57 protein-coding genes (1 of these 57 only partly in view) are annotated in these 54,120 nt (G+C 62.4%); 28 read left to right on the forward strand and 29 right to left on the reverse strand.

All coding sequences use genetic code 11. The annotated features are described in order from the left end of the window. Both ABWV89_RS11385 and ABWV89_RS11390 read right to left on the reverse strand, forming a co-directional pair. Positions 1-380 carry the 5' portion of an anthrone oxygenase family protein gene (locus ABWV89_RS11385; protein WP_353396722.1) on the reverse strand. 175 nt of this gene lie to the left of the window's left edge, so 380 of the gene's 555 nt are visible here — the first part of the coding sequence; it begins with the start codon at positions 378-380; its stop codon lies beyond the left edge, outside the window. Between the two features lie 67 nt (positions 381-447). Beyond that, the gene (locus ABWV89_RS11390) at positions 448-1,095 is read right to left on the reverse strand and encodes a Crp/Fnr family transcriptional regulator (protein WP_353396724.1); all 648 of its coding nucleotides are present in this window, start codon (positions 1,093-1,095) and stop codon (positions 448-450) included. 162 nt (positions 1,096-1,257) lie between these two features. Between ABWV89_RS11390 and mnmG the strand changes: the two genes are divergently transcribed. From mnmG to ABWV89_RS11420, 6 genes are all read left to right on the forward strand, one after another. Beyond that, positions 1,258-3,276, forward strand: a complete 2,019-nt coding sequence (gene mnmG / locus ABWV89_RS11395) for a tRNA uridine-5-carboxymethylaminomethyl(34) synthesis enzyme MnmG (protein WP_353396726.1) — start codon at positions 1,258-1,260, stop codon at positions 3,274-3,276. After that, positions 3,269-3,952 carry a 16S rRNA (guanine(527)-N(7))-methyltransferase RsmG gene (gene rsmG, locus ABWV89_RS11400; protein WP_353396728.1) on the forward strand — a complete coding sequence of 228 codons (684 nt, stop codon included), beginning with the start codon at positions 3,269-3,271 and terminating at the stop codon, positions 3,950-3,952. The genes mnmG and rsmG overlap by 8 nt, the downstream gene beginning before the upstream one ends. A 162-nt stretch (positions 3,953-4,114) precedes the next feature. Then, positions 4,115-4,729, forward strand: coding sequence for a LysE family translocator (locus ABWV89_RS11405; RefSeq protein WP_353396729.1), 615 nt, complete (start codon positions 4,115-4,117; stop codon positions 4,727-4,729). A gap of 224 nt (positions 4,730-4,953) precedes the next feature. Then, positions 4,954-5,724: a ParA family protein gene (locus tag ABWV89_RS11410; RefSeq protein ID WP_353397517.1), complete on the forward strand. Its 771-nt coding sequence runs from the start codon at positions 4,954-4,956 to the stop codon at positions 5,722-5,724. A 141-nt stretch (positions 5,725-5,865) separates the two neighbouring features. Next, the gene (locus ABWV89_RS11415) at positions 5,866-6,429 is read left to right on the forward strand and encodes an RBBP9/YdeN family alpha/beta hydrolase (protein WP_353396731.1); all 564 of its coding nucleotides are present in this window, start codon (positions 5,866-5,868) and stop codon (positions 6,427-6,429) included. Between the two features lie 74 nt (positions 6,430-6,503). Continuing rightward, positions 6,504-7,457 carry a ParB/RepB/Spo0J family partition protein gene (locus ABWV89_RS11420; RefSeq protein WP_353396733.1) on the forward strand — a complete coding sequence of 318 codons (954 nt, stop codon included), beginning with the start codon at positions 6,504-6,506 and terminating at the stop codon, positions 7,455-7,457. Between the two features lie 13 nt (positions 7,458-7,470). On the opposite strand, the gene ABWV89_RS11425 is transcribed toward ABWV89_RS11420, so the two are convergent. Then, entirely contained in the window at positions 7,471-8,160 is a 690-nt protein-coding gene (locus ABWV89_RS11425; RefSeq protein WP_353396735.1) for a class I SAM-dependent methyltransferase, read from the reverse strand. Positions 8,161-8,287: 127 nt separating this feature from the next. Here ABWV89_RS11425 and ABWV89_RS11430 point away from each other — a divergent pair, with 127 nt between their 5' ends. Then, positions 8,288-8,806: a gamma-glutamylcyclotransferase family protein gene (locus tag ABWV89_RS11430; RefSeq protein ID WP_353396737.1), complete on the forward strand. Its 519-nt coding sequence runs from the start codon at positions 8,288-8,290 to the stop codon at positions 8,804-8,806. 72 nt (positions 8,807-8,878) lie between these two features. Here the strand turns inward: ABWV89_RS11430 and ABWV89_RS11435 are convergent, their stop codons facing one another. The 4 genes from ABWV89_RS11435 to ABWV89_RS11450 are packed head-to-tail and all read right to left on the reverse strand — an operon-like array spanning position 8,879 to position 13,605. Continuing rightward, the gene (locus ABWV89_RS11435) at positions 8,879-10,822 is read right to left on the reverse strand and encodes a TRAP transporter permease (protein WP_353396739.1); all 1,944 of its coding nucleotides are present in this window, start codon (positions 10,820-10,822) and stop codon (positions 8,879-8,881) included. A gap of 24 nt (positions 10,823-10,846) precedes the next feature. Then, positions 10,847-11,833: a TAXI family TRAP transporter solute-binding subunit gene (locus tag ABWV89_RS11440; RefSeq protein ID WP_353396741.1), complete on the reverse strand. Its 987-nt coding sequence runs from the start codon at positions 11,831-11,833 to the stop codon at positions 10,847-10,849. Positions 11,834-11,866: 33 nt separating this feature from the next. Continuing rightward, positions 11,867-12,220 (reverse strand): AtuA-related protein, encoded by a 354-nt coding sequence (locus ABWV89_RS11445; protein WP_353396743.1) that lies wholly within the window; start codon positions 12,218-12,220, stop codon positions 11,867-11,869. Further along, positions 12,217-13,605, reverse strand: coding sequence for an acyclic terpene utilization AtuA family protein (locus tag ABWV89_RS11450; RefSeq protein WP_353396744.1), 1,389 nt, complete (start codon positions 13,603-13,605; stop codon positions 12,217-12,219). The genes ABWV89_RS11445 and ABWV89_RS11450 overlap by 4 nt, the downstream gene beginning before the upstream one ends. 128 nt (positions 13,606-13,733) lie before the next feature. Here ABWV89_RS11450 and ABWV89_RS11455 point away from each other — a divergent pair, with 128 nt between their 5' ends. The 4 genes from ABWV89_RS11455 to ABWV89_RS11470 all read left to right on the forward strand — a co-directional run bounded on the left by ABWV89_RS11455 (position 13,734) and on the right by ABWV89_RS11470 (position 16,128). Next, positions 13,734-14,636, forward strand: coding sequence for a LysR family transcriptional regulator (locus ABWV89_RS11455; protein ID WP_502903197.1), 903 nt, complete (start codon positions 13,734-13,736; stop codon positions 14,634-14,636). Positions 14,637-14,948: 312 nt separating this feature from the next. After that, positions 14,949-15,308 (forward strand): VOC family protein, encoded by a 360-nt coding sequence (locus ABWV89_RS11460; RefSeq protein ID WP_353396746.1) that lies wholly within the window; start codon positions 14,949-14,951, stop codon positions 15,306-15,308. A 13-nt stretch (positions 15,309-15,321) separates the two neighbouring features. Continuing rightward, positions 15,322-15,543, forward strand: a complete 222-nt coding sequence (locus ABWV89_RS11465) for a hypothetical protein (protein WP_353396748.1) — start codon at positions 15,322-15,324, stop codon at positions 15,541-15,543. A 162-nt stretch (positions 15,544-15,705) separates the two neighbouring features. Next, positions 15,706-16,128 carry a DUF3658 domain-containing protein gene (locus tag ABWV89_RS11470; protein WP_353396750.1) on the forward strand — a complete coding sequence of 141 codons (423 nt, stop codon included), beginning with the start codon at positions 15,706-15,708 and terminating at the stop codon, positions 16,126-16,128. Positions 16,129-16,151: 23 nt separating this feature from the next. On the opposite strand, the gene ABWV89_RS11475 is transcribed toward ABWV89_RS11470, so the two are convergent. The 7 genes from ABWV89_RS11475 to ABWV89_RS11505 all read right to left on the reverse strand — a co-directional run bounded on the left by ABWV89_RS11475 (position 16,152) and on the right by ABWV89_RS11505 (position 22,648). Then, on the reverse strand, positions 16,152-16,643 hold the full coding sequence (locus ABWV89_RS11475) for a hypothetical protein (protein WP_353396752.1): 492 nt from the start codon (positions 16,641-16,643) through the stop codon (positions 16,152-16,154). Between the two features lie 17 nt (positions 16,644-16,660). Beyond that, positions 16,661-17,080, reverse strand: coding sequence for a hypothetical protein (locus ABWV89_RS11480; protein WP_353396753.1), 420 nt, complete (start codon positions 17,078-17,080; stop codon positions 16,661-16,663). 133 nt (positions 17,081-17,213) lie between these two features. Then, positions 17,214-18,041 carry a hypothetical protein gene (locus ABWV89_RS11485; RefSeq protein WP_353396755.1) on the reverse strand — a complete coding sequence of 276 codons (828 nt, stop codon included), beginning with the start codon at positions 18,039-18,041 and terminating at the stop codon, positions 17,214-17,216. A 165-nt stretch (positions 18,042-18,206) separates the two neighbouring features. Next, complete coding sequence (locus ABWV89_RS11490) at positions 18,207-18,797, reverse strand: tetratricopeptide repeat protein (protein WP_502903198.1); 591 nt, start codon at positions 18,795-18,797, stop codon at positions 18,207-18,209. Positions 18,798-19,080: 283 nt separating this feature from the next. Beyond that, a complete protein-coding gene (locus ABWV89_RS11495) occupies positions 19,081-19,806 on the reverse strand; it encodes a hypothetical protein (RefSeq protein WP_353396757.1) in 726 nt (241 codons plus the stop codon). A 78-nt stretch (positions 19,807-19,884) separates the two neighbouring features. Then, a complete protein-coding gene (locus ABWV89_RS11500; protein ID WP_353396758.1) occupies positions 19,885-20,889 on the reverse strand; it encodes an OmpA family protein in 1,005 nt (334 codons plus the stop codon). Positions 20,890-20,980: 91 nt separating this feature from the next. Then, entirely contained in the window at positions 20,981-22,648 is a 1,668-nt protein-coding gene (locus ABWV89_RS11505; RefSeq protein ID WP_353396760.1) for a YadA-like family protein, read from the reverse strand. Positions 22,649-22,895: 247 nt separating this feature from the next. On the opposite strand from ABWV89_RS11505, the gene ABWV89_RS11510 reads away from it, so the two are divergent. Beyond that, positions 22,896-23,621: a LuxR C-terminal-related transcriptional regulator gene (locus ABWV89_RS11510; protein WP_353396762.1), complete on the forward strand. Its 726-nt coding sequence runs from the start codon at positions 22,896-22,898 to the stop codon at positions 23,619-23,621. Here ABWV89_RS11510 and ABWV89_RS11515 read toward each other — a convergent pair. The 5 genes from ABWV89_RS11515 to ABWV89_RS11535 all read right to left on the reverse strand — a co-directional run bounded on the left by ABWV89_RS11515 (position 23,598) and on the right by ABWV89_RS11535 (position 29,628). Then, complete coding sequence (locus ABWV89_RS11515) at positions 23,598-25,562, reverse strand: sensor histidine kinase (RefSeq protein ID WP_353396764.1); 1,965 nt, start codon at positions 25,560-25,562, stop codon at positions 23,598-23,600. The genes ABWV89_RS11510 and ABWV89_RS11515 overlap by 24 nt on opposite strands. A gap of 10 nt (positions 25,563-25,572) precedes the next feature. Continuing rightward, positions 25,573-27,360, reverse strand: a complete 1,788-nt coding sequence (locus tag ABWV89_RS11520; RefSeq protein WP_353396765.1) for a hypothetical protein — start codon at positions 27,358-27,360, stop codon at positions 25,573-25,575. Positions 27,361-27,414: 54 nt separating this feature from the next. After that, positions 27,415-28,839, reverse strand: coding sequence for an FAD-binding oxidoreductase (locus ABWV89_RS11525; RefSeq protein WP_353396767.1), 1,425 nt, complete (start codon positions 28,837-28,839; stop codon positions 27,415-27,417). A gap of 178 nt (positions 28,840-29,017) precedes the next feature. After that, the gene (locus tag ABWV89_RS11530; protein WP_353396769.1) at positions 29,018-29,320 is read right to left on the reverse strand and encodes a hypothetical protein; all 303 of its coding nucleotides are present in this window, start codon (positions 29,318-29,320) and stop codon (positions 29,018-29,020) included. 161 nt (positions 29,321-29,481) lie between these two features. Next, on the reverse strand, positions 29,482-29,628 hold the full coding sequence (locus ABWV89_RS11535; protein ID WP_353396771.1) for a hypothetical protein: 147 nt from the start codon (positions 29,626-29,628) through the stop codon (positions 29,482-29,484). Between ABWV89_RS11535 and ABWV89_RS11540 the strand changes: the two genes are divergently transcribed. Both ABWV89_RS11540 and ABWV89_RS11545 read left to right on the forward strand, forming a co-directional pair. Next, a complete protein-coding gene (locus ABWV89_RS11540; RefSeq protein ID WP_353396773.1) occupies positions 29,627-30,199 on the forward strand; it encodes a cob(I)yrinic acid a,c-diamide adenosyltransferase in 573 nt (190 codons plus the stop codon). The two genes, ABWV89_RS11535 and ABWV89_RS11540, sit on opposite strands and share 2 nt — an antisense overlap. Further along, on the forward strand, positions 30,183-30,608 hold the full coding sequence (locus tag ABWV89_RS11545) for a hypothetical protein (protein WP_353396775.1): 426 nt from the start codon (positions 30,183-30,185) through the stop codon (positions 30,606-30,608). The genes ABWV89_RS11540 and ABWV89_RS11545 overlap by 17 nt, the downstream gene beginning before the upstream one ends. On the opposite strand, the gene ABWV89_RS11550 is transcribed toward ABWV89_RS11545, so the two are convergent. Then, positions 30,541-30,984: a ribbon-helix-helix domain-containing protein gene (locus tag ABWV89_RS11550; protein WP_353396777.1), complete on the reverse strand. Its 444-nt coding sequence runs from the start codon at positions 30,982-30,984 to the stop codon at positions 30,541-30,543. The two genes, ABWV89_RS11545 and ABWV89_RS11550, sit on opposite strands and share 68 nt — an antisense overlap. A 440-nt stretch (positions 30,985-31,424) precedes the next feature. Next, the gene (locus ABWV89_RS11555) at positions 31,425-31,910 is read right to left on the reverse strand and encodes a DUF3237 domain-containing protein (protein WP_353396779.1); all 486 of its coding nucleotides are present in this window, start codon (positions 31,908-31,910) and stop codon (positions 31,425-31,427) included. 155 nt (positions 31,911-32,065) lie between these two features. Here ABWV89_RS11555 and ABWV89_RS11560 point away from each other — a divergent pair, with 155 nt between their 5' ends. From ABWV89_RS11560 to ABWV89_RS11595, 8 genes are all read left to right on the forward strand, one after another. After that, complete coding sequence (locus tag ABWV89_RS11560) at positions 32,066-33,841, forward strand: acetoacetate--CoA ligase (protein WP_353396781.1); 1,776 nt, start codon at positions 32,066-32,068, stop codon at positions 33,839-33,841. A gap of 28 nt (positions 33,842-33,869) precedes the next feature. Beyond that, on the forward strand, positions 33,870-34,373 hold the full coding sequence (locus ABWV89_RS11565) for an AMP-binding enzyme (RefSeq protein WP_353396783.1): 504 nt from the start codon (positions 33,870-33,872) through the stop codon (positions 34,371-34,373). 82 nt (positions 34,374-34,455) lie between these two features. After that, the gene (locus ABWV89_RS11570; protein WP_353396785.1) at positions 34,456-35,130 is read left to right on the forward strand and encodes a response regulator transcription factor; all 675 of its coding nucleotides are present in this window, start codon (positions 34,456-34,458) and stop codon (positions 35,128-35,130) included. Further along, positions 35,127-36,836 (forward strand): ATP-binding response regulator, encoded by a 1,710-nt coding sequence (locus tag ABWV89_RS11575; protein ID WP_353396786.1) that lies wholly within the window; start codon positions 35,127-35,129, stop codon positions 36,834-36,836. The genes ABWV89_RS11570 and ABWV89_RS11575 overlap by 4 nt, the downstream gene beginning before the upstream one ends. Before the next feature lie 168 nt (positions 36,837-37,004). Then, positions 37,005-37,421, forward strand: a complete 417-nt coding sequence (locus ABWV89_RS11580) for a COG4315 family predicted lipoprotein (protein WP_353396788.1) — start codon at positions 37,005-37,007, stop codon at positions 37,419-37,421. Positions 37,422-37,525: 104 nt separating this feature from the next. Then, on the forward strand, positions 37,526-38,095 hold the full coding sequence (locus ABWV89_RS11585) for a sigma-70 family RNA polymerase sigma factor (protein ID WP_353396790.1): 570 nt from the start codon (positions 37,526-37,528) through the stop codon (positions 38,093-38,095). After that, positions 38,092-38,874, forward strand: a complete 783-nt coding sequence (locus tag ABWV89_RS11590; protein WP_353396791.1) for an anti-sigma factor — start codon at positions 38,092-38,094, stop codon at positions 38,872-38,874. The genes ABWV89_RS11585 and ABWV89_RS11590 overlap by 4 nt, the downstream gene beginning before the upstream one ends. Positions 38,875-39,202: 328 nt before the next feature. After that, positions 39,203-40,039 carry an SDR family oxidoreductase gene (locus ABWV89_RS11595; protein WP_353396793.1) on the forward strand — a complete coding sequence of 279 codons (837 nt, stop codon included), beginning with the start codon at positions 39,203-39,205 and terminating at the stop codon, positions 40,037-40,039. 12 nt (positions 40,040-40,051) lie between these two features. Here the strand turns inward: ABWV89_RS11595 and ABWV89_RS11600 are convergent, their stop codons facing one another. The 3 genes from ABWV89_RS11600 to ABWV89_RS11610 form a co-directional block, all read right to left on the reverse strand. Beyond that, positions 40,052-40,759 carry a molybdate ABC transporter substrate-binding protein gene (locus ABWV89_RS11600; protein ID WP_353396795.1) on the reverse strand — a complete coding sequence of 236 codons (708 nt, stop codon included), beginning with the start codon at positions 40,757-40,759 and terminating at the stop codon, positions 40,052-40,054. A 117-nt stretch (positions 40,760-40,876) separates the two neighbouring features. Then, positions 40,877-41,116: a hypothetical protein gene (locus ABWV89_RS11605; protein ID WP_353396796.1), complete on the reverse strand. Its 240-nt coding sequence runs from the start codon at positions 41,114-41,116 to the stop codon at positions 40,877-40,879. A gap of 223 nt (positions 41,117-41,339) precedes the next feature. Then, complete coding sequence (locus tag ABWV89_RS11610) at positions 41,340-42,449, reverse strand: Rieske 2Fe-2S domain-containing protein (RefSeq protein ID WP_353396798.1); 1,110 nt, start codon at positions 42,447-42,449, stop codon at positions 41,340-41,342. 156 nt (positions 42,450-42,605) lie between these two features. On the opposite strand from ABWV89_RS11610, the gene ABWV89_RS11615 reads away from it, so the two are divergent. Next, the gene (locus ABWV89_RS11615; protein WP_353396800.1) at positions 42,606-43,514 is read left to right on the forward strand and encodes a LysR family transcriptional regulator; all 909 of its coding nucleotides are present in this window, start codon (positions 42,606-42,608) and stop codon (positions 43,512-43,514) included. Positions 43,515-43,598: 84 nt separating this feature from the next. On the opposite strand, the gene ABWV89_RS11620 is transcribed toward ABWV89_RS11615, so the two are convergent. Continuing rightward, positions 43,599-44,693 (reverse strand): helix-turn-helix domain-containing protein, encoded by a 1,095-nt coding sequence (locus ABWV89_RS11620; protein ID WP_353396802.1) that lies wholly within the window; start codon positions 44,691-44,693, stop codon positions 43,599-43,601. Between the two features lie 377 nt (positions 44,694-45,070). On the opposite strand from ABWV89_RS11620, the gene ABWV89_RS11625 reads away from it, so the two are divergent. From ABWV89_RS11625 to ABWV89_RS11635, 3 genes are all read left to right on the forward strand, one after another. Continuing rightward, complete coding sequence (locus tag ABWV89_RS11625; RefSeq protein WP_353396805.1) at positions 45,071-46,156, forward strand: alpha/beta hydrolase family protein; 1,086 nt, start codon at positions 45,071-45,073, stop codon at positions 46,154-46,156. Positions 46,157-46,313: 157 nt separating this feature from the next. Then, positions 46,314-46,619: a hypothetical protein gene (locus ABWV89_RS11630; protein ID WP_353396808.1), complete on the forward strand. Its 306-nt coding sequence runs from the start codon at positions 46,314-46,316 to the stop codon at positions 46,617-46,619. A 58-nt stretch (positions 46,620-46,677) separates the two neighbouring features. Continuing rightward, positions 46,678-47,403 carry a hypothetical protein gene (locus tag ABWV89_RS11635; protein WP_353396811.1) on the forward strand — a complete coding sequence of 242 codons (726 nt, stop codon included), beginning with the start codon at positions 46,678-46,680 and terminating at the stop codon, positions 47,401-47,403. Positions 47,404-47,457: 54 nt separating this feature from the next. Here the strand turns inward: ABWV89_RS11635 and ABWV89_RS11640 are convergent, their stop codons facing one another. Together ABWV89_RS11640 and ABWV89_RS11645 are read right to left on the reverse strand one after the other, a co-directional pair. Next, on the reverse strand, positions 47,458-48,366 hold the full coding sequence (locus ABWV89_RS11640) for a DMT family transporter (RefSeq protein ID WP_353396814.1): 909 nt from the start codon (positions 48,364-48,366) through the stop codon (positions 47,458-47,460). Positions 48,367-48,388: 22 nt separating this feature from the next. Further along, entirely contained in the window at positions 48,389-48,928 is a 540-nt protein-coding gene (locus tag ABWV89_RS11645; RefSeq protein WP_353396817.1) for a flavin reductase family protein, read from the reverse strand. Positions 48,929-49,181: 253 nt separating this feature from the next. Between ABWV89_RS11645 and ABWV89_RS11650 the strand changes: the two genes are divergently transcribed. Both ABWV89_RS11650 and ABWV89_RS11655 read left to right on the forward strand, forming a co-directional pair. After that, entirely contained in the window at positions 49,182-49,946 is a 765-nt protein-coding gene (locus ABWV89_RS11650; RefSeq protein ID WP_353397526.1) for an alpha/beta fold hydrolase, read from the forward strand. A 52-nt stretch (positions 49,947-49,998) separates the two neighbouring features. Beyond that, a complete protein-coding gene (locus ABWV89_RS11655) occupies positions 49,999-51,024 on the forward strand; it encodes a M14 family zinc carboxypeptidase (RefSeq protein ID WP_353396820.1) in 1,026 nt (341 codons plus the stop codon). Between the two features lie 42 nt (positions 51,025-51,066). Here the strand turns inward: ABWV89_RS11655 and ABWV89_RS11660 are convergent, their stop codons facing one another. After that, positions 51,067-52,362: a D-amino acid dehydrogenase gene (locus ABWV89_RS11660; RefSeq protein ID WP_353396823.1), complete on the reverse strand. Its 1,296-nt coding sequence runs from the start codon at positions 52,360-52,362 to the stop codon at positions 51,067-51,069. A gap of 170 nt (positions 52,363-52,532) precedes the next feature. Next, entirely contained in the window at positions 52,533-53,873 is a 1,341-nt protein-coding gene (locus ABWV89_RS11665) for a D-amino acid dehydrogenase (protein ID WP_353396826.1), read from the reverse strand. Between the last annotated feature and the right edge of the window lie 247 nt (positions 53,874-54,120).

Below are 54,120 nucleotides of genomic sequence, written 5' to 3' on the forward strand. Positions count from 1 at the left end.
AAGGGCAGGTTCACCGCGCGGGTAAATGCCACGATGCCCAGGGCGTAGGCCAGAACAATCAGCGCGGTGACGCGCCACCAGGCGGTGCTGCGATCTCGCCAGCCCATGGCCAAAGCCGTCAGTCCAATCGGAAGTACGCCGAAGAAGAAGATAAAAAAGACGAAATGACGGACGTTGCGGTTGAATTCCGACTGGATAAGCGCATATGTCGGGCCGTCCAACGTCAGGGTGGCCAGATTGATGTTGGCGCTGTAGGTGCCAAAAAAACCGGCCATGATGCCCAGCCAAAGGATGAGCAAAGCGTGCGGCCACAAGGCTGCCGTGGAGTCGGGCAGGGCGTGTGTTGGGGTGTCGGTGTGGGTGGTGGTGTGGTCGGACATGGGCGGGGCTCATGGAAAAGTGTTTGCCGTATGTCCGCCACTATCGGTGGCTTTGGCGCCGTGCGCCTTAACCGGGGTTCAGAGGTTCCGATGTTTCGGCCAGGCGTCTGCGGATGCGTGACAAGGCCACATCGGTGATGCCCAAAAATGAAGCAATGTGCTTGAGCGGCACGCGCTGTGCCCACGCCGGGTGGTGTTCCAGCAAGTCCTGGTAACGCTCGGTGGCTGAGCGTTGCAGGAACTCATGTTCCCGCTGCATCTTGTCTTCGAGCAGGCGCGAGAGCATTTGCTTTTCAAGGGCTGCCCAAGGGGCAAAGTCCTGAACGGCGCTTTTCCATTCCGCCCAAGGCAGCGCCCACACAATGCTGGGCTCCAGGGCTTCCACCCAGAAATGCACGGGCTCACGGGCCAGGGTGGGGGTGATGGGCCAGAGAAACGCGCCCTCCAGATAGAAGTTCTTGTTGTGGGACTGGCCGTCGATGTCCACGAAGTACATGCGCAAAGCCCCGGACTCGATCCACCACAAGTGTTGCCAGCGGTCACCCGCGCGTTGCAAGGCCTGGCCCTTGTCGAGCGGGCGGCGCTCCGCCAAAGCGCAGGCCTCGCTGGCGCCCGCTGGCCACGGGTCATCGCCCAGAATTTTTTCCAGTTGCTGGGTCAGACGTGATGGCTTTTGCATGGGGTGTTTGGCGTTCAATGCATCTGCTTTGCGCATGATGGGAGCTTGGTGGGACAATAGAGGGTCCTGTATTGCGCAGTGTTGACAGGCATCCACGCGCAATGCTTCCCCCATTCAGAAAAACAGTGGTCGGTGTTCGGCCGTTGCTCTGGCACTTTGCGGTGCATGGGCGCGGCTGCGTCGGCCTGGACACAGTGTATGTTGTACCCGGAAGAGTTTGATGTGATCGTGGTTGGCGGTGGCCATGCCGGCACCGAGGCCGCGCTGGCGGCTGCGCGCATGGGCAGCAAGACCCTGCTGCTGACGCACAACATCGAGACCCTGGGGCAGATGAGCTGCAACCCGTCCATTGGCGGCATTGGCAAGGGGCATCTGGTCAAGGAAGTGGACGCCCTGGGTGGTGCCATGGGCCTGGCCACAGACGAGGGTGGTATCCAGTTCCGGATTCTCAACAGCTCCAAGGGGCCAGCCGTGCGGGCTACGCGGGCCCAGGCCGACCGGGTGCTGTACAAGGCGGCGATCCGCCGCATGCTGGAGAACCAGCCCAACTTGCAGCTGTTCCAGCAGGCTGTGGACGACTTGATGGTCGAGGGCGACCGAGTCGTAGGCGCCGTCACGCAAGTGGGTGTTCGCTTCCGGTCGCGCACCGTGGTGCTGACGGCAGGGACTTTCCTCGATGGCAAGATCCACGTGGGGCTGGACAACTATGCCGCGGGCCGTGCGGGCGACCCGCCGGCGGTCAGCCTGTCGGGGCGCCTCAAGGAACTCAAGTTGCCGCAAGGTCGTCTGAAGACGGGTACGCCACCGCGGCTCGACGGCCGCACCATCGATTTCTCGAAATGCACCGAGCAGCCGGGCGACGGCATGCCAGGCTCCCCCACGGCAGATCAGCCAGTGCCGGTGTTCAGCTTCATGGGCAAAGCGTCCATGCATCCAGCCCAGATGCCCTGCTGGATCACCCACACCAACGAGCGGACGCACGAGATCATTCGTTCGGGCTTTGACCGCAGCCCTATGTTCACCGGCAAGATCGAAGGGGTGGGGCCGCGCTATTGCCCGAGCGTCGAGGACAAGATCAACCGCTTTGCCGACAAGGAAAGCCACCAGATCTTTCTGGAGCCCGAAGGTCTGACCACGCACGAGTTCTACCCGAACGGCATCTCTACCAGTTTGCCGTTCGACATCCAGTACGCACTGGTGCGCAGCATGCCGGGACTGGAAAACGCTCACATCCTCCGGCCGGGCTATGCCATCGAATACGACTACTTCGATCCGCGCTCGCTCAAGAGCAGTTTCGAAACCCGTCAGATCCAGGGCCTGTTCTTTGCCGGCCAGATCAATGGCACGACGGGCTACGAAGAGGCTGCAGCCCAAGGTTTGTTTGCGGGCATCAATGCCGCCTTGCAGTGTCGCGGTGAAGAGGCCTGGTTGCCACGCCGCGATGAAGCCTACCTGGGCGTGCTGGTCGATGACCTGATCACCAAGGGTGTGACCGAGCCATATCGCATGTTCACCAGCCGGGCCGAATACCGGCTGCAGTTGCGTGAAGACAATGCCGACATGCGTTTGACCGAAGCTGGCCGGCGGTTGGGGTTGGTGGACGATGCCCGTTGGGATGCCTTCTGCCGCAAGCGTGATGCTGTTTCACGTGAAACAGAGCGCCTCAAGTCCACCTGGGTGAATCCGCGAACCTTGTCCGCCGAGGAGTCCGAGCGGGTTCTGGGCAAGGCCATCGAGCGTGAGTACAACCTGTTCGACTTGCTGCGTCGGCCGAATGTGGGCTACACCGACCTGATGGGGATGAATGAGGGCAAGTACCTGCCCAAGCTGGAAGAGGCGGGTGACGATCCGCGGCCAGTGGTTTCACGTGAAACACTGGGAGACCTGCACGAGGCCGTGGTTGAGCAGGTGGAGATTGCTTCCAAGTATTCAGGTTATATCGACCGGCAGAAGGGTGAGGTCGAGCGGGCAGCTGCCTATGAAAGCCTCAAGCTTCCGGCTGAACTGGACTATGCCCAGGTCTCCGCCTTGTCATTCGAGGTTCGGCAGAAGCTGGCCCAACATCGGCCCGAGACGCTTGGCCAGGCCTCGCGGATTTCCGGTGTCACGCCTGCTGCAGTTTCCTTGCTGCTGATTCACCTGAAGAAGGGTGGCTTCAAAGGATTTGATGCTGTACCGGCATCGGCCAAACCGGTGGAGGCGGGCGCCCATGATTGAGGTGGCGCTGCCTGTGGATCTGCGTCCGGCCCTTGTGGCAGGTATCGACGAGCTGGGCCTGAGCGTGTCGGCAGAGCAGGTAGACCGCTTGCTGGCCTACCTTGGCTTGGTCCATAAGTGGAACAAGGTCTACAACCTCACGGCCTTGCGTGACCCTGCCCAGATGCTCACCCACCACTTGCTCGACAGCTTGTCGGTGGTTGCACCACTGCTTCGGCAGACCGAAGGGAAGCCTGTTCGTCTGCTCGACGTCGGGTCTGGTGGAGGCTTGCCTGGCGTGGTGATTGCCATCACTTGCCCCCAGATCTCAGTCACATGTGTGGACACGGTTGCCAAGAAAGCGGCCTTTGTCCAGCAGGTGGCCGCCAGCCTGGCATTGCCTAACCTCAAAGGCCTGCATGCCCGGGTGGAATCCATCGCGGCAGGTGAGGGTGGTGAGCCGGGTTTTGATGTGGTGTGCTCCCGCGCCTTTGCTTCCCTTGAGGACTTCACTCAATGGTCTGTTTCGGCCCTCAAGCCCGACGGTGTCTGGATGGCCATGAAAGGCAAACAGCCGGATGACGAGTTGGCTGCGCTGGGGGGTGACGTTGACGTGTTTCACGTGGAACAACTGTCGGTGCCCGGTCTGGACGCCGACCGTTGCCTGTTGTGGATGCGGTCCAAAGGCGAGAGTTGACTTCGGCTTTGTCTTCTTTCCCGGTGCTGAAAGGCATTGGGGCGTATTTGTCAGGCGGGGTAGGACGCTGTTTCACGTGAAACACGACATCTGTCCCGGATTGTCAGTCGCAGGCCTCACGGGGTCACTTACACTCAAACCTTCCTCTTTTCAGAGATCACCATGTTCGGAATCGCAGACTACGGCGCCTTTGTCATTGCAGTCATTGTTTTCCTGGCCATTCCCGGCCCGGGTAACTTGGCCTTGATCACGTCCACCAGCAAGGGTGGGCTCAAAGGTGGTCTGGCCGCGATTCTGGGGGTGATCCTGGGTGACCAGGTCTTGATGTGGATGGCCGTGGCTGGCGTGGCTGCATTGCTGGCCGCGTATCCAGCGGCCTTCTATGCGGTGCAGTGGTTTGGTGCGGCCTACCTGGCCTGGATCGGCTGGAAGATGCTCACCGCCAAGCCAGGCGACAAACCCATCATCAATATCAAGCCTCGGCATTACCTGCAGCAGGCCCTGACCATTACCTTGCTCAACCCCAAGGCGATCATCTTCTACATGGCCTTCTTCCCGTTGTTTGTGGACCCGGAACGCCACCAAGGCCTGCTGACCTTTGGCGCGATGGCCGCAACGATCGCATTCCTGACCCTTTGCTACGGGCTGACGGTCATGTCTCTGACCCACTTTCTGGCCGAGCGCATGCGCGCCAACCCCCGCATCAGCCAGGCATTGAACAAGATTGGCGGGGTGTTTCTCATTGGCTTCGGCATCAAGCTGGCCATTGCAAAATAAATCGTCATCACTGCGAGAACCGACTCTATGCAACATCGCACATCGAAGAAGGCAAGATTCACCGCCGGGCCGACCCAAGGTGAATCAGCCCCCTGGGGGGCAGCGACCCGTGCAACGGCGGAGCGTGGGGGGAAGGCGAGATTCACCGCCGGGCCGACCCAAGGTGAATCAGCCCCCTGGGGGGGCAGCGACCCGTGCAACGGCGGAGCGTGGGGGGGGCTGTGATGTCGAAGATCTTCTGCGTGGCCAACCAAAAGGGTGGCGTTGGCAAAACCACGACAACGGTGAACCTGGCAGCAGGTCTGGCCAAGGTGGGGCAGCGCGTGTTGCTTATCGACCTGGATCCGCAAGGCAATGCGACCATGGGTTCGGGTATCGACAAGCGGGCCATGGAAACCTCGGTGTACGACGTGCTGCTGGAATCGGCCACGGTGCCGGAAGCGGCCATCTTTGCAGACAAGTGTGGCTACCATGTGCTGGGCGCCAACCGCGAACTGGCCGGTGCCGAAGTGGAGCTGGTGGAAGTGGATCGGCGCGAGAAGCGCTTGAAAGAAGCCTTGGCCGCTGTCGATGCCGACTACGATTTCGTGCTCATCGACTGCCCGCCGTCGCTGTCCATGCTGACGCTCAACGGCTTGTGCTCCGCACACGGCGTGATCGTGCCCATGCAGTGCGAGTACTTTGCACTGGAGGGTCTGAGCGATCTGGTCAACACCATCAAGCAGGTGCATGCGAACCTGAATCCGGACCTGCAGATCATCGGTTTGCTGCGCGTCATGTTTGACCCGCGCATCACCTTGCAGCAGCAGGTCAGCGACCAGCTCAAGGACCACTTTGGCGACAAGGTGTTCGATGCCGTCATTCCCCGCAACGTCCGCTTGGCCGAGGCGCCCAGCTATGGCCTGCCCGGCGTGGTGTTCGATCCGGCCGCCAAAGGCAGCAAGGCCTTCATCGAGTTTGCGGAAGAGATGGTGACGCGGATAGGCAAGATGTGAATTGGCCCCCCCTGCGCCGCTTCGCGGCTTCCCCCTGAGGGGGACGCAGCTGGCGGACCGGCGGAGCCGGATCCGCGGCTGCCTGGGTTAGGGATTTGATGTTTGTAGACTTATAAGTAAGTAGTTGCTATCTCTTGGCTAATGATTTCATCGGATGTTTTGATTCTTCCTGGCTGGCAAAACAGCGGCCCTGACCACTGGCAAAGCCTGTGGGAGGCGCGTCATGGCTACACGCGGGTGGAGCAAAGCGACTGGATGACGCCCAAGCGCGGCGACTGGATGATCCGCCTGGAAGAGACTTTGCTGGCCCGCGCAGATGCAGGCCTGCCACCGGCGGTGCTGGCGGCGCACAGTCTTGGCTGCATCCTCACGGCGGCCTGGGCATCTCACTCCCGCAACACGCATCTCGTCAAGGCCGCTTTGCTGGTGGCGCCTGGCGATGCCGATCAGCCGGGACTGGCCGAGCAACTCCCGACCTGGCAACCGGTGCCCATGCAGACCCTGCCATTTCCTGCCACGCTGCTCAACAGCACTGACGATCCGTACTGCACGCGCGCACGCGCTGAGGCCATGGCCAAAGCCTGGGGCGCCCGTTTCGTCGACTACGGACAGCGGGGCCACATCAACGGCGAATCCGGCCTTGGTGACTGGGAAGAAGGGCACGAACTTCTGAAATCGTTGGTCGACAGCGCGAAGCCGTCATGAAGGCTTCCAGTGCGCACCGAGGCGCGACCGACGAACACTGATCAATAAGCGAAAAAAGAAGAGGACAGACAAACATGGCGACGAAGAAACCCAAAGGCCTCGGCCGCGGACTCGAAGCGCTGCTCGGCCCCAAGGTCAGCGACACCCCCAAGGCTGATGGCAGCACTGCACCCACGGCAGCCGAAGCGCGCGCCGCCAAGGATGTGGTCACCATGATGACGCTGGACCAGATGGTTGCCGGCATCTATCAGCCGCGTACGCGCATGGACGAGGGCGCGTTGTATGAGCTGGCCGAGTCCATTCGCGCCCAGGGCATCATGCAGCCGATCCTGGTGCGCCGCCTCACCGAAGGCGAGAACACCGGCAAGTTCGAGATCATCGCGGGCGAGCGCCGGTTTCGCGCGTCCAAACTGGCGGGTCTTGCCGAAGTGCCGGTTCTGGTGCGCGATGTGCCGAACGAAGCCGCTGCCGCCATGGCGCTGATTGAGAATATTCAACGCGAAGATCTCAACCCGCTGGAAGAGGCGCAAGGCATGCAGCGCCTGATCAAAGAGTTTGGCCTGACCCATGAGCAGGCAGCGCAAGCCGTCGGCCGCTCGCGAAGTGCGGCGAGCAACCTGTTGCGTCTGCTCAACCTGGCCGACCCGGTCCAGACCATGCTCATGGCCGGGGACATCGACATGGGCCATGCACGGGCTTTGCTCACGCTTGACCGTGCCGCGCAGATCACGGCCGCCAATCAGGTCGCTTCGCGGCAGCTGTCCGTGCGCGAGACAGAAAGCCTGGTCAAGAAGCTCAGTGCCGAATTCAATCTGGTGCCGCAAAAGCCCAAGAAGGAAAAGTCGCGCGACATTCGCCGGGTCGAAGAAGAGCTGGCCGATCTGCTCATGGCGGACGTGGAAGTGCGCGTGAAGAAGCGCGTCAAGCGCCACGGCAGATTCGAGGAAATGGGCGAGATTGCGATCCAGTTCGGTTCGCTCGACGAACTCAACGGCCTGATCGAGCGCTTGCGCGGCGGCGAGGAGTGATCAGGATCAGCTGCTAATGGCTGGGAACATTTCCTGAGGCGATGAAGATGCTGCCCATCCAGGTGGCATCGACATCCACATCGTCCAGGCCATTCGCCAGCCCGCGCCAGGGTTGCAGCAGACCGTGCAAGGAACTCACTGAATACAGCGCGCAGCCCATGACGGCCAGATTGACAGGCACCAGCCATGGAGGCGCCCATTGCAAACCGGTGGCCACCACTCGGGCGCCAGGCTTCAGGTGAGCCAGAACATTGGCCACCGATGCCGGATGCTGCAAGATGTCGTGAGTGAAGTGAAACAGCGCGGCATCGGCTTTCGGGCCTGCCCATCGGGCCTGATCGACAGGTGAGTGGATCAGTTTGACCTGCTTGTCCAGCGCGTCCTTGCGCGATGCAAGCCGCTCTTTGGCCTTGGCCAGCATGTCGCTGCATTGGTCAATGCCGACGACTTTGCCTTTGGGCCCCAGGCGTCTGAGCAAAGGCTCCAGACTCAGTCCGGTACCGCAACCGACATCCAGTACCAGCTGCCCCGGTCGCAGGAGCAGCCGCTCAATGGCCATGGCCCGCAGTGGCTCGAACGGTGCCAGTTCGGCATCGTAGTGCTCTGCCCGGGCGCCATACAGGCGCAGCATGGGCAGTGGGCCCAAGCCCTTGCCGGAGACGCCGGATCGCGATCTGGGCCGTCTGGGACGCGTTGACACCATGTGCGGGCATTCCTCGAAGCCATGGGGAAACGGTTCTTGGCATGACCAAGAATGACCATGGTACGCCTGTGACGGGAAGTTGTCAGCGAAACACTACCGGACGTTCGCCGGTATGATCCGAGCCCCGATGTCGACTGTTCTGTATTTCGCTTACGGCTCCAACATGCTGGTGCAGCGCTTGCGCGAGCGCACCCCGTCTGCCCAGGTCATTGGCAGGGCCACGCTGCGCGGCCACGAGCTCGCGTGGCACAAGCGCGGTCAGGACGGGTCCGGCAAATGCGATCTTGTCCGCTCCGCCGATCCGGACGCGCAAGCCCAGGGGGTCCTCTATGCTCTGGACGGCGCGGAAAGGCCCCTGCTGGACAAGGCAGAAGGCCTGGGACATGGCTACGATGCGGCGCAGTTGACTGTGCAGACCCTGGACGGAATGGCCCACCGGGCACTGATGTATGTGGCCACGGATATCGATGCCCGGCTGGCGCCTTACGACTGGTACAAGGCACTGGTTCTGGCCGGTGCCATCCAGCATGGACTGCCGGCCAAAGTCCTGCGAGCCATGGATGCGGTCGCATCGCACGCAGATCCGGACGCGCTGAGGGCAGAACACCATTGGCGTCTGGTGCAAAGTGGGCTGGACCTCTTCTGAGCGTCAAGGCCAGAAAGATATCCGTTTGCTCTCTTGAGCAACTGGCGATGCCAGAGACCGATGTTCAGCCGATCAGGAACGCTCTGACGGAAGCGAACGTGTCGGGTCGACTGTGACGTCCGTGTGTCCTGCACCTCTTCCCTGGCGTGCGCGAATCCACATGAGCGCAACCAAGGTTGTGGCCGCAACGGCCAGTGCCAGGTGGCTGGGGTAGACCGCCAGCAACGCAACGCCTAGAAACAGGCTGCGATCAAGCCAGCGAGAAGGCGAAACCCTGGCACCACCGAACAGGAAGGCAAATCCCCCCACGAACACCAGGCCCGAGATGACGGACTCGCCAAAGGCGCCGGTCAAGCCGGGTCGCAGCATGCCGGGGTAGAGCAGGAACAGAAACGGAATGACGTACGTCACGGCACCCAACATCACCGCGTGCCGGGCCACTTGTCCCCACCCGACGCCTGCGATGCCCGCCGCCACAAAGACGCCAACGCACACCGGAGGTGTGATCACAGAAAGCGTGGCGAAGTAGAAGACGAACATGTGTGAGGCCAGCGGGCTGACGCCCACCTTGATCAGCGCCGGAGCGAGCGTGGCTGCAACGAGTACATACGCCGCAGTGGTGGGAATGCCCATTCCCATGACCATGCACACCAGAGCGACCACCAGTCCTATCCACAGCAAATGGCTCTGACCGTCGCCAACAATCATTGACGACATCGTGATACCGATGCCGGTCAGATTGATCATCGAAACCAATATCTGGGCGCCAGCGAGCAAGATGCCGACCACCACCAGACCGTTCGCGCCTTCGTCCACTGCAGCGTGGAGCTTCCTGAGCATCGAAGCGTCCTGTCGACTGGCTGGGTCTACCGCCTGGTCGCCTTTGCCCCAGCGGCCCATCAACAGCCCGGCCACTGCGCCGACTATGCCGTAGAAGGCCGCCGTTTGCAGTGAGTTGCCTCGGGCAATACCGATGGCCAGGCCCGAGAGGGAGCACACGATCGGGGCCAGACGGCTGAACTGGAGAATGGACAACCATGACGGAATCTGGTCGTCGGGGACGTGGCCAAGCTTCTGCTCCTTTGCCACCACGTGCACGGTGGCAAAGGCACCGAAATAGAACAGGACGGCGGGGAGCAGGGCACCCATGGCAATGGTGACGTAGTCCACCCCGATGATCTCGGCCATGATGAAAGCGGCAGCGCCCATGATCGGTGGTGCCAGTTGCCCGCCAGTCGACGCCACGGCTTCAACGGCGCCCGCCAGTGGCGCGGGATAGCCCAGGCGCTTCATGAGTGGAATGGTGAACGATCCGGTGGTGGCCACGTTGCCTACTGCACTGCCGCTGACCATGCCAAAGAGACCGGAGGCGACGGTGGCTATCTTGGCGGCGCCACCCACAGAGCGACCGCTCACGCGCAGCGCCAGATCCATGAAGGTCGAGCCGCCGCCTGTGTGCAGCAGAAAACTGCCAAACAGTGAAAACACAGCGATGATGGTCGCGGCCACGCCCAGCAACGAACCCCAGATCCCGATGTCTCCGAGCAACAGGGTTTCAGTGACGAAATTGAGATCGAAGCCCCGGTGCCCCAGTCGACCCGGAATCCAGTTTCCGAACAGTGCGTACAGCAGACCACATGCGACCATGGTGGGAAAGATCAGCCCGATCGCTCTCCTGGACAGCTCCAGGATGACCAGCACCAGGCCCACCGCCATGGCCATCTCCATGGCACCTGCGGTGGGCAAGGTGTTCATGATTTCATCGGTGTGCCATGCAATCCACGCACAAGTCCCAACGGCCACCGAGGCCATGGTTGCGTCCACCGCGATGCCCACCGGCCGCCAACGGCTCTCTGCTCCGAGGGGATACCGCAGCAGCCCGAGCACAACGACCAACGCCAGAAACGTCGACCGTTGAACCAGGGCGTCCAGAGATCCGAAGGCCGACGTGTACAGCACGAAAAGACCCAGCAGAAGCGAGAGTGCTGTGCTGGCGTTGGCACGCATTGAACGCATGGCAGTCAGATCCTCAAACAGGCTTTACTTGGCCACCAGGCGAGCAGGAACGTCAAGGCCTCGCTCACGGAAGTACCGGATGGCACCGGGGTGGAGTGGCGAGGTGGCGAACTTCAGCGTCATCTCGGCAATATCGACACCGGCTGCATCGCTGAACGCCGCGGCCTGCACTTCCTTGTCTTCGCAGATGGCCTTGACAATGGCGTAAGCCAGTTTCTCGTCAAGCTCGGCAGAAGCCGCCGCACCCACGCCAAAGCCCCAGGTCTTGTAGGCGGGCAGACTGTTCTTGGCATCTGCAGGAACTTCCACCATGGACAGCTCTGGCATGCCGCCGCTGATTTTTGCAACCTGCGCATCATTCAGCCCCAGCACGTCGATAGGCGTGAAGGTGGCAATCTCTCTGGACGATGCATCCAGTTTCAATCCAGCGCCCGATTTCACATAGCCGACAGCGCGGCTGTCCTTGACGGCCGCCACCACTTCACCTGTCGAGCCGCGCAGAACATCGGGCTTGATTCCCAGCAGAGCGAAGACGGCGTCGGTGGTCTTCTCGGTGGCCGAACCCTTGAGGCCGGTGTTGAACTTCTTGCCGTTCAGATCTGCCAGTGATTTGACGCCCGCGTCCTTGCGAACAATGGTGTTCTGGGGTGCCAGCGAATAGATCCACAGCAGACGGCTGCCCACCGGTTTTCCCGAAAAGTCCCCGGTTCCGGCATTGGCGTGGTGCATCACGTTGGTGGTCACCAGCCCGAGATCCACCTGACGGCGATCCATGCGGCGCAGGTTGTCCATCGTGGCACCGGTCTCAACGATGGAGCTGTCAAGGGCGGGCACCTGTTTGTTGATGACCTGAGAGACGGCCACAAAATAGCCATAGTGGCTCGAAGATGCCGAGGTAGAGCCGATCAGGATCTTCTGCGGATCGGCGCTGGCGCTGGCACACGTCATGGTCAGCATCACCGCTGTAGCGATGGATGCGAGAGGGCGAGAGGCGAGCTGGAATCGAATCATGGTTGTCTCCTTTTTTGGGTGTGGAAGTTTGAGTCAGCTGGCAACGGAACAAGATCGGGGCGCTTGAACCATTTCGGACAAGAGCAGGAAGGAAAGGCCTTTGCCATGGCGGTCGAGGTACAGGCTGCTGTTGACGCCACCGCCCAGCACTTCGTCGATGACGAAATTGATCGCTGCGATGTTGGGCAAGAGGTAGCGCTGCACGGCTGTGGGCTCGCGATGGGCGAAGCAGGCCAGAACCCGCGCCTCCGTCATCTGATCCACCAGATAGGGATAGGCCTCCTGGCGGTAGCAAATCACGGAGATGTTGATGCGGTTGCCTTTGTCGCCGGTACGCGCATGGGCGAGCTGGTACAAGGGCAAGTCAATGCTGTCTGGAGCTGTCATGCGGTCGCCTCCATCATGGTGACCCTGGGGTGAAATCTGTCGCGGAGAGCAAAGACGGAGGTCGATTGCATCAGCGGAACGATGGAAGTTCTCACGCCACCGCCTCCGGCTGGCCCGCAAGTGTAGAGAGCATCCAGTTCGTTCAAGGCCCTGTTGACCACCTCCCGGTCACTGGCGCTCACCGCCATCCGCACACGCACTTCCGCAGCCGGTTGAGTTTCGTGTGCCCTGAGCATGTGTTCACCTTCGCCGTTGAAGACACTGGCCACGCCAATCAGGTCAAAGTGACTCTTGAGTGGCAGGTCGCAGATCGCCAGGCGCTGCCGGAGAATGTCAATGGCCAGCATTCCGCGGGCCTGTGCGTTGTGGCCGGCGTATGAGATCTCTCCCTCGCCCATGTGTCCGCCGTCAAAGCACAAGGTGGCTTTGAGCGTTTCCGGTCTTGGCAGACCCCTGGCGCCCGTGACCCTGACCCTGTCGGGCGCGATGTTCTGGACGCGCACTCCGCTCAGATCCAGGGTGACATCGGGTGTCAGATAGGCGGACGGATCATGAATTTCATAGAGCAACTGCTCCTTGACCGTCTGCTCTGTCACGCACCCGCCCGTGCCGTCGGGCTTGGTCATGACCAGCTCGCCAGAAGGCGTCACTTCCGCGATGGGATAGCCCACCCGCGCCAGGTTCTCCACGTTCTTGAGACCTGGGTCGGCAAAGTAGCCACCCGTCACCTGAGCGCCGCATTCCAGCAAGTGCCCCGCCAGCACGCCTGCGGCCAGCCGGTCCCAGTCGTCATCGGGCCACCGGAAGTGATGCTTCAAGGCGCCCAGGGCCAGCGCCGGGTCGGCTACTCGTCCCGTCACAACGACGTCAGCGCCCAAACCCAAGGCGTTCGCGATGCCGTCGGCACCCATGTAGACATTGGCTGAAACCAGCGCGTTCGGCGTGATCTCCATGTGTGGATGCCTGGGCATGCCGAGGATCTGACGGGCGTCCATCTGCGAGAGCATGTCATCACCGGTCACGGCAGCCACGCGAATCGACGGGCACCCGACATCTGCCGCGATGCCCCGGATGAACCGTGCTGCACCGAGCGGGTCGGCCGCACCAAAGTTGCCAATGATGGGAATGCGGTGCGCATGGCACGCGGCGAGAATCGGCGTGAGCAACTGCCTGAGGCCTTGAAAGTAGCCTCCGTCGGCCTGTGTGCGTCGCCGCAATTGAGCCAGTGCCAGGGTGCGCTCGGCCAGCATCTCGAAGATGAGATAGGACGGGCGCCCACTGTCGATGAGCGCCTGCACCACAGGGCCCGGCGCGTCGGGCCGGTCGCCCGCGAATCCGGCGCCACATCCGATCAGCACGCTTTCGCTTTGCGCAGCGTCGTTCACATTGTCTCCAGATCGTTGTTCGTCGCAGGGTCTGTTTGCAAGACCTCGTGCGTTCTTGTTTCTGGTCACGAAATCTACGCGCCCGGTCATGATCTGTAAAATCGAATATTCAGATCATTTCATTTGCAATGCAGATCAATCTCAATACCCGCCAGTTGCGCGCCTTCCTGCACCTTGTTCGGGAGAAGAGCTTTACCCGGGCGGCGGCGAGCAGCTATTTGTCGCAACCGGCTTTCAGCGCGCTCATCCGGCAGCTGGAAGATGACGTGGGTGTCCGCCTGTTTGACCGCACCACCCGGCAGGTCGAGCTGACAAGAGAGGGGGAGGAGTTTGAAGTCTCGGCGAGGCGCTTGCTCGAAGAATTCGATCACGCCATGTCCGAGGTTCGGGACAGCGTCGCCATTCGGCGAGGTCGGGTGTCCATTGCGCTCTTGCCATCGCTCGCCGCCGATTGGCTGCCCCCTGTTCTGGCGCAATACCACGAGCAGTTTCCTGGCGTGGAGCTGCGCATTGCCGATGTGCTGTCTGAAGCCTGTGTTCAGGCTGTGAAAGCCGGGCAGGCGGACTTTGCCCTGGCCGCCACCCGGGTCGATTCGCGGGAGCTGCAAGCGGAGCTGTTCTGCAGTGACCGGTTCCACCTGGTCTGCCGAGCAGACCACCCCTTGGCGACCAGCCCTTCTTTGCGACCCAAAGATCTGGCGCAGTGGCCGTTTGTTCAACTCTCGAGGACCTCCAGTGTTCGCCAGCATCTGGACGCTGCCATGCACCCCAACACACTCAGGCAAATCCTGGAAGTTGACCAACTGGCCAGCGTCAGTGGCATGGTGTCAGCCGGTTTGGGGATCAGTGTGGTGCCGGCGCTGTCTCTCTATCAGTTTCAGTCTCCAGAGCTCGCTATTCGGCCATTGAACTGGAGGGGGTTGAAGCGCGACATCTACCTCATTCGCCGCCGTGAAAAGTCGCTGTCCATTGCTGCCCAGCGGTTCTACGAATGGGTGATGGCGAACCGCCCCAAATCCCGTCTGGTTTGACCCGCCTGCCTGGTGGTCATGGATGCATCTCCATCGCGCGCAGAACCGGACGCGCTACGGGCTAGGAGAGAAAATTCTGAAGTGTTCTGAGAACTGCTTCAGGCGGCCCAATCGGGTGAATGGGCCGAAACAGGTCTCAAACAGCGGGTTCAGAGCTCAAAACCGGCATCAAACAGCAGTTTTGGTCTGTCACGCCATGCGTGACAGACCTTGCAACGCCTTTGCATGGCCCAGAGGTGAGCGGGCGCTCGCCGGTTGTTAAGATGGACGAGTCGAATGTCCAGAAGACGAGAACAGCGGACAGGGAGAAAAATGACCATTCAACCTATGCTCAAGGTGCGCGACCTTGAAAGTACCAAAGCCTTTTATCGCGACAAGCTCCGCTTCCGGGTGTGTGATGAATCCCCGGAAGCCACACCTGATGCCATCTGCAAAGCCCGCCTGGGTGGCGCCACACTGACCTTCACCACCGCCGACCTGTGGCCGGGTGAACCGGGCATGACGGGCATTCTGTACGTTCATGTGGATGACGTCGTGGCCTACTACGCGCAGGTCCATGCCAGCGTCACCGTGACCTGGCCTTTGCAAACCCGCAGCGACGACACCAAGGAATTCGGTGTGCTCGATTGCAACGGCTACACACTGGCCTTCGCGCAGTCGCCGAGCAACTGAGGAGTCAGCCAGCATGCCGGAAGAAATCGCAGGTGAGTTGTTGCGGCCAGTCTTCAGGCTTATCGCCTACATCGTTGTCGAGATCGTCTTCGAGCTTGCCATCAAAGGCTTGGGATACCTGTTGTGCCGCCCTTTCTCCAGAGATCTGGATCCCGATGGCATCATGGTCACAGTGGTGGGCTTGCTCGCCTGGGGCGTGCTGATTTCGCTGGGCGTTTTCCTGTGGCTCCGGTGAACAGCGCCTTTCCTGAGAGGCCCGTCTTCTGCTGTCTTTTCCGTCTACTCATTTCAGTCTCCTTATCTTCTTCTTTTCCTTCGACGCGTTATGGACAGGCATGCGATTCACCGTGCGAGTCTCGAGCTCTCCGAGCACCTGGAAAGGCTCGAAACCCTGCTGTTGAAGCAACCTGAAGGCGAAGACCGGCGCGTGATGCTTCGAGCGGTGCAAAAGCTCGCCAGCCAGGTCGACATTGATCTGCGCATTCCTTTGGAGCGCGCCATGCAGACGCTGGCGCCACCAGAAAGTGCCGGTACAGGAGGGCAAGCGAACAGCAGCGGTGACGGCAACGCTGAACACGAGACATGGGTGCGTTCGCTGGGTGCTGAGGAAGTGGCCCGGATCGATGCGCAACTGCTGGACGCATGCTCTGACCAATGGCGGCAGGCGGCGCGCCTGGCAGGCACGGCGGTGGCTTCGTGGCCAGATCTGCCGATCAGCTTTTTCGCAGCGCGGCTTCAGGCGCTGGCGCGGCAGGGCAAGCTGGAAGCCCGGGGCGACCTGAGTCTCATGCTGCACAGCGAAGTTCGCCGTCAGCCATGATCAGCAAGGGTTCAGTGTGTGGCTCAGTGAACCGACACGCCCGCATCCCGGCAGACGTTCAACAACTGCTCCTGCGTTTCACTGGCGAGATCTGTCAGCGGTAGCAAGGAGTGCCCACCGTCGCGATACGCCAGGACCCACACCGAGCGGAGTCGCCAGACAGACTGCACCCGCGTCCATGGCACCAGCGCGTCGCCTGCGGGAGAACTGATGCTGAGATGCTCGGCCGTGAAAGCCATCTGCGCTGGCGAGCCCGACATGGCGCCGAGCACGCGCAAGCTGCGTCGCAGTGGCACCCAGTACGACGCTGCCATGACCAGAAGTGAAATCAGGGAGGCCGAGCCCATCACGCCGACCAGCCAGTCTGTGCGGCCATGCTGCCACGCCAGGGAAGCCGCCGCCGCGCCCACCGCGATGGTGACCACGGGCCAGACGACACCGACCTGACGCCACCAGAACTCGCGCGTGCCACGCCTGACCACGTCGGCCGTGTAGTGGAGCTCGGTTGTGCTCATGCCTGAATCATGCGAGATCAGTCTTTGGCTGCGCCCGGCTCCGTGGTCGCGGCGTCCTCGGCATCTGCCGGTGCTTCAGAGGATTCATCTGCCTGGTCTGAAGCATCATCGGGTGGCGTGGTGTCGGCGGTGCCGAAATAAGGGTCGCCATTGTCATCCACGATGCAAGCCGTGATCTTGTCGCTGTATTCGTCCAGCAGTGCGTCGTCGTCCCCTTCTGCATCCACATAGGCGTCCCACTCAGCCTTGTACTTCTCCTGACAGGCATCGAATTGCGCCTCGACAGCGGCGATACAGGCCTTGTCTTCTTCGCCGCAGACGGCCTTGAGGCTGACCTTGAGCATTTCGGTGGCGGCCTTGTCAGCGAGCATGTCGCAGCCGGCCAGTGTCAGCAAGGAAGCGCTGAGCAAAGAGATGGAGATGTTGCGCAGTGTCATGGGTGATCTTCGGGGAGAGGGAGTGACAGCCCGCGGTTCAAACCAGTCGAACGTTCGAAAAGAAAAAAGAGCCCCCGGAGGACCGGAGGCTCTTTGAAGTATCAATGCCCTTGCACGGGCATCAGGCCGAGCATCAGTTGCCCACCTTGAGGCGACCACCCTTGCCGAGACCGCCCTTGACTTCCTGTGCCTGGTAGTTGCGCAGGGAAATCACCATGCTGTTGTAGGCGTCCACAAACGCAGCCACAGCAGCCTTGCCCTCAGGGGTGCGTGAGAAGCCGCCGAGCGAGCCGGCAGCGCCGCCACCGAACGCGCCCAGTGCCGCACCATAGTTGGTGGCGGTGGCGTTGCCTTCGGAGATGGCCAGCTGGATGCCGGCGCGGATGTCATACATGGTCAGGGTGACGACGGAAGACTTGGTCTCCAGGCCACCTGCAATGGCGCCCACCGTACCACCGATCAGGCCACCCAGTGCGCCGGCCACTTTGCCGGTGGACTCGTTGTCGATGATGATGGCTGGCTCGAGGTAGTAATCGGCCGCGACGCGCTGGCCCTTCTGCTGCTTGGAGCCGGCACGGAATTCACCCGAATTGCGCTGCTTGTCGGTGATGCCGGCGAGCTTGGCTTCCGTGCGGTTGTTGCCGATGGACGTGATCACGAAGCAGTTGGACTGCTGAACAGCCAGACGGATCAGTGGCTCGATGGTGGTGACCTTGGTGGCACGGCCGAAGCTGCCATACCACTCCTTGCCGCGACCGTCATCGACCGCCAGCGTGCCCAGCGGCGCGTCGCAGCGCTCGAGGTTGGAGTTGGCGTTCACGCTGGCGCCACCAGCAGCGCCACCGGTCGCGGCAGTGCCACCGCCACCAGTGGTGACCTTGCCACCAGGCGTTACACAGCCAGCGAGGGCGAGGGCACCGGCCAGAGCGGCCAAACGGATGGAGACAGAAATCTTGCTCATGAAAGTCTTTACCTTTTGCTAACGAACGGATCTACGAGATGACGTCGGAAGTGGGATTGGATGGGTTGGCCAACGGCTCCCTACCGACTGAGAAAACCAGAATGCCCATCGCGTCATGAATCAGAACGGACGAAGGGCCTCTGCATTGACACCGGTGCGGTGAGGTCAGTGGTGGTGCCGGTGCGCCCAACCCCGCGGGCCCCAGTGCCAATAGTAAGGGTAACCACTCCACCACCAGCCGTACCAGCCGGCGCGGTGGGCCTCTCGCCACTGGTACATGGCTTGCTCATCTTTCTTGCGGGCGTTGGCCTCGCGCATGAGTTTCTTGGCTTCCTTGTCGCCATTGTCAGCGGCCATGGCCAGCCACTTTTCGGCTTCCTGTGGGTCGGGGCCCATTTCTTCCACGCCCATCAGGTAGAAGCGGCCCAGCGCGGACTGGGCTTCAGGCACGCCCTGGTCGCCCGCTTTGCGCATCCATTCGATGGCCAGGTACGCGTCGCGCGGGACACCATCACCACGGAAATATCGCAGGCCCAGGTCGAATGCGGCTTTGGGATCTTTCTCGGCAAGCTCGGTCAGCTGGGCTACCCGGGCCTCCTGCTCGGGGTTGCCGGGCTCGTCCTGCCACGTGGCCGAGCTGCGATCGCGCTCGGAGCAGCCCGAAGCATCGCAGATACGAACCGGCGCTTCAGGCCCGGGGCCTGCTGCGCAGCCTGCCAAGCTGCCAACCATCAACAATGCAATCAGACGATTCATGATGTGCACCTCCCTGAAAAAATGAAGTTGGAGTTTCAGTTTTCGTAACTCTTAAGTATAAACCTGTGTGACTTTTTTGGCACATCCTGGTCTGCGCCGGAAGGTAAAGATGAGCGGTTCTTCCCCCCGTTGAATGACGAAACAGGGGGAAAGCGGGTGGCGGGAACTGCGCGGACAGGAAGCTGCACCCTGCTGTGGAGAGGCCGTCCTCGTGGCTGATGCCCGCTGGCGCGCCGGGCCGTTGCTTCTGCGGACATCATTCTGGCGGTGTTGCGCCTGAACCTCACAGGCGATCGATGGCAGATTGCGCCAGTTCAATGGCGACGCTGCGATTGCGTTGGTCGTCGTCAGCCAGGCTGGCCATGGTGACCATCACATAGTGGTCGACCAGCACGTAGAGCGTTGAAGTGCGACTGTCCCAGGCGGCAGCCTTGCCCACGCCCTCCACCGCCTGCATGGGGGGACGGTTGGCAGCACCCATGAGCATCTTTTCGGCCATCTCCTGCTGGTCGCGAGGCATGCCCTGGTAGCGCCTGGAGGCGCGCAGGCCTTCCAGCGCCTGCTGCACGGCAGCGGGGTCCGGGGCTTTGAGGTGCTGCCGCCTGAAATCTTCTTCTGTGGTGCTGACGCGCACCGCGGGCTGGAAGATCTGGATTTCGTCATCCACGGGCAGCCTCAAACCCGTGGGCAGTTGCCGCTTGCGCGAGCTGGACCAGGCGTAGTGCAAGCTGTTGACGGGTTTGTCGAGTCGATTGCGTTTGGCCTTTTGCGGGTCGAGCCCGGTCAGGCGTGCTGCATCGGCGGGCGTGAGCAAGGGGTCCAGGTCCAGGATTGGAACAGCCTTTTCTGATCGGGCGTTGGCTTGTTCAACGGCGTCGGCAGCGGATCGTGGCATGGCGGCTGCGGTTTGGGTGGTGTCTTGGGCGTTGTCGCTGCAACCGGCCAAGGCTACGAACAACAGGGTCAGACCGCTCAAGGTGAAAGGGCGAATCAAGGTGCGGAACTTCATGGTGTGGGCTTGGTGTGGGCTTGGTGTGAAAGTGGAGTGCACCGGAGCGCAGGTGCGGGTGCAGCGCAGGCGAGGTGATCAGCGCAGTCGCTCGACCACTTCCACGCGACGATTGAGCTCGCGGCCTTTTTCGTCCCGGTTGCTGGCCACAGGAGAGAGCGATCCGACGCCCCGGGCCATCAGGCGCTGAGGGTCAATCTTTTGTGCCTTCAGGTGGCTCATCACAGCTTCTGCGCGCGCTTGCGAGAGCGTCTGATTTGCGCTGAAGTCGCCGGTGTCGTCGGTGTGGCCCACGATGTAAACACGCAGTTTCGGGTTGGCTTGCAGGTACTGGGTCAGCAAGCTGAGCTCCGCTGTCGACTCAGGACGCAAGGTGGCTCGGCCGGTGTCGAAGCGGATGCCATAGAAAGGCACGCGCCCGTCGCTTGCCATCTTGTCGGTCAGCGTGTCCAGGTTCAGGCTGACCTGGCCCGATTGAACGGCTTCTTCTTCCACGACCTCCACACTGATGTGTACCGGGCCATCGGCCTTGCTGACCATGCCGATTTCGACAAAGGCGTTGGCGCCGTCTGGTGTGCTCAGCTTGGCCACCAGATAGCGTTGGTCGGCGTTGTAGGCGTCGAGCGGGAAGTAGTGATCGTCAGGGCCATTGCCGCCCTTGTGCTCACGGGAAAAAATGGTTTTGAAGAACTTGGCGGCATGCCATGAACTGGTGCCATCGCATTCGCCGCCTTTGCATTCGAGCAGGACCTGGGCCTTGCCCGTTTTCATGGCATCCCGGAAGTTGCGCATGAGTTCCGCTGTCGTCTTGCCCTTGGGTGCGCGGTAGACGATGGCGGTGTGGCGCCCGGCGGCGGTCACGAATGAGCTGGGCGGCTTGTCCTCTTTGGCGGCGCGATCGGGGAAGCGGATTTCGTTGAATTCGCTGGTGTAGTAGGAGACGATGTCCGAGCCGGGGAAGCGCGAAATGAGCGGATGGTCTTCGGCGCCGTTGACGTCAGCCGCCGTTGCGGTGAACGCGCTCAGGGCAAGAGCGGTTGCCATGAGCAGACGACGGGAGTCGAAGGCAGAGAAATGAAACATGCGTGAGCCTGCAGAGGGTTGCGAAGTGATGTGAAACGAACGAGCCCAATCGAGACGAAATGAGGCCAAATGAAGAGCGCCGGGAAGTGGATCAAAAGCGCCAACCCGCACCCACGCGGACCAGGTGGTGCTTGCTGGAGCCGACAGCGAGCCCGCCATTGATCACGACAGATCCGATCTGGCGTGCATAGGCCAGGCCCAGGGCAGACTGGCCGCGGTAGCTGGCCAGGCCAACGTTGAGAGTGGATTCGCCTTCGCCATTGGGGGCCATGGGCACCAGCTCGGCGGCCTGGGCGATGCCTGCCGACGTTTCCTTGCGCAAGGTGCTGATTTCGCCGTTGGTGTACTGGCGGGCTGCGTCCAGCGTGCGGGCATCGCCCGAATCGGCGTAGGTGCGCGTGTCAGCGGCCACCTGGTTGGTGTACTGGTTGGCTTGCTTCAGCGTTCGGGCATCGCCGGCGTCGGCATGGTCTTGTGCCTGTTGCAGGGTGCGTGCGTCACCCCGCTCGACCGCTTGTTGCGCGTTGTTGCTGGCGGCCCTGAGCTGGGACACGTTGACCGCATCGCTGTCTTCAGTGCCCGCAGCCACGCCGGTGACCTGGCGGTACACCCCGATCTCGGCGTCTCCGACGCTGACGGCACCACGGGTGCCGGTGGTGGCGTTGATCGCGTCGCGTTGGGCTCGCGTGGATCCGGTGGGCACGTACCCGGCGGTCCCGGCAGCGCGGTTGGCGGTGCTGTCGGTTCCCAGTGCGACGCCGTTGTCGACCGTGACCCAGGTGTTCTGGCCCAGGGCGGTGGTGCCGTTGGCACTGGTGAAGCCCCGGCCGGCGCTGGTGCCGATGGCAATGTTGTCGTTGCCGTTGGTGCTGCTGCCCGCGTCGTGGCCCACAGCGATGTTTCTGTCGCCAGAGGTGAACCGACCCGCGTTGGTGCCGCTGCTGGTGTTGTGATTGCCGGTGACGTTGTTTCCGGCGCCATAGCCGGTTGCATTGTTGCCATCCCCTGTGACCATGCGACCAGCCCAGCTGCCACTGGCACTGTTGTAGTCGCCCTGGACTTCGTAGCCCGATGAAGTGCCACTGGCGCTGTTGTTGTCGCCAGTGACCTGCTGGCCCGCACTGGTGCCGCTGGAACTGTTGTCATCGCCGAAGACGACGCGGCCGGCCTGCGAGCCACTGGCGCTGTTGCGGAGACCTTCCACGATGCTGCCCGATGAAGTGCCACTGGCCGAGTTGCTGTCGCCGGTGACCTCTTGTCCGGCAAAAGTGCCGTTGGCGGTGTTGTTGTTTCCAATAACTTCTCGGCCGGCGCGGGTACCGTTGGCGCTGTTGTTGTCGCCGGTGACCTGCTCGCCCGCACGGGTGCCACTGGCCGAGTTGGCGTTGCCAGTGACGTCTTGCCCGGCAAACGATCCGACGGCGCTGTTGTTGTGGCCGGAGACGGTCGTTCCTGCCAGGGAGCCGTTGGCACTGTTGTAGGTGCCTGACGAACCGTGCCCGGCACCGAGCCCTACCGAGGTGCTGCCGTCGCCACCGGCGTTTGCGTTGTCACCACAGGCAAGAGCGTTGATGCCAACGGCCGTTGCGCCACCGTTGCCGCCGCCGCTGAATTCACAGGTGGACTGGGCTGCGGCCGGGTTGCCCCATGTCAGCAAAACCGCCACGACGGCCGATACCATCGTGCTTGGGAAGCTGATCCGCCGTTGATGGGGGCCAAGGTTGAGGCCTGGGGAAGCGGAGAGGAGGTCGGCGTTCATATGTTGGGAAATCAATGATTCAAGGGAACAGGTCATGGACAAGGCGGCTTGAGGTATGCACGTTTCCTGTGTGACCTGCGACAATTCCTGCAAGGGTAAGTAACAGGTGTTCATTCGTCAGGACCCCGTACCGGGGGGGCGAGCCCCCCTGACCAGGGGGTTGACAGGGCGAATGGCGATTCCCGGCCGGTCTGTCAGGCACGAAAAAAAGGTCGCTCCGGACAGAAGAAAGAACAAGGGGTGAGCAGTGACAAACGACAGAGTGCCGACGTCTCACGGGCTGACGGGGCGCGTCCTGGTACTGGAGGACCTGGATCAACCGCGCGCATGGTTGTGCGATCTGGTTCGCACGCTGTTCCCGGCGGTCATTGCCGTGGACGAAGCGGCCACTCTGGCACAGGCGCGCGAAGTGGTTGGTTCGCACCAGCACGATCTGGCGCTGCTCGATTGGGAGCTGCCCGATGGTCAGGCCGAATCCCTCATTCGCCATATCTACCTCAACAGCCCTTCCACGCTCATCGTGGTGAGCACGATTCACGACGACGACGAGCGCGTGTTCTCGGCGCTGAGGGCTGGCGCTCAGGGCTATGTGCTCAAGTCACAACCCCGCGACATGGTGGCCTCCCAGTTGCTCGGCATCGAGCGGGGCGAGCCACCTTTGTCGCCTGTGATTGCCCACAAGGTGTTGGCGTACTTCCGTCAAAAGGGAGGGGCCAGTGGGGGACTGCCAACTGCCAGCGTGCCTGCGCAGAAGGCGGCAGAAGAAATGGCGGATGAGGTGACGCTGGCGCCGCGAGAGCTCGACGTGCTCCGTCTGGTCGCCAAGGGCTATCGCAATGCGGAAGTGGCCGAGCTGCTGGGCCTGACGACAAACACCGTGGGCAGCTACATCAAATCCATCTACCGAAAACTGGGGGTGTCGTCGCGTGCCGAGGCGGCGCTGGAGGCGTCACGCCTGGGTCTGGCGCGCTAGGCCATTGGCACCCAACGCCAGCATCAATCTGAGCTGCGTACCGCCCAGCGCTGTGCTGGGGCCCACATACAAATCGCCGCCGAGGCTGTGTGCCCTGGCGCGCAAACTCTCCAGTCCCATGTGGTTGCCGCCTGCGTAGGTGTGGCCTGGATGGAAGTCGGCGGGAATCCCTGTGCCATCGTCATCCAGTGACAGTGCCAGCCAGTGCCTGTTTTCGATCTGGCAACTCAGGCGCAGGCGCCTGGCATGCGAGTGCTTGAGCGCGTTGGCCACGCCCTCCCTGAGCAGGGCTTGCACCACGCTCAGGGCTTTGGCGTGTGCAACCAGTTGATCGAGCGCTGGTTCCGTGTGCCATTCCAGCGTCATGCCGGCTTGAGCCAGCGGACCGGCCCATTCGTCGCGCCATTGCTGCAAGGTTTGGCCCAGCGTGTTCTCGACGCTGTCGGGCTGGCTCAGGCCCTGGAGGTCAGAGACGCTGGACTGGAGCAGTGTCACCAGTGTGGGCTGGTCCAGTGCATGGCGTTCGACGCCGCGCAATGCTGTGATGAGTCGCGCGCCCAGCGTGTCGTGCAAGTCCCTCATGACCTGTTGGCGCTCCTGGTGGCGTGCTTCTTCCTGGCTTGAAAGGGCCACGGCCTGGAGTGATTGGCTCAGGGCGGCAGAGAAGGCCGCCAGCTTGTCTGCCAGTTCCGCCCGCACGACCTTGGCTTGCGCCAGTTGTCTCAGCACATAGTCGGCCGTGACGATGCCATAGGCCAGCACCAGCGCGCTGAATCCCCATGCGATGAGGGTGCCGTTCAAAGGGCTGGTCCAGCCCAGCGCCATGCCGAGATCGTGCAAGGAGCCGCCCAGCAGGAACAGGTAGCCCGAGAGCAGTGTCCAGGCGCGCCAGCTGGCCAGGGTCTGGCGTTCACGCAGCAACAGCCACACAATACCGAGCAAGGCCGTATTGCCGACGGCCACCACCGCCAGGCGAATGATCTGTGCGCCAGCCCCCCAGGTCACCACGGCGATGAACATGACCTGGAAGATGCCCCAGGCCGCCAGCAAGAACGTTTGCCAGCGAGGCGTCAGACGATCGACCAGGGTGAGGGTCAGGGCAGTGGCCGCTGCTACGAACTGGGTAACCAACCAAGGGTTGGACAGCTCGAATAGCACTGGCGGCAGGGGAATGACCGATGCGCTGTACAGCGTTTCACGCACCCCCAGGCTCAACGCCATGGCGCCAAAGAAGAGCAGGGCTTTCTGGTGGCGTTTGAATGCCCAAAGAATCAAGGCGAGCGCGCCCACGGAAAGGGCCTGGATCTGGCCGATCTTCACGGGCAGGGAAAGCTCGTCATATCGCCGCAGGTGGTGGACGATCAAAGGCTCTGCGGGGCCTTGCCGTGCGTCGATCAAGCCGTAGGGCATGAAGCTGGGCGCGACCAGTGTGATCTGCGCTGTCTCTGCACCCGTGGGCAGCCGGAACAGCATCGGGCTGCGACCATTGAGGAAATGGCTGGTGTCCTGGCCGCTTCCGTTGGCTGAGGCTGCCTGCAGGGGAAGCATGGGCATCAATGACTGCTGACCCACATGGATCTGATAGGGCGCACCGGCGCGCATCAGCCACAGGGCGCGGGGTGCATGGTCGGCCGCAGGAACCAGGGGCAGTTCGTAGACGATGCGCGTGCCTTCCTGACTCCATTCGCGGGCAAGTCGGTCCGGCAATTGCACAATGTCTTCGGCCAGCAACTGGTTGCCGCGGTACACCTTGCGCTCAGCGCTCAGAAGATGGGTTACTTCGTCCGTTGGGAAAGGGGCCGTGGCGCCTGCCCTGGCCAGTGGCCACAACAGGCAGGCCAGGACGCACAACAAGACATGTATGCCGTGGTGGGCACCCATGCCCATGCCAAAACCATTGCGAAGAAGGCAGCGACGGCGAGGGCGAATCTGAAAATGCATGCCTGCTCGCTCAGGGGGTGGCTTGGCTGGATTGTGCAGTGTTCCAGCACACTTGCCATGATTGGGATTCGTCGAGCGGGTCGAACGAGAACTGGCCCATGCAAGCGCTTTGCCACAGCACTTGTATCCGGGCGACGAGTTCGGCGGTGGGCGCGTTCAGACCAGTCCCTTTCAATGAGAGCAGCAGTTGTTGATCTGCGTCTTCAGTCACGTGCAGCTCCAGGGTGCCACCTTGGTTTTCCTGGCGCGACCACAAGTGCTCCATCAGCAGATTGAGGGAGTCGATCAAGGCGATCAGTGCATGAGCGGGCAGGTGAAGGCTGTCAGCGCTGTCGTCGACTCGCCAGCGCATGGTCATGGAGACCGATTCCAGCCGGGCATGCCAGGCGTGTCGCCATGTGGCCAGCGCGGGAACGAGCGCGCCATCGGTTTGGTGTGCGCTGAGCAGTTGGCGAAGACTCTGTATGCACATCTCCAACGGCGCTTGCATTCGGTCGGGCACGATGTGTCCGCGGCTGACGTCTTCAGCCAGAGACGAGAGGCGCTGGCCCAGTCCCATGTGCAACGCTGACACCAGCCGGTTGCGTTCACCGCGACGTGCCTCGGTGCCTTGTAGCTGTATCAGGCGTTGATGGCTTTCTTCCAGCTCGTGGCGTGTGCGTTCAACCTGCTGATTGAGCACCACGTTCGCGTTCTCTACGAGATGAAGGTTGCGAAGCACATGATCGGCAGTGATGTAGGCATAGCTGAGCAGCAGCACTGCGAATGCCAGGGAAACATAGCTGATGCGAAGCGGCGGCAGATACCCCAGCGTCCAGCTCAGATCGTGCAAGGAGACGGCCAGCAAGACGCAAAGACCGGCGATCAGCACATAGGCGGCATGCCCGGCAATCTCGGCGCGCCACCGGAACAGCAGCCACACGCAAAGAGGAATGTTGAGCAAGCCGACGATCAGAATGGTCAGCCGCACCAGCACCATGGCCTCGCCGATCCACTGGGCCAGGGCCAAGGGGCCGAGCAGCAATACGGCAATGAAGAGCAGCCAGCGGGTGTGCCGCCAGGCCAGGCGGTTGGTCAACGCGAGCAACGAGGCCAGGACGGAGATCGTCAGGCTGACACTCAACAGCGAGTTGAAAAGATAGGCCTGCTCGGTGTTCAGCGGCAGCTGAGCCACCGTATAGCTCCAGCCGCGCAGTGTCAGCGTGACACAGATGGCGGCGAAGATGGGCAGCATGATCACTTCGCGGCGAACCAGCCACAAGATCAGCGCCAGAGCACCCAGCACCGACGCCAGCACGGTGTTGATTTCTGTCGGGCGCGACATCTTCTCATGGCGCCGAAGATGGGCGATGGCCAGGTCTGAGGGGAGTCCCCATTGGGCAGCGACCAGACCCGTCGGAATGTAGACCGTGCCGGCCAGCTCAATCCGCACGGTGCGTGCACCGGCAGGCAGTGCAAACAGGAATGGCATGCGCCCGTTGAAGACCCCGTCATCGCTTCGGGTGGCCGCTAACTCAGGGAGGAAAGGCTGCACCGCCTGGCCATCCACTGTCAGGCGGAATGGCGCACCGACTCTTTGCAGCCACAAGCCATTGCCAGTGGGGCCGTCGGGCACCGTCAACTCATAGTGGATCCTGATATGAGGTGCGTGCCACAGCACCTCGAGCGCATCCGGGACGGCAACGATGCGGTCGTCCAAGGGTGCCTGGCCATCGATGCGCACCACGCGGTGTGCCGCCTCGACGGGGGTCACCTCGGCGGCGAGTGCGGGCAAGGCCAGCATGGCGGGGCCCAACATAAGCCAGGCCAAAAGCCACCGCCAGCATGGCCGCCTTCGCCGCCGGAGCATGGATCAGATCGTGAAGATCTTGCCCGGGTTGAGGATGTTGTCCGGGTCCAGGGCTTTCTTGATGGTGCGCATCATGTCCACGGCGGGCACACCAGCTTCGGCCAGCAGAAAGTCCATCTTGTGCAGGCCGACGCCATGCTCGCCCGTGCAGGTGCCTTCGAGCGTCAGTGCGCGGCTGACCAGGGCGTGGTTGAGCGCTTCGGCACGCTGGTGCTCATCCGGATTGTTGGGGTCGATCAGGTAGCCGAAGTGGAAATTGCCATCGCCCACATGGCCTACGAGGAAGTAGGGAATGCCGCTGTCATCGGCTTCCTTGACCGAGTCGAGCAAGCAGTCGGCGAGGCGACTGATGGGCACGCAGGTGTCGGTGCTGATGGCGCGGCAGCCCGGCTTGCTCTGGATGGCGGCAAAGTAGGCGTTGTGCCGGGCGGTCCACAGGCGCGTGCGCTCTTCAGGCGTGGTGGCCCATTCGAAATCGTTGCCACCGAACTCGCTGGCGATTTCCTGCACGGTTTCGGCTTGCTCTTTCACGCCGGCCGGTGAGCCGTGGAACTCCATGAGCAGGAGGTGCTCTTCGCGCAGTCCGAGCTTGCTGTGGGCATTGACCATGCGCACGGAATTGGCGTCGATAAGTTCGCAGCGGGCAATCGGCACGCCGAGCTGGATGGTCTGGATCACACTGCGCACCGCACCCTCGATGGTGGGGAAGGAGCAGATGGCGGCAGAGATGGCCTCTGGCAGGGGGTACAGCTTGAGCGTGATTTCGGTGAAGAGGCCCAGCGTACCTTCGCTGCCCACCATCAGGCGGGTCAGGTCGTAGCCGGCACTGCTTTTCTTGGCTCGGGTGCCGGTGCGCACCACGGTGCCATTGGCCGTGACCACTTCGAGCGCCAGCACGTTCTCGCGCATGGTGCCGTAGCGCACGGCATTGGTACCGCTGGCGCGGGTGGCGGTCATGCCGCCAATGGAGGCGTCGGCACCGGGGTCGATGGGGAAGAACAGGCCTTCGTGCTTGATGGCTTCGTTCAGTGCCTTGCGGGTGATGCCAGGCTGCACGGTGACGGTGAGGTCTTCGGCATTGACCGACAGCACCTTGTCCATGCGGTTCACATCGATGCTGATGCCGCCTTGCACGGCCAGCAAATGGCCTTCGAGCGAGGAGCCTGCGCCATAGGGGATGACCGGCACCTTGTATTCGGCCGCCAGCTTGACGGCGTCGGCCACGTCTTGCACGCTTTCGGCGTAGATCACGGCCGACGGGGGCGTGGTCTCGTAGATGGATTCGTCAGTGCCGTGTTGCTCGCGCACGGCCATGGCTGTCGAGCACTGGGCACCGAAGCGTTCTTGCAGGGCGTTGATGAATGCGTCGGGAACCGGCCGCAAGTCGATGGCGGGCCGAAGGTGGTGGGCATGACTGGGGGCGTTCATGGGCTGTCTCCTGTCCTGTTGTGGCCAGCCCTTTGCCTTTGCATTGGTCGATCTGGCCCGCGCACTGTAAGCGCATCACTTGGACCGCCTCTTGGGCGGCAGGTCAGCCAGTTTACGCCCGTCCACCGGTTTGTGGGACATGCAGCAGCGCGATGCCCATGTGGCCTGTCAGCCTGTGTCAGCCGCGCAAGCCTTCGATGACCTCTGTCTGGGAGAGTTGCTGGTCGCCGTCCTGGTCCATTTCGTCAAAGTGGTTGGCAAGGATCGGAAACGCTTGCGCCTCCTGGCGGCTGAGCTGGCCATCCTTGTTGGCATCGGCATCGAGGAACACGGATGCCAGAGGATTGGGGCCATGGTCGTCTGGTGGCTGGATCACACCATCCGGATAGGCCGCGCCAGCGATCAGAACCAGGGACCAGGCAGCCATGAGTTTGACGCTACGGGCTTCGAAGCCCTGCAGCACAGGTATTCGCTTGCTCATCTCGGGTGTCTCCTTTGCGTGGGTGAATGGCAACAGCGCATCCACAACGATGGGGGAAGCCGTATTTCACTGCCTGCAGTGTCAGTGCGCCAGCGCTTTTGCCTGGGGTTTCATGTCCGTGTGTTTCGATGCAGATGTAACTGCCTCATTTCACCGCGGGTTCACATGGGCGCGAACGGGCCAATCCGGCAGAGAAGGCGCTGCACGAGCGTTTCCGTCAGAATGTGGAGATCGCCGGGCAGGGCCATGCCGGTCCGGCGCAGCGACAGTTCCTTTTCACTCTTCACCCCGAGACGATCCAAACCCATGGGAAAACGACTGACTCAGATTGCCACCCGCACTGGCGACGCCGGCACGACAGGACTGGGCGACAACACCCGCGTTTCCAAGAACAGCTTGCGCGTGCAGGCCATGGGTGACGTGGACGAGCTCAATTCGCACATTGGCGTGCTGTTGTGCGAGCCCATGCCCGACGATGTGCGCAGCTCGCTGGTGGAGATCCAGCACCAGCTGTTCAATCTGGGTGGTGAGCTGTCCATTCCAGGCTATGAGCTGCTCAAGGCCGAGGCCGTTCTGGCGCTGGATGAGGCATTGGCCTCCTTCAATGCGCGTTTGCCCAAGCTGGAGGAGTTCATCCTTCCTGCGGGGACACGTGCAGCATCTCAGGCCCATGTGTGCCGAACGGTTGCGCGACGCGCCGAGCGAGCCCTGGTGGCCCTGGGCAATGAAGAGGCGATCAAGGATGCGCCTCGCCAGTACCTCAACCGGCTTTCGGATCTGATGTTTGTGGTCGCGCGTGTGCTCAACCGCATGGACGGTGGCGACGATGTGTACTGGCGCAGCGAGCGCATGAGGCAGGGTGGTGGGAGCGAAGGCTGACCACCCGCTGGCAGCCGTCCGTGGCCAGGCTGCGAGGCATTGGCGCCTGAACGCAACGCTCGGGTGGCTCGGCCTGGCGTTGACGCTGGTGGCGCCCACGGCCTGGGGCGAGCGTCGTGCGGTCAACCATGCGCCCGAGGTGGTCGAGCAGATCGTCCTGGCGTGCGAAGCGGTTTATTTGCCGGCCCGTTCGGTCTGGAATCGCAAGGTGCTGATCGAGCATGACCAGCATCGTGTGCGCGCCGTGTTCATCGATGGTGTGCGCGTGTACAGCTTTTCAGTTCACGAGCATCTGATCTTCACTGCGCTGGACAATGAACGCATCGAGATCGATCTCGAGGCTATGTCCTGGAAGAGCGATTTCCGGGGGATGGCTTCCGGCTGGGGGCAGTGCCGGTCGACTCCCTGATCTCAGCCTGCTCGTCCTGACCGGCCCTTTGCCAATGAGGGGGCAGTGAAGACAGGGCAGCATCCGGGTTCAGGCTGCGGATGGGAACCGTTGCGTCCATGGGAACACCCCGGTAGGCCTGCAGTGCCATGTAGCGCAGAGCCGAGACGCGCAGAAACGATGCGAAGTTGCTCACCGTCTCACGCGCTTCCGACAACTCGTCATACAGCGTCTCGATCAATTGCACCAGGGTCAGTTTGTCGCGGGTCGCGATTTCCGTGAGCACTTCCCAGAACAGGTTTTCCAGGCGGATGCTGGTCACTGCGCCATGCAATCTGACCGATCGGGTCCGGCTGACATAAAGGTGTGGATCTGTATTGATGAAGATGGCACACATGGCTCGTCCTGTTCCGGCTCAAACAGAGCCGCCTGGTTGTCTTCGTGTGGATGGGTCGGGACTCTGCTTTCAGGTCTGACCGGACGGCGCCAGTCTGAAGACAGAAAAGCAGATTCTCATTCCACTAAGCAGAACTTTGGTGCCAATAATACTATTGGTTGTTCTTTTGCGCAGCTTTTCTTCATCGATATGGCAGGTTGCTATCGAATTTAGTTCAATAGTTCTTATGTTGGCAGGTCGGTCGACCAACTTGCAGCCTCGCGCTGTGGCGAGGAGGTGGCTGCCAAGCCTCAGAACCTGGATTCCCTGAGCAGCTTCAATGCCATTGTTCGTTTGATCTGCGAGACCCGGGTAGCAGCGACTTGTTATGCAACAAGGGGATTACCCTAGGGACGTGGTCACGCGCCAGGCCAACATGAGCGGTCAGGGCGCGTGCTCTTTCAGGTCAGGCGAAAGAGACTGATCTCCACACGGTCCGGGAAGCGTGCACCCGTGCCGACGAAAACGCTTTCCGTCATCCAGGTCAGGGCAGGGTGGGAAACTTCAAAGGTCGGCACGCATCGGAAATACACGGCTGACGGGTCGACCGGCTCACCACGGACGAGCTTGGCAATGTCGTCCGCACTGGCGCGGCGAATGGCGCGGTTTTGCACAAACACGTGGGCGCCTGCCCATGCATCGTCGTCCAGCGCGAGCAGATAGCGTGCGTCCAGGTCAGCGCAGGTCTCGCTCACCACCAGCTGAAAGTCTGCGCCACCGGGCAAGACCCGGCCATTGATGCGCCCCGAGACGGTTCCGTCAGTGATGGGAATGACGCGGCGTTTGCCGCGACTGTTGAGTCCGGTCACATCGCCCGCTTCAATGGGCTCACTGACCTGTACGACAAGGTCGGCAACATGTTCCAGTGTGGGTGTGGGCAGAGTCATGCCCGCGGTTATACCCGCCTGGCGCCCGACTGCACATCGGGAAAGACACCTGTCGCCTCAGGCATGGCGGCCATGCCCGACTGCTGCTAGTCTGCCTCCACAAGGCAAGGGAGACACCGAGCCGCAGACAATGCATCACGGAGACACAGGCCATCATGAGTGAGCAGGGCACGCCCAATTTTGTTCCGCAAATCCGCCTCTACCAGAACTGGCTGGCCGAACACCGCGGCCTGCAGTTTGAGGATTACGCCTCGTTGTGGAAATGGTCCACAACGGATCTCGATGCCTTCTGGCAGAGCATCTGGGACTACTTCGATCTGCATTCACCCTCGCCCCATACCGCTGTCCTGGCGCGCAACGTGATGCCAGGGGCACAGTGGTTTCCCGGCGCCCAGGTGAACTACGCGCAGCAGGTGCTGCGTCATGTTGAAGCGGCAGACCAGGCCGGCATGCCCGCACTGATCGGAAGCAACGAGAAAGGGCAGCGTACCGAACTGAGCTGGCCTGAACTGCAGCGACAAGTGGCCGCGCTGGCGCTTCACCTGCGCGAGCAAGGCGTGCAGCCAGGCGACCGTGTCGCGGCATACCTGCCCAACATTGCAGAGACTGCCGTGGCTTTTCTGGCGGTGGTGAGCATTGGTGCCGTGTGGAGTGTTTGCGCGCCAGACATGGGAACGAATGCCGTGCTCGATCGTTTCAAACAGATTGAACCGGTGGCGTTGATTGCCTGCGATGGCGTCACGTATGGCGGCAAAGACCATTCACGGCTCGACGTGGTGGCTCAGTTGCGCGCGGCATTGCCGACCGTGCGCCATGTGGTGCTGCACACCAACCTGGCCCAGTCCGGCAGCGAGCGTCAGGCGGCGCTCGGTCAGTCTGCGCCATGTGCCGACTGGTCAGCCATCGTGGCGCGTGACGACGCAGCGGTGAGGGCGTTCGAGCCGGTGTGGCTGCCCTTCGATCATCCGCTGTGGATTGTGTATTCCAGCGGCACCACCGGCATGCCCAAGCCCATCGTGCACGGCCATGGCGGCACCATCATCGTCGCCCTGGCGCTCAAGACACTGCACAACGACGTGGGTTGCAGCTACCACCCCAACAGCTGGGGCGAGCGATACCACTGGTACAGCTCCACCGGCTGGGTGATGTGGAACGCCCAGCTGAGTGGACTGCTCAACGGCACCACCTGCGTGATCTACGACGGCAACCCTGGTGGCAGCAAAGAGCGACCAGACTGGACGACGCTGTGGCGCTTCGCTGCCGACAATGCCGTCACCTTCTTTGGCGCCGGTGCGGCGTTTTACGCCAACTGCCTGAAGGCAGGCGTGGACTTGTCCACCTGCGGAGACCTCTCCACTGTGCGGGCATTGGGCAGCACAGGCTCGCCCTTGTCTGAGGAAGCGCAGAACTGGGGCACTGAACAATTCCGGCGTCTGCGGAACAAGAGGGCCGAGGCCGCACATCATGCACAGCAGGGGAGCGAGGGGGCCGACGATTCGACGCTGGGCCGCCCCAAGGCGAATCAGCCCCCTGGGGGGGCAGCGGACCATGCGCAGCAGGGGAGCGTGGGGGCCGACATCTGGTTTTGTAATATCTCCGGCGGCACCGACTTCGCCGGTGCCTTCATCGGCGGACACCGCGAACTGCCGCAAACGCCAGGCCGCATGCAGTGCCGGCTGCTCGGCTGCGCAGTGGAATCCTGGAACGAATCGGGGCAACCGGTCATCGACGAGGTGGGCGAGCTGGTGTGCGCGCAACCGATTCCGTCCATGCCCCTGTACTTCGTGGGCGACGTGGACAACAAGCGCTTGCTTGGCAGCTATTTCGATATGTATCCGCCAGGCCAAGGGCGCAAACCTGGTGGAGGAGATCTGTTGTTGCCCCCACGCTCCCCTGCTGCGCATGGTGCGCTGCCCCCCCGAGGGGGCTGACCCGGTCTTGGGGCGGCCCGGCGACCGGGTGCTCGATGCAGAATCAGGCGCCGTCTGGCGGCACGGTGACTGGTTGCGCATCTACCCCGATGGCTCTTGCGTGATTTACGGACGCTCCGATGCCACCATCAACCGGCATGGCCTGCGCATGGGCACAAGCGAGCTCTACAGCGCGGTCGAGGCCTTGCCCGAAGTGATGGACTCCATGGTGGTGGACCTGGAGTACCTCGGGCGCGAGAGCTACATGCCGTTGTTTGTGGTGCTTCGCGAAGGGCTGGTGCTCGACGATGCGCTCAAGCTCAAGCTGAACAGTGCCATCCGTTCCGCTTTGTCGCCGCGCTTTCTGCCCAACGACATCTTCCAGGTAAAGGAAATTCCGAGAACATTGTCCGGCAAGAAGCAGGAGCTGCCCATCAAGAAACTGTTGTTGGGGCAGCCTCTGGAGAAGGTCATCAACAAGGAAGCCATGGCCAACCCCGCCTGCCTGGAGTGGTATGTGAACTTCGCCACCGCGCACGCATCGTCGCGATAGCTTCAGGGCGCATAGGCTGATCGGCCTATGTCGTGGTGCGGCGGGGATTGGCTATGCTGGTCTTCGTTCGTACACTGCGCTGATGCATGAAATGGAAGAGCTGGGTTTGCTGCTGGTCGACGACCACCCCCTGTTTCGCGATAGCTTCGTGATGGCATTGCGTCAGCTGTGCCCGCAAGTCGATGTCGAATCGGCCTCGAGCACCACCGAGGCCATGCAGCGGCTGGAGAGCCAGCCCCAGCGTTTTGATCTGGTGCTGGTGGACTACAAGCTGCCCGGGTGCGACGGCATCCGCGCCGCAGTCGAAATGGGCATGCGCCACCCTGGTGTGAGCTTTGGCCTGATCACCGGCGAAGAATCGCCAGAGCTTCCTCAGCGGGCGGCCTCGGCAGGGCTGGTCGCCTGCCTGTCAAAGTCGCTGGAGATGGAGGCGCTGATCGATGCGCTCGGGGCACTGGCGCGTGGCCAGACAGTGTTCTCTGCCGTGTCGTTTGACTCGGAGCCAAAGGCAATGTCCGGTACCGACTTCGGGCTTTCGCCGCGCCAGCTCGAGGTCCTGCGGTGCCTGTCAACCGGTGCCAGCAACAAAGTGATCGCCCAGGAGATGGGCATCTCGCCAGCGACGGTGAAGAACCATCTGGACATCATCTTTGACAAGATGGGTGTAACCAACCGAATGCAGGCGGTGATGCTGGCCAAGGCCGCAGGTGTCATGGTCACAGACGGCACGGGCAGCCCCGGGTCTGACACGGCATGAGCGTTGCACCGGCGGTGGTGCCTGTGCCCACCGACAAAGACCGGGTCGATCACGAGGTACTTCGGCTGAGCCTGGAGGCACCTGCCCGGGCGGCAGTGTGGCAGTTTCTCATTTCGCTGTTGATGGCGTTCTACTTTGCTGATCCACATACTCCGTGGATGGCCGCCATCTGGCTTTTGCTCGTGCAGGCCAGTTTCGCCGGGCGTCTGTTTCTGCGATTGCCCTTGCCCGGACTGGACGCGGCTGCCATTGCCGAAACCATGCGCCGGCATCAGCTCAGGGTCTTGTTCAGTGCGTTTGCCTGGGGCAGTGCCGGCATTCTGTTGTTTGACTGGACAGACGCGGCCCGGCAAATGGGGCTGACGGTCGCGTTGGTCTCCACCTGCATCTCGTTTTCATTCTCGGCCACCGCACATGGCCCCACCATCCGCCGATCGCTGCCGCTCCTGATCGGCCCGGTGGTCATCAGCCTGATCCTGAGCCCGCACCCCTACATGTGGATGCTGGGACTGATCGGGGCCAGCTTCACTGTTCTGATGCTGCGCCTGGTCACGGCACGCAGCAAGCAGCTTGAAGAGAACATTGTTCTGCGGATTGAGGCGCAGCGCGCCCGCGACGACAAACAGCGGTTCTTTGCTGCGGCCAGCCATGACTTGCGCCAGCCTTTGCAGGCATTGAATCTGTACCACTCCCTGATGGCCCGCGGCGACACCTCCACGGCGGTGGTGCAGCAGATCGGGGCTTGTGTTCAGGCGCTTGACCGATTGCTCGAAGGCATTCTCGATGTGTCGCGGCTGGACGCTGGCCAGGTTGAACCGCAGGTGCAGCCAGTGCATTTGCCCGAGCTGATGCTGCGGGTGTTCAGTTTGCACGATGCCTCCGCCAGGGCCAAAGGACTGAAGCTGCGACTGCATACCGTCGACCGATGGGTTCTGACGGACGCTCACCTGGCCGAACGCATCCTGTCCAATTTGCTGGCCAATGCGATTCGCTATACGGAGCGAGGTGGTGTGCTCATGGCGGCGCGCATCAGTCAGGGCAGTGTTCGGCTGCAGATCATCGACACAGGTCCGGGCATCAGCGCTGAGGCCCTCGAGACCGTGTTTCAGGAGTTCGCCCAGCTGCACAATCCGCAACGAGATCTGGCTCAGGGAACCGGTCTCGGTCTGGCGATCGTCCAGCGTCTGTCCCGTCTGCTTGAGCATCCGTTGAAGGTGCGCTCGGTCCCGGGGCGGGGCAGCTGCTTTGAAGTGGGCATGAACGTGACCCTCTCCGGGTTGGCCGGCGCCGCCACCTTGCCGACCGTGACGGTGCCGGATGGCCCGGTTGTCGATGGCCTTGCCGCGATGCCAGCCTTGCGCGTGCTGGTGGTTGAGGACAACGCACTGGTGCGCGAAGGGCTCCAGAGTCTGATGCGCAGCTGGGGCTTCGATGTGGAGCTGGCAGGAGACGCAGTTGAAGCCATGGCAGTTCTGTCGCGAGGCGGGGCTCTGGCCGAACGCCCTGTCGACGCCGTGGTCAGCGATTGGCGCTTGCCGGGCGATATGAATGGGCTGGACCTGCTGGAGGCGGCCAGAACACGCTTTGGCGTCGGGCAACTGGTTCTTCTCACGGGGGAGAGTGAAGCACCTGAAGAAAAGGGCGTGACGGTGCTGAGCAAACCCGTTCGTCCGCTTCGTTTGCGTGCAGCCCTGGTCAAGGGCTGAAACCCACACCAAAACCTGGTTCGAAAATTTTTTCACTTTTTTTTGATCGACCTGCATCCAAACGCGGATTCGCTTCGTTCTACAGGCAGGGCAGCAAATTGTTGCTCCCGGGATGTTCCCCAACCAACCTGCTTTCACTATTCACTACCGATAGAGGACGAAGAGATCATGACAACCTTTGCACAAACCAAGCCTTCCCTGATCGCCGCTGTGGCGGTTGCCGCTTCCTTGTTCATGGCCGCTGCTGCCCAGGCACAGCCGGTGATGAAGGATGGCGTTCTGGCCGACCCTTCCGGCCGCACTGTCTACACCTTCGACAAGGACGAGGCCAACAAGAGCAACTGTGCCGGTGGCTGCCTGGCAAAGTGGCCTGCCTTTGTGGCCAAGGCTGAAGCCCAGGCCCAAGGCGAATTTGGCGTGATCGAGGCCAACGGCGTGCGCCAGTGGACCTACAACAGCCAGCCGCTTTACTACTTCGCTGGTGACGCCAAGCCGGGCGACCGCAACGGCGACGGCATGGGCGGCGTATGGCATGTGGTGGGCGAGAAGCCTGCTGCCAAGACATCCAGCAGCTACAAGTACTGAGTGCGCCGTACTTTCGCCCTTTGATGAGGGCCAACAGGCTGGGGGTGAGCCGGCGCAGGTATGCGCTATGCTCATCCCCATTGCCCGTTTCCCCAATCAGCCAGATGGACGACCGCGAAGAGATCAGCCGTTTGCTTGCGCGCGTTGCCTTGCGCGACGCCAAAGCCTTTGAAGCCCTGTTTGCCATGACGGCCAGGCGCCTGATGGCGGTCGCCGTGCGCGTGACGCAGGATGCAGCGATGGCAGAAGACGTGTTGCAAGAGGTGTTCAGCGCGGTGTGGAACCGTGCCGACAACGCTGCACCGGGGCAGCAAAAGACACTGGCCTGGCTGTGTGTCGTCACCCGCCACCGCGCCATCGATCTGGTGCGCAAACGCAAACCCGAAGAGCCTTTGCACTTTCGCAGCGCCGATGGGGAAGAACAGACGCACGACGCCGCAGCAGAAGGCGCCTCTCCCATGGAGCAAATGCTGCAGCAAGAAGGCGATGCCCGTCTGGCGCATTGCATGGGTACGCTGGAGGCCGAGCCGCGCAAAGCCCTGCTGCTGTCTTTTTATGAAGGGCTGACCCACATGGAAGTGGCCGAGCGCATGCAACGTCCGCTTGGCACAGTCAAGGCCTGGACGCGCCGCAGCCTGATGCGGCTCAAGGGTTGCATGGAGGCTGCAGCATGAGCTCCCAGCACCCGTCTTCCTTCAATCGGCATTGGTCCGGCAACCCATCGGCAGTTGAGCAGCTGGCAGCCGCCTATGTGGCCGGCACCTTGCGAGGTCGGGCGCGGCGGCGATTCGAAGCCGAGATGCAACGCAAGCCAATGCTGGTTGACTCGGTCAATGAATGGACAGCGCGCCTGGGTGCCTTGCACACCAGTCTCCCTCCGGTGAGCCCCAGCCCGCAGCTCTGGGATCGCATTGCGCAGGCCAATGGCGTTGTTGCCGCCGGGGCCCGGGGCACGCAGCCATTGCCGGCCAGCCGGCCAGCAGCATCGTGGTGGCAGCGTCTGTTCTCGCCCATCCCGGCAACGGCGCTGGCGATGGGTCTGGTGCTGGGCAGCGTGTTGCCCGCTGTGTGGCGCGCGCAGACCAGCGATCATCCGAACATGGAACTGCCGGCGAGTTATGTTGGCGTGCTGGCCACGCCAGACGGCCAGCCCGGCCTGATCATTTCCAGCCTGCGTCGTGGCACGGTGGTCGATGTCAAACGGGAAACGCCGGTGAGCATCCCGCCGGGGCAGACGTTGTTCCTTTGGCGCATCGACCAGGCCGGACAGGTCCAGCCAGTCGGACCATTGCCTGATGGCAAGTTTGTGCATGTGACACTGGACGCGCCAGCGGAAGAGGTGTTCAAGCCGGCGGTGGAATTGGCCGTCTCACTGGAGCCGCAGGGTGAAGCGCCCGCACAGCCAACGCAGCCGTTTGTCTACCGGGGCCTGTGCGGCAAGATCTGGCCGTGATGGCATTGGCCCCGTTCGGCAGGTTTCTGCGCTGAGGTGGCGTTCGCGTTACCATTGCACGCAGTCGGGCATCGCCACCCGACAGACCGGCGAGCGCTGCCGGTGCCAGCTTCGGACGACACGAAGCGCACCGGTGCAGCAGCGGTCAGACTGAAGAACAACAAGCAACCGTTCCGGCCATCGCAGATGAGTGTGTGAGTGAGCGCGCGAGCACACCGCCACGATCGGCCCACCACGGCCTTGCGCAACACGCCCTGCGCAAGCGCCAGCTTCCCGTTCGGTCACAACAGAACAGACCGGACCGGACATTTCTGGAGAGACGACACACATGTCAGAGAAAATCTGGTTCATCACGGGAGCCTCCCGTGGTTTTGGGCGAGAGTGGGCGATTGCGGCACTCGACCGCGGCGACTCGGTGGCTGCGACAGCGCGCAACCCTGCTGCACTCGATGATCTGAAAGCGAAGTACGGGGACCGCATCCTTCCGGTGAAGCTGGACGTGACCGATCGCAGTGCCTGCGTTGAAGCGGTCAACACATCGGCCCGGCATTTCGGCCGCCTGGACGTGGTGGTGAACAACGCCGGCTATGGTCAGTTCGGCATGGTCGAGGAGTTGAGCGAACAGGAAGCCCGCCAGCAAATCGAGACCAACCTGTTCGGCCCACTTTGGGTGACACAGGCGGCGCTGCCCCACCTGCGTGAGAACGGCGGTGGCCACATCATCCAGGTGTCGTCGATTGGCGGCATTTCAGCCTTTGCCGGCATTGGCATCTACCACGCGTCCAAATGGGGTCTGGAGGGATTGACCCAGTCACTGGCGCAGGAAGTGGCAGACTTTGGCATCAAGGTCACGCTCATCGAGCCTGGCAGCTACTCGACCGACTGGGGCGATGTGTCTTCACTGCACGCCACCAAGCTTCCAGCCTACGACGCTTTCCGCGAAGAAGCGGCCAAGGCCCGCGCCAAGCGCAAGGCCAGCCGGGGTGACCCAACGGCCACCCGTGCCGCCATTCTCAAGATCGTGGATGCACCCAAGCCGCCGCTGCGCGTGTTCTTCGGGGACGGTCCGCTGGCCGTGGCCACCAAAGACTACGAGAGCCGCCTCGCCACCTGGCGCGAGTGGGAAGCGTTGTCGATAGAGGCGCAGGGCAGCCCCGGCCGCTGAAGGCTGCCTCGATCAGGCCTCGAACCCGATGTCAGCCCGAACAGGGGCGGCATCGGCGCCGATGAGTTTGCTGATGAACTGGGCCGCCAGTTCAGGGTTTTTGGACTGGGAAGTCACGGCCACGCTGTAAATGGTGGACAGCCCCAGCTTGCCAGGGAGCATGCCGGCGACAAACACCTTTGGCGCGAACCGGATCTCCGTGGTCTGGATGCAGCCGAGCAAGCCCTTGCCCTTGCCTTTGGCCAGTGCAGCGAGCGCCTGTTCGCTGTCCGGGAAGACATGGAGCCGCTTGGCCAGGTCATCCTCGTCGATGCCCAGGCGTCGGAGCACTTTCTGGATATGGGCGCCCGCTGTCGAGACGGATGGATCGGGGATGTACACGCCGTCGGCGGCCAGCAGCGCTGCTTCCAGCGCCTCGGCCGTGCTCACGTCCAGTGACTGGTCGGCCTTTCGGACGGCGATGCCGGTCTTGACCACGCCCAGGATTCGGGTGCTGCCCGGTACGAGAAGGCCGTCGGCAGCCATCTGGGTGATCTGCGCATCGGTCAGGGCCACCAGGTCGGCGGGTTCACCGTCGGTCACGCCATCTTCGATGGTGCCCACGGCGTCGAACTGGCACACCACTTCGCAACCGGTCTCTTCCAGAAACGCGTCGTGCAGCTGAGCCACCAGGCCCTGGATGGCGCCGCCACCGAGGAGTTTGATTTTCTTTTTTGCCATGGCGCGAATTGTGCACCGGCTCGGGCCAGGATGGCCCTCGCACCGGTGGAAACTTCGCGCGTGTCGTGCGGATACATCGGTCGCTCAGGCGCTGCGCCCGTTCGACCGGATCGATGCTCAGCCAACTTGCCAGGCGTCGCCGGATTTCTGGATCTTCAGGTGCGATGGAAGGGCGTCCAGAGCGCTGGAGAACACCTCGTTGCCATTGACGGTCACGCTGACTTGGTCCTCATCAATGAGGAAAAAGGCGCTGCCGGCAGGGCCGGTCTCGAGCTCGGTGCAGCCCGACGCTTTGACGGCGACGCCTGCGGCGGGCGCGCCATTGTCCAGCAGTTCGACGGTCAGCTTTTTGGCCATGGGCAAAGACTCCTTTGTGTGGGGCGTTGGAAGGGGATGGTTCTCACATCCAGCTCATTCCAGTGTAGAAATTACCCACACCCGACACAACCGCCACCAGGGCGGTCATCGCCCCGAGTGGAGTGTTGAGCCGAACTTTGTCACGGAGTCGAGCAAAAGCTGGGGCCTGTGCAGTGCCAAACAGTGCGTTTCTGCACAATCCCCTGACGGCTTCAGGGAAAAATCAGCGGCTCTCAGACTTGCTCTGTTGTTCCGCTTCCGCCCGCTGTTTGATGTACCGGCGCATGGCCACGGAGGGGCCGTCGGCGGCGATGGAGATCTCGTAAAAGCCATCGTCCGCATCCGCCAGCACTTCTTCCTGCAAGCCCAGGCCCCAAACGTCCTCCTCAAAGGCGGCAAACAGCTTCTCATGCATGAAGTCGGTGATGCCCGGATCGTCCTGCGCAAAGTCGCGCCCGTGCACGACAAAGTAGTGCGTGGACGTGGCGCTCTCGGGCGTGGGCAAGTGTGCGGTGCGGATGCGGTATTCAGGCCGCTCGCCTTCTGGCAGTGCACTGTCATAGAAGCGCACGTTCACCTCGTGCAGGGCCGGCGAATGGAAGGTGGAGCGGGCAATGCGCGCCGCCGTGCTCACGCCTTCCAGCTTCGTGGGCTTGGCCCACAGCGGCGGCAAGGTGGTGGGCACCACATCGCGCTGCAAGCCGAACACGCCGTCGCCCATTTCGGTCTGGTACTCGGCGCGGGCGTAGTCGGGCGTGCCGAAGGAGTTGGCGTGCAGGAAAGACAGGTGCGTCAGGTCCAGCAGGTTTTCATGCAGACGCACATAGCTGGCCGGCAAAGCCAGCGAACCGTGCGACGTGGCCCACTGCGCGTCACTCACCCAGTCGACCGGTGGCAGCAAGGCCGGGTCGGCATCGGCTTCGTCATCGCCCATCCAGATCCACACCAAAGGTCCGCGTTCGATGAGCGGGTAGCGGCGTGTGCCGATGTTGCGCGGGCAGGTGGGCTGCGATGGCACTTCGATGCAATCGCCCTTGGTGTCAAAGCGCAGGCCGTGGTAGCCGCACACAATCGTGTCGCCATCGCGTTGGCCGTGCGAAAGCGGGAATGACCGGTGTGGGCAGCGGTCTTCCAGCGCCACTGGCTCGCCCGTGCTGGCCCGGTACATCACCACCCGCTGGCCCAGCAGGCGCCGCGCGAGCAAGGGTTCACCCAGCTCTTCGCCCAGGGCCGCCACATACCAGGCGTTGAAGATGAAAGGCGTGTGGCGGTCGGCCATGCGGGCCGAGGCGGTTTGCGCCGCTTGCACCACCTTGGTGTCGGGTCGGGTCATCGGTTTGTCTCCGGAGGCTGTTTTGTGGATCTGCTTCTGCTTTCTTGATGCGAGTGTATGAACCACTCTCATGTCTGAATACCCTGTTTCATTCATACTGCAGATGTAGCCCACTCATGCTGCGCCGCACATCCAAACAAAACAGTTCAGCCCGTCATGCACCTCCACGAACTCGATCTCAACCTCTTGCCCGTGCTGCAGGCCTTGCTGGACAAAGGCAGCGTCTCCCGCGCCGCCGACGCTTTGGGTCTGACGCAATCAGCCGTCAGCCATGCGTTGCGCCGCTTGCGTGAGTATTTCAACGACCCGCTGTTCGTGCGCAGCGGCGGCCGTTTTGTGCCCACGCCCAAGGCCACCGAGCTGGCGCCACACGTGGCCCACATCATGGAGCGTCTACATGCCGATCTGGTGCCCGGCGCCGCGTTCGACGCCAGCCAGACACGCCGCACCTTTGTGCTCAACATGACCGACATGGCAGAGCTGGTGTTTCTGCCGCGCTTTCTGCCGGAGTTTCGCGAACGCGCACCCGGCGCCAGTTTGCGGGTGGTGCGCCTGATGCCCGCCGACATCGCCCACGCCCTGGAGCAACGCCGTGTGGACCTGGCCATCAGCAGCTTGCCGCTCACGCGCGAAGGTCTGTTTCAGCAACAGCTCATCGAGCACCCATTGGTTTGCATGGTGGCCAGCCGCCGCAAAGGCATCAAGGACGGACGCATCACCCTGGACGCGTATCAGGCCGCCTCACACATCGGCATCAAACCTTTTGGCGGCGAAGACGACATTTTTGAGTGGGCGCTGCAAAGCCACGGCGGCCCCAAGCGCCGCTTTCTGCTCAGCACGCCCGGCTTCATGACCCTGCCCATGCTCATCGCCGGCAGCGATCTGGTGGCCACCGTGCCCGCCCACATGGCAGAGGTGTTTGCCCACTGGTCTGGCGTGCGCTGCGTGCAGCCGCCGCTGGACTTGCCCGCGTTGCCCCTGCGCCAGACCTGGCACCCACGTTTTCAGAACGACCCCGGCAACCAGTGGGTGCGGCATCTGTTCCACGAGATCTTTTGTGCTTGATGGCAGGCAGTGAGGCAGTCGCTCAATTAACCAGAAAGACAGATAGAGAGAAAGACAGATAGACAAACCATCTGCGGGCAGCACTTACTCTGGCGCTTTGCTGTCGTTGTCTGTACGGCCTGCGTTTTGCGCGACCCATTGTGTTGGGGCCACACCGTGGACGCGCTGGAACTCCCGGTGGAAGTTCGATTTGGTGTTGAAGCCACTGGTCAGAAAGGCTGTGGTCACGGGCTCGCCAGCGAGCATCAACCGGCAGGCATGGTCGATGCGAAACTGGTTGACGTAGCGCGAGACGTTGTCACCGGTGCGCCGGTTCACTGCAGCAGACAGTGTCTTGGCTGGAACACCGAGCTTTCGCGCGAGAGCGATCAGGGTCAGATCGGGGTTGAGCCAGGGCTGGGCGTCGCGCATGTGGGCATCAAGTTGCGACAGCAAGGCTGCGTCATTTGCAGCATCGTCGACACCACCACCACTACCTGCACCAACAATGCCCGCTGGTGGAGGTGAGGCGTCAGTTTTGGGTTGAGGCAAGGGTTCCGGCGTTTGAGGCTCAGCGCTCACCTGCCACTCCGGCGACAAACCCACCAGACCCAAAGTCAACAGCACCAGCGACGACATGGCGCCAATGAGGGGCGTTCGCCACTGCCCCATCTGCAGAGTCTGATCCAACCAGATCAGCATGTCGCCCAATGCGGATACCCACAGGCTTAGCGCCACAATGCGCCAAAGCCAGCGCGGCAGGCTGCCACTGCCCAGGCGAGCCAGCGGCAGCTCCGGGGCTTGCGGCCGCAAGGCCAGTAAAAGGGCAGCGCCGTAGCCCACATAGCTGGCCAAGACCATCACATCCAGGGCGTCCGGCCACACCCAGAGGCAGATCAGGGTCAGAACCGGTGCACTGACATGCACAGCATCGCGCCAGGCAAGGGCGCGCACCTGCACGGTCAGAAAGGCGCACCACGCCAAAGGCGGCAGTGCTGCCGCCGAAATCGGTTGTAGCCAGCGAAGCCCCAGCCAGCCGTAGTGCTGTACCAAGGCCACCAGCAGGCTTTGGGCCGCCACCATGCCCACCCACGTCGTCATTACGGGGTGCCAACGCTTGTGCTCGCCGCCCAACCAGGCCTTGGCAGCGGTGTATGCCAGGGCCAAGGCAACGATGACAGGCAAGGGCAAAGTCAGCATGGGGCGTTGGAGATGAAGCGTTTGAAGGCCCGGGTACGGAGGGATCTGTTCCGCTCGAAGAAGGCCAGAAATCGACAAGAAAGGCCGCGAAAAGGCCAAAAACAGGAAACAGAACGTCCTGAAACCGGTTTCAGGACGACGAAAGACTGGGGTCAGACGAATCATAGGTCCTTCATTTCAACTGTCTTTCGCTTTCAAGGAGTGGCCTCATGCACACCCAACCAACCCGAACACAAACACCAACACAGACTCAAATACCAGTCAATTCAACCCGCCTGATGGCGCGAATCACCGGCGCCTTGTCAGCCCTGGCGCTGGTGTGTTTCGTTGGGGCACCCCACCCGGCCCACGCGCAGGCCGGCGCGGAGTCACGCACCATGGCCAACCATCCTGACAACACACCTGCCAACACCTCTGCCCTGGAACCCGACCGACAAATCGGGCAACGAACTCCCAACTTGGCCGTGCCAGGCTTTCGGCACTGGAAAAACGGGCGCTCAGGAACCCCTGGCATGGCCCTGGTCGGAGGCCTGTGGTACCCAGCCTCGCGCGGCGGCCTTGGCACCGCCCAGGTTCTGCAGCACGGTCCCGTGTTTCTGGGCCAGGCCATGCATCAGGACGCCCCCGTTCAAGCCGGACGTTGGCCGCTGGTTCTGGTCTCGCACGGTGTGGGCGGCCACTGGCGGTCTCTTACCTGGCTGGAAGCGGGCCTGGCCCAACACGGTGCCATGGTCCTGGGTATCAATCACCCGGGAAGCACCCATGGGGACTACGACATGCGCCGAAGTCTGGACCACGGCTCTCGAGTGCGCGACCTGCAGGCGGCCATGGATGCTGTATTGGCCGACCCAGAACTCTCAGCCCACATCGATACGAGCCGCATCTATGTGGTGGGCTTCTCTTTGGGTGGCTGGAGCGCCTTGTCCATCGGCGGCCTTCGGGGTGACTTGAATGCCTACACGCAGTATTGCGCAGCCTCCGGTCATCGCCACTGCAAGGACATCGCGCGTGCTGACGTTGACCTCGCCCAGCTCGACGCTGCCCAATGGAACCGAAGCTACCGCGATCCGCGCGTGAAAGCGGTGGCCGCTATCGACCCTGCATTGCACCAAGGCCTGGAAACGTCACACGCGCGAGACATGGTCAGCTCGGTCTTGTTGATCGGGCTTGGCGCAGGCGCCGATCGCTTGCCCGACACCGACTTTTCACCTGGCCACAGCACGCTCACGTCCATCCTGCCCAAAGCCAAGGTCGAGACCCTGGCGCCAGCCATGCACTTCTCGGCGCTGGGTATCTGCAGCCCTCAAGGCGCCAAACTGCTCGCCGAGGAAGGTGACGACGCCGTCTGCACTGACCCTGCCGGCACCGACCGGCCCGCTCTTCACCGGCGCATCGTCGCGCTCATCGCCAATGAATGGGGCCTGCAAAAACCTGCCGTGCCAGCCGGCGTGGCCGACCGCTGAAGCCTGCGCCCCCGGCTGCTTGACCTCGCTCAATGGTGCTGCGCGTTCGCGCAAATCCCATGCGCCAACACCGCAGGCAAGTGATAGGCTGAACCTAGGAAGCGAGTCCATCACACACCAGCCAAGCAGCAAGCATCACCTCCGGAGCAGCAAGACCATGAATGAAAGCCACGTCTACACCTTCGTCATCGACTACCACGGCGGCACCTACTTGCGCCAGAACCGCGGCCACAACATCAAGCGCGCCCTGCACGCCTTCATGAACGCCTGCACCAAGGAAAAGGACTACGACTTTTTCCACGTCCTCGCCACCGCCTTGCAAGACCACATCGACGGCGGCCAGTGGCCGGTGTCAGTGGACGGGCTGGACGGCGTCTGGTGCGTGAGCTGCCCGGTGAACGACCACCTGGCGCTGATCAACATCGTGGAGACGACGATTCATCCAACGGAAGACAAGACCTAGAATACGGCGATGACGCCACCGTTGACCGGCAACCGGTGGCCAGCGACGAGGGAGGAAAATGAAAATGGTAGAACTCAAGGTCTGCCCGAAGTGTGGCTATGAGCGAAAGGTTCAAGAGTTGGTGCCAGCCTATGAGTGCCCGCAGTGCGGCATCGTTTACGGCAAGTACCGGTCGCCTGCCAAACAGGAACGCCAGCAGGCCGTGGCTCAAGAGGGGAGCGCCAAATCCCAGCGTCTTTCTCGCCCCAGAGAAAAAGGGCAACACCCGAGTCGCGGTGACTCGCTTGCGTCAGAGATTGGCGGGGCGCTGGCCGGGAAGCCAAGGCTGACGACTGTGCATCGAGTTGTATTCGGAGCACTGCTCGTCTGGGCGGTCTACCTGGCGCTTGAAGCACTCTTCTGGTTTGGCCTGTTGAGTTGGCATGTGGGGAGCGTCTGGGGCTCCTTGTCGAGCGACGCCGCTCAGGCCGACATTCCGGGAATGGTGCGAAATGCGCCTTCGCTCAAACGACTGTCTATTGCCACGATTCTTGTATTGACGTCGCGCGCACTGTTGATGCTCGCCGCGGTTTATCTGCTCCGAGGCAGAGTACTGGGCACCCAACTGCTGAAGCTGTACACAGTCATTTCGTTCATTGGGGCCCTTGCTTCCATGAAGGCTTTCTTGCTTTGGCTTCCTGTATTCTTTCTTGCTGTCTACACACACCGATTGCGCAAGAAGGGCGTGCTGTACATGCCCTCTGTGGCACCTGGAGCGAAACCTCAGCCTTCGCCCGAAAGGTAGATGAAGCATCACAAGTGACGGACTAAGTCAACTGAGCTGGTCGTCCGGATGACCCTACCGCCGATTCACCAACACAATCCCCACCCCCACGCCCACCAGCGCCAGCACGAGTTGCAGTGTCAGCGGCTCGCCCAGCAGCGCTACGCCGAACACCAGGGCGAACAGTGGCGTCAAGAACGTGAAGGTCGCCATGCGGGTGGCGGGGTAGTGGCGCAGCATCCACATCCAGGTCAGGTAGGTGGCGAAGGCGCCGACGGCGGTTTGGAGGAAGACCGAACCCCAGGCCATTGCCGAATAGTCGAATGACCAGGTTTCGCCCAGCAGGGCGGACGCCACCGGGGTGACGAGTGCGGTCACGCCCAGCTGGTAGAACAGCGATTTCTCTGCCGACACGGTGGCGATGGCGGTGCTGCGAATGGCGACGGTGGTCAGGCCCCAGGCCATGCCGGCGCCCAGGCCCATCAGGTCGCCAATCCATTGATTGTCTTCGGCAGCCGGGTGTGCATTACCCAGAAAGCCTTCACTGAAGGCAATGGCGACGGCTGCAAATGCAATGGTGAGTCCAACCCATTGCGTGCGCCGCATCGATTCGCCGGGCACAAAGCGGGGCAACAAGATGGCCACCCAGAACGGGCTGGTGTAGAGGAACACCGTCAGGCGCGACGCGCTGGTGTGGGTCAGGCCCAGGTAGATGAAGCAGAACTCGGCCGCGAACAGGCTGCCCACCAGCAGGCCGCCCTTGAGCGAGCCATCACGCCCGAAGAGTTTCACCCCCCGGTACTGGCACCACAGCCAAAGCAGCACGGCCGCACCCCAGAAGCGGATGCTGGCCTGCCACAACGGTGCGATTTCGCCCGAAGCGAACTTGATCAGGATTTGCTGAAAGCCCCAGAAGGCACAGCAAGCGATCAGCAGGCTGATGGCGAGCGTATCCAGGTGGCTCTTGCGCTCGTGCTGTGTCATGGGGCTGAGCCGACTGGGCGAATCAGAGCGGATGATCGGTGTAGAAGCGGCCGCCGTGGTAGAGCAATGGCGAGCCCTGGTGCTTGTCGCAGCGCTCCACCTCGCCCACGAAGATCACATGGTCGCCTTCCTGGTGCTGGCTTCGGTTGAAGCACTCAAACGTGGCGATGGCACCGATGATCAGTGGCGCGCCGTTGCGCCCGTCGGTGAAGGAAACGCCCGCCCAGCGGTCGATGCCCTTGGTGGCAAAGCGCTTGGCCAGGGCTTCTTGCTCAGCGGCCAGCACATTGATGGCGTAGTGCTGCGCGTTGGCGAAGGTGGCCATGGAGCCGGCATTGCGCGAGAGGCTCCAGAGCACCAGCGGTGGCTCCAGCGAGACCGAGTTGAAAGAGTTGGCCGTCATGCCCACCAGCTCACCATGCTCGTTGCGGGCGGTGACGATGGTCACCCCGGTGGCAAAACTGCCCAGCGCCGCGCGAAACTGTGCAGGGCTGAAGTCCGGCTCGCCGGCTTTGAGCTGCTTTGCCTGGCTGGGTGTGGCGGTGATGGGGCTGGATGACATGGGGCAATGCTAGCCCATGCCTGCCCCCATAATGGTGTCACCTTCGTGAGACCTTTGGCGGCGGCGGGCAATTTCAGGCCCGACGGCGCTGGCGGGTTCACCGGCGGTGCCTGCCTCCCGATACTGCTTTTGTTGCCGACTGATGTCCGATCCGTCTTCACCGCCATCCCCGCCTTCGTCGTCAACGGCCGGGTTCTCGCCCGGGCACGCCTTGCCGCATTTCTCCACACTGGGCAGCGGCTCCACCGTGCTCATGCTGCACGGTGTGGGGGGTGGACACCTGTCCTTCTCGCCACAGCTCGAAGCGTTTGCCAGCGCCGGCTACCGCGCGGTGGCGTGGGACATGCCCGGCTATGGCTACTCCGCACCAGTGGAGCCTTTTACCTTCATGGGCCTGGCCAAACGCTGTATCGAGCTGATTGAAGCCTTGCAATGCGATGACGTGTCCTTGCTCGGGCACAGCATGGGCGGCATGGTGGCGCAGGAGGTGGCCTTGCGCCGCCCCGATCTGGTCAAGCGCCTGGTGCTGTGCGGAACCAGTGCAGGCTTCGCTCGCCGCAGTGACGGCACGGTGGCCACCGATTGGGCGCAGCGTTTTGTGTCGGACCGCACGGCTGCGCTCGATGCGGGCCAGGGCATGGCCAAGCTGGCCGAGCAGCTGGTGCCGGCCATGGTCGGTCCGCAGGCGGAGGCTGAAGGCGTTCGCGTGGCCGTGCATTGCCTGTCGGAAGTGCCGGAATCGACATACAGGCGCGCGCTGGAGTGCATCACCACGTTTGACCGGCAGGCGGCGTTGTCGCACCTGAGCATGCCGGTCTTGCTGGTGGGCGGCTCGCACGACCGGGTGGCTCCGCCGGCGGCCATGCGGCAAATGGCCAAAGCTGTGCCCCGGGGTCGGTACGAAGAGATCGATGGCGCTGGGCACTTGATGCATCTGGAAACACCAGAAGCATTCAATGCCTGCGTTCTGTCCTTTTTGCGTGAGCCTGTGCATGGGGCGCATACCGGCCTGCAGTGATGCGGTTTGGGCGGGTCTCCCGGGCTGGCTAGAATTCAGCATGGTTTTGTTCATGACATCCGCTCTACGTTCTGTGCTGCTGGGCGCCGGGTTGTCGGCGCTGGCGTTGGGCAGTGCCGCACAGTCGCCGGCCAAAACACCGGCAGACGGGTCGGCCAAGGCAGCTGCTCAGGCCGAAGCACCTGAAGACGCGCCGAAGCAGACTCGCCCGCAACATGTGCGCGGGCCCGGTCACCCGTATGCCGACGTGCCAGGCTCCGGCCCGTGCCAGGAGTTGGTGGCGCGTTTGCCCAATGTGAAGAAGCCCTTGTGCGAGGCGGCCGAGCTGGTGCCCACGGTGGGCCGGTCGGTGCAAGGTCGCACGCTTTATCAGCGCGATGTCGTCTCTGGCAATCCGAAGATCAAGGTGCTGGTGATCGGGGCCATGCACGGTGACGAACTGTCATCGGCGGCCGTGGCCTTGCACTGGATCCAGCACGCCACCGAGATGTCGTCGAACGCCCACTGGCGTTTCATTCCGGCGCTCAACCCCGATGGTCTGATGAAGCGTCCCGCCACACGGACCAATGCCGCCGGTGTGGACCTCAACCGCAATTTCCCCACACCGGATTGGGACCGCGACGCGCTCAAATACTGGAAGAACCGCACCCGCAAGGACAAGCGCCGCTACCCTGGTCCTTACCCCTTGTCCGAGCCGGAGTCCCAGTACCTGTACGACGAGATTGAGCGCTTTGACCCGGACTTGCTGGTGAGCATTCATGCGCCCTATGGCGTGCTCGATTTTGACGGCCCCACCGTACCGCCGGATCGGCTGGGACGCCTCTACCTCGATCAGGTGGGTATCTATCCTGGCAGCCTGGGCAACTTCGGCGGTGTGCACAAGGGCATGCCGGTGGTCACCGTCGAGCTCAACAGCGCGTTTCGCACGCCACTCAATGCCGAGATGCGCCAGATGTGGCTGGACCTGCTGCGCTGGATGGGGGAGCACGTCAAACCGGAAGGGCAGAACCGGGCGCGCCCGATACCGGTGGACGGCAGCGAGAAAGACCGACAGCAGAAGCTGAAGAAGACCAGTTGATCAGCTGAGCAGCAGATCAACGGGCCGGGTGATGCCTTCGGCTCAGTGCCCGAAAAAGCGGAAGCCCGGCATCTCCGGCATGATGCCGCTGATCAGCTCTGCCAGCGCCTTGCCTGAGCCGGCACCATGGGTCCAGCCCAGCGTGCCGTGTCCGGCGTTGATCCACAGGCCGTCGATGCCCAGCACGCGGCCGATGATGGGCACATTGGTTGGCGTGGCCGGGCGCAGGCCACACCAGTAGCTGGGCGTACCGCCTTCCTCGGGCGTCCGTGTGTCGGCAACGCCGGGGAACACTTCCTCGGTTCGCTTGAGCAGCATCTCGCAACGCGCCCGCGCCAGCGAGGTATGCAGTGAAAGATCGAATCCGCCAAGCTCGATGGTGCCGGCCACACGCAAGGTGTCGCCCAGCCGGGTAAAAGCGATCTTGCGCTCGTCGTCGATCATGCTCACGAACGGTGCCTTGCTCTGGCGCAGCAGTGGCAGCGTGACGCTGTAGCCCTTGCCCGGGTAGATCGGAACGTGAATGCCCAGAGGCTTGAGCAGTCCCGGTGTGTAGCTGCCGCAGGCCACCACGACGGCGTCTCCATGCAGCTGGCTGGCGCGCCGCGTGGCCCTCTCCCTCAGGTGCACACTGCGGGCAGCGTCGTCGGTCACCTCCAGGCCTTCAATCTCGTGGCCAAAGACCAGGTTGGCGCCGCGTTGCTGGCAATGCCAGGCAAGGTTGTGGGTGAACTCGTGGGCGTCGCCCGTCTCGTCGGTATCGGTGTAGGTCGCGCCGGTGATGCGTGAGCCAAAGCTGGCCAGCGCCGGCTCGATGTTCACCAGCTCGTCGCCAGAGACCACGCGGCGCTCGATGCCATAGGCTTCCATGCTGCGCGCATCTGCCGCTGCCGCGTCGAATGCAGCCTGGTCGCAGTAGAAATGGGCAATGCCTTTCTCCAGCCGGTGATAGGCGATGCCGGTTTGCGCGACGATGGTTTTGAGGGCGCGGTGGCTGTAGGTGCCCAGCGCCGAGAGCTGTGCCACATTGCGCGCAAAGGCCTTGTCGTTGCACTCACGCAAGAAGGCCAGACACCAGCGCCATTGATCGGGGTCGAGGCGTGGACGCAGCAGCAGTGGCGAAGTGGACGAGAACATCCACTTGAGTGCCTTCATGGGTGCGCCCTTGTTGGCCCAGGGCTCGCAATAGCTCACCGAGATCTGTCCGGCATTGGCGTAGCTGGTTTCCAGGCCCGCGCCATCCTGCCGGTCCACGAGTGTGACCTCGTGACCATGGTTGAGCAGGTGCCAGGCGGTGCTCACACCGATGATGCCTGCACCCAGAACGATGACGTGCATGTGCTGCTTCCAAACCGGTCGGGACAGCAGCTGCCACCATGGCAGGACTTCCCACTCGCACCCAGTATGGAGGCAGATGACAGCCGAGGGAAGCCGAAACGACAATACCCGCCTGTGACGGGATGACTTCCGGTGCCAGTCACGGTGTTACCGGCCGTGTCGGCGGTCGTTCAATTTGCCAGACCGTGGGAGTGCTTGGCAGGACGGCGGCGAAGGGCCGCGGGCATGCCGACAAAGCCGAAGGCCATGGCGGGGGCCTCGCCGCTGATGAGCTCGGCCATGGCTTTGCCTGAGCCAGCACCGTGGGTCCAGCCCAGCGTGCCGTGCCCGGCGTTGATCCAGAGCTTGTCCACCGGTGTTTTGCCAATGAGCGGGATGTTGGTGGGCGTCGCCGGACGCAGGCCGCACCAGAACTGCGGGTTGCCACCTTGCTCTGGCGTGCGCGTGTCAGCCACTCCCGGAAACACTTCTTCAATGCGTCGCACCAGCATCTGGGCGCGGGTACGCGCCAGTGGCGACTCGAGCGACAGGTCAAAGCCGCCGAGCTCGATGGTGCCAGCCACGCGCAGTTGGTCACCCAGGCGTGAAAGCGCGATCTTGTACTGGTCGTCGATCATGCTCACCTGGGGCGCGCTCTCTGGCCGAAGCAAGGGCAAGGTGGCGCTATAGCCCTTGCCGGGGTAGATCGGCACCTTCACTCCCACACGGCGCAGCAGTGCCGTGGTGTAGGAGCCGCAGGCCACCACATAGGCGTCGGCCTTGAGCGTCTGGACTTTGCCGGTGTGCCGCTCGCGCACCTTCACGCCTTCAGCGCGGCCGCCCTGAGCGTCAATGGACTCGATGTCGTGTCCCATCAGTGTCTGCAAGCCAAGGGCCAGGCAGCGCTCGAGCAAAGCCTGGGTGAAGGCCCGGCAGTCACCGGACTCATCGGACTCGGTGTAAGTGCCGCCAACGATGCGATCGGCAAAGGCTTGCAGGGCGGGTTCGATGCGCAGCAGCTCGGCCTTGTCCACCACGCGGCGTGCGACACCGTGGCGTCGCATCACTTCAGCGGCATCGCCGGCATCGTCGAACGATGCCTGGCTGGTGTAGTAGTGCGCGATGCCCTTGGTGAGGCGGTGGTAGGAGACACCTGTCTCAGCCACGGTTTCCTTCAATGCCTGGTGGCTGTAGTTGCCCAGGGCCACCAACTGGGCCACGTTGCGTTCGAAGGCGGTGTCGTTGCATTGCGCGAGAAAGCGCATGCCCCACGCCCATTGGGCGGGGTCGAGCTGAGGCCTGAATTTGAGCGGGCCTTCCGGGTCAAACAACCACTTGAGTGCCTTGAGCGGGGCATGCCGGTTGGCCCAGGGCTCGCAGTAGCTCACCGAGATCTGCCCGGCGTTGCCAAAGCTGGTTTCCATGGCTGCATCGCGCTGGCGATCGACCAGTGTGACCGAGTGGCCGCGCCGCAGCAACTGCCAAGCCGTGTTGACGCCGATGACACCGGCACCGAGAACCAGAACATGCATGACCCATCTCCTGCCATGGCCCTCAGGCCTTTCGCTGCGGAAAGGCGAGGGTCAATGAAAACCCAACCCTGCGGTCCAGGGCGCGATGAAGGCGAAGTATGGGAAAAAGTGCGCTGACTGTGAAGATGAATTAATTGAATACTGGATTCATTAGAATAGCTAATAGTAAGTTCGGGTCTTCATTTCTTCCCCGTCTCTTCCCGGTCTTTTCTTCGCTTTTCACCTGTTTCCATCTGAGCCACCGACC

This window comes from Hydrogenophaga sp. 5NK40-0174 (genome assembly GCF_040372165.1).
Classification (GTDB): Bacteria; Pseudomonadota; Gammaproteobacteria; order Burkholderiales; family Burkholderiaceae_C; genus Hydrogenophaga.

Coding starts and splice junctions, on each gene's coding strand:
- ABWV89_RS11635 (WP_353396811.1), top strand. CDS start 46,678: ATGAAAATGGTAGAACTCAAGGTCTGCCCGAAGTGTGGCTATGAGCGA.
- ABWV89_RS11585 (WP_353396790.1), top strand. CDS start 37,526: ATGGACGACCGCGAAGAGATCAGCCGTTTGCTTGCGCGCGTTGCCTTG.
- ABWV89_RS11655 (WP_353396820.1), top strand. CDS start 49,999: ATGACATCCGCTCTACGTTCTGTGCTGCTGGGCGCCGGGTTGTCGGCG.
- ABWV89_RS11570 (WP_353396785.1), top strand. CDS start 34,456: ATGCATGAAATGGAAGAGCTGGGTTTGCTGCTGGTCGACGACCACCCC.
- ABWV89_RS11555 (WP_353396779.1), bottom strand. CDS start 31,910: ATGACTCTGCCCACACCCACACTGGAACATGTTGCCGACCTTGTCGTA.
- ABWV89_RS11665 (WP_353396826.1), bottom strand. CDS start 53,873: ATGCATGTTCTGGTTCTCGGTGCCGGTGTCATCGGCGTCAACACGGCT.
- ABWV89_RS11445 (WP_353396743.1), bottom strand. CDS start 12,220: ATGACAGCTCCAGACAGCATTGACTTGCCCTTGTACCAGCTCGCCCAT.
- ABWV89_RS11505 (WP_353396760.1), bottom strand. CDS start 22,648: ATGAACGCCGACCTCCTCTCCGCTTCCCCAGGCCTCAACCTTGGCCCC.
- ABWV89_RS11405 (WP_353396729.1), top strand. CDS start 4,115: ATGTTCGGAATCGCAGACTACGGCGCCTTTGTCATTGCAGTCATTGTT.
- ABWV89_RS11530 (WP_353396769.1), bottom strand. CDS start 29,320: ATGAGCAAGCGAATACCTGTGCTGCAGGGCTTCGAAGCCCGTAGCGTC.
- ABWV89_RS11520 (WP_353396765.1), bottom strand. CDS start 27,360: ATGTTGGGCCCCGCCATGCTGGCCTTGCCCGCACTCGCCGCCGAGGTG.
- ABWV89_RS11620 (WP_353396802.1), bottom strand. CDS start 44,693: ATGCTGACTTTGCCCTTGCCTGTCATCGTTGCCTTGGCCCTGGCATAC.
- ABWV89_RS11430 (WP_353396737.1), top strand. CDS start 8,288: ATGTCGACTGTTCTGTATTTCGCTTACGGCTCCAACATGCTGGTGCAG.
- ABWV89_RS11415 (WP_353396731.1), top strand. CDS start 5,866: ATGATTTCATCGGATGTTTTGATTCTTCCTGGCTGGCAAAACAGCGGC.
- ABWV89_RS11580 (WP_353396788.1), top strand. CDS start 37,005: ATGACAACCTTTGCACAAACCAAGCCTTCCCTGATCGCCGCTGTGGCG.
- ABWV89_RS11435 (WP_353396739.1), bottom strand. CDS start 10,822: ATGCGTTCAATGCGTGCCAACGCCAGCACAGCACTCTCGCTTCTGCTG.
- ABWV89_RS11485 (WP_353396755.1), bottom strand. CDS start 18,041: ATGAGCAAGATTTCTGTCTCCATCCGTTTGGCCGCTCTGGCCGGTGCC.
- ABWV89_RS11645 (WP_353396817.1), bottom strand. CDS start 48,928: ATGTCATCCAGCCCCATCACCGCCACACCCAGCCAGGCAAAGCAGCTC.
- ABWV89_RS11660 (WP_353396823.1), bottom strand. CDS start 52,362: ATGCACGTCATCGTTCTGGGTGCAGGCATCATCGGTGTGAGCACCGCC.
- ABWV89_RS11610 (WP_353396798.1), bottom strand. CDS start 42,449: ATGACCCGACCCGACACCAAGGTGGTGCAAGCGGCGCAAACCGCCTCG.
- ABWV89_RS11525 (WP_353396767.1), bottom strand. CDS start 28,839: ATGAACGCCCCCAGTCATGCCCACCACCTTCGGCCCGCCATCGACTTG.
- ABWV89_RS11490 (WP_502903198.1), bottom strand. CDS start 18,797: ATGAATCGTCTGATTGCATTGTTGATGGTTGGCAGCTTGGCAGGCTGC.
- ABWV89_RS11625 (WP_353396805.1), top strand. CDS start 45,071: ATGGCCAACCATCCTGACAACACACCTGCCAACACCTCTGCCCTGGAA.
- ABWV89_RS11600 (WP_353396795.1), bottom strand. CDS start 40,759: ATGGCAAAAAAGAAAATCAAACTCCTCGGTGGCGGCGCCATCCAGGGC.
- ABWV89_RS11535 (WP_353396771.1), bottom strand. CDS start 29,628: ATGGGTTTGGATCGTCTCGGGGTGAAGAGTGAAAAGGAACTGTCGCTG.
- ABWV89_RS11475 (WP_353396752.1), bottom strand. CDS start 16,643: ATGAGCACAACCGAGCTCCACTACACGGCCGACGTGGTCAGGCGTGGC.
- ABWV89_RS11590 (WP_353396791.1), top strand. CDS start 38,092: ATGAGCTCCCAGCACCCGTCTTCCTTCAATCGGCATTGGTCCGGCAAC.
- ABWV89_RS11650 (WP_353397526.1), top strand. CDS start 49,182: ATGCTGCACGGTGTGGGGGGTGGACACCTGTCCTTCTCGCCACAGCTC.
- ABWV89_RS11595 (WP_353396793.1), top strand. CDS start 39,203: ATGTCAGAGAAAATCTGGTTCATCACGGGAGCCTCCCGTGGTTTTGGG.
- ABWV89_RS11605 (WP_353396796.1), bottom strand. CDS start 41,116: ATGGCCAAAAAGCTGACCGTCGAACTGCTGGACAATGGCGCGCCCGCC.
- ABWV89_RS11550 (WP_353396777.1), bottom strand. CDS start 30,984: ATGTGTGCCATCTTCATCAATACAGATCCACACCTTTATGTCAGCCGG.
- ABWV89_RS11460 (WP_353396746.1), top strand. CDS start 14,949: ATGACCATTCAACCTATGCTCAAGGTGCGCGACCTTGAAAGTACCAAA.
- ABWV89_RS11480 (WP_353396753.1), bottom strand. CDS start 17,080: ATGACACTGCGCAACATCTCCATCTCTTTGCTCAGCGCTTCCTTGCTG.
- ABWV89_RS11455 (WP_502903197.1), top strand. CDS start 13,734: ATGCAGATCAATCTCAATACCCGCCAGTTGCGCGCCTTCCTGCACCTT.
- ABWV89_RS11515 (WP_353396764.1), bottom strand. CDS start 25,562: ATGCATTTTCAGATTCGCCCTCGCCGTCGCTGCCTTCTTCGCAATGGT.
- ABWV89_RS11440 (WP_353396741.1), bottom strand. CDS start 11,833: ATGATTCGATTCCAGCTCGCCTCTCGCCCTCTCGCATCCATCGCTACA.
- ABWV89_RS11630 (WP_353396808.1), top strand. CDS start 46,314: ATGAATGAAAGCCACGTCTACACCTTCGTCATCGACTACCACGGCGGC.
- ABWV89_RS11615 (WP_353396800.1), top strand. CDS start 42,606: ATGCACCTCCACGAACTCGATCTCAACCTCTTGCCCGTGCTGCAGGCC.
- ABWV89_RS11425 (WP_353396735.1), bottom strand. CDS start 8,160: ATGGTGTCAACGCGTCCCAGACGGCCCAGATCGCGATCCGGCGTCTCC.
- ABWV89_RS11560 (WP_353396781.1), top strand. CDS start 32,066: ATGAGTGAGCAGGGCACGCCCAATTTTGTTCCGCAAATCCGCCTCTAC.
- ABWV89_RS11420 (WP_353396733.1), top strand. CDS start 6,504: ATGGCGACGAAGAAACCCAAAGGCCTCGGCCGCGGACTCGAAGCGCTG.
- ABWV89_RS11500 (WP_353396758.1), bottom strand. CDS start 20,889: ATGTTTCATTTCTCTGCCTTCGACTCCCGTCGTCTGCTCATGGCAACC.
- ABWV89_RS11465 (WP_353396748.1), top strand. CDS start 15,322: ATGCCGGAAGAAATCGCAGGTGAGTTGTTGCGGCCAGTCTTCAGGCTT.
- rsmG (WP_353396728.1), top strand. CDS start 3,269: ATGATTGAGGTGGCGCTGCCTGTGGATCTGCGTCCGGCCCTTGTGGCA.
- ABWV89_RS11575 (WP_353396786.1), top strand. CDS start 35,127: ATGAGCGTTGCACCGGCGGTGGTGCCTGTGCCCACCGACAAAGACCGG.
- ABWV89_RS11410 (WP_353397517.1), top strand. CDS start 4,954: ATGTCGAAGATCTTCTGCGTGGCCAACCAAAAGGGTGGCGTTGGCAAA.
- mnmG (WP_353396726.1), top strand. CDS start 1,258: ATGTTGTACCCGGAAGAGTTTGATGTGATCGTGGTTGGCGGTGGCCAT.
- ABWV89_RS11495 (WP_353396757.1), bottom strand. CDS start 19,806: ATGAAGTTCCGCACCTTGATTCGCCCTTTCACCTTGAGCGGTCTGACC.
- ABWV89_RS11640 (WP_353396814.1), bottom strand. CDS start 48,366: ATGACACAGCACGAGCGCAAGAGCCACCTGGATACGCTCGCCATCAGC.
- ABWV89_RS11540 (WP_353396773.1), top strand. CDS start 29,627: ATGGGAAAACGACTGACTCAGATTGCCACCCGCACTGGCGACGCCGGC.
- ABWV89_RS11390 (WP_353396724.1), bottom strand. CDS start 1,095: ATGCGCAAAGCAGATGCATTGAACGCCAAACACCCCATGCAAAAGCCA.